Source organism: Curtobacterium sp. MCBD17_013, assembly GCF_003234565.1.
Taxonomy (GTDB): Bacteria; Actinomycetota; Actinomycetes; order Actinomycetales; family Microbacteriaceae; genus Curtobacterium.
Genome location: NZ_QKTU01000011.1, coordinates 1 through 56180, shown reverse-complemented (window position 1 = coordinate 56180; position 56180 = coordinate 1). Strand labels below are relative to the sequence as shown.

The window sequence follows — 56180 nt, the reverse complement described above, 5'->3', positions numbered from 1 at the left end:
CCGTGCCGCGCCGCGCAGGCGGACGCCGAGCGCGACGGCGGTCGGACCCGCGGGCACCCACCGCAGCGCCTCGACCGACACGGGCGGCACGGCCTCGAGCCATACGGTCTGCCAGATCCCGGTGGTGCGCCGGTACCAGATCGCGTGCGGCTCTTCGTGCCAGTCCTGCTTGCCGCGGGGCTGCGTGACGTCGTGGGGGTCGTCCTCGGCGCGGACGACCAGGGTGTGGGTCCGGCCGTCGTCCACGGACGCGGTGACGTCGATCGTGAACGGCGTGTGCCCGCCCTCGTGCGTCCCGACGAGTGCGCCGTCGATCCAGACGCTCGCGCGGTAGTCCACCGCGCCGAAGTGCAGCAGCACCCGCGACGCATCGGCCGAACGCCCGGCACGCTCGAGATCCTCCGCGGAGATGCTCCGCGCGTACCAGACCACCGGGTGGAACCCCGGCTCGTCCACACCCGACGCGACCGACTCCGGCGGGAACGGCACGGTGATCACACCGGCGTCCGGGAGGCCCGCGGTCCAGCCCGCGATCAAGCCTGCGTCGGCGTCGTCGTGGCGGAACGACCAGGTGCCGTCGAGGGAGGCCCATCGCCCGCGGATGAGCTGCGGTCGCGGATGGGTGCCGTCCTGCCGGCTCGCGACCGGGAGGGTCGGCGCGGCGACCGGAGGAGCGGCCGGGGACGAGGAAGCGGGCGTCGTCGGGACAGCGTCATCGATGTGCACGAGTCGAATTTATACCGCTTCAAACGCGCGTGGCGATAGCCTTCCCCCATGGATCGCGTCACCCTGCAGGACGTGGCGGACCGGGCCGGCATCTCGATCGGGACGGTCTCGAACGTGGTGCGCGGGTACCAGCACGTCAGTCCGCGGATGCGCGCGCGGGTGCAGGCGGCCATCGACGAACTCGGCTACCGACCGAACGGACTCGCCCGGAGCTTGGCCACCGGACGATCCCGGATGCTCGGTCTCGCGTTCCCCGACCTCCGCCGCCCCTACTTCGCCGAACTCGCCCACGTGTTCGCGCGCGTGGCCGAGTCGCACGGCTACCGGCTGCTGCTCATCGAGACGGGTGGCACGGCCGAGGGCGAGCGCGCGGTCCTCGCCGACCGCGAGGCCGGCACGATCGACGCCCTCGTCATGCACCCCCAGATGCTCAGCGCCGGCGAACTCGACGCGATGCGGCGCGGCATGCCGGTCGTGTTCCTCGGCGAGGACCCGCAGCCCGCCACCTCGGACCAGGTCGCCATCGACAACGTCGCCGCCGCCGAGGACGCCGTCGCGCACCTGCTCGGTCTCGGCCGACGCCGCATCGCGTTCCTCGGGCACGAGGTCGGCGAGGCCTCCCGAACCTCGACCCTCCGACTCGAGGGGTACCGGCGCGCACTGGCCGGGGCAGGCCTCCCGGACGACCCGACGCTCCTGGTCCCCCGCGACGTCGGCGACGCGCGGGGCGCCGAGGAGGCCCTCGACGCGGCGCTCGACGCCGGCCTGCGGATGGACGCCCTGCTCTGCCGCGACGACCTCGCCGCGATCGGTGCCCTCCGGTCGCTCCGCCGACACGGGATCACCGTCCCCGACGACGTCGCCGTCATCGGGTGGGACGCCATCGAGCTCGGCGCGAGCACGGACCCGAGCCTGACATCGGTCGCCCCCGACACGCACGGGCTCGCGGAACGGGCGCTCGGCCTCGTGCTCCGGGAACTCGACGGCGCGCACCAGGGCGGGGCACACCACACGGTGGGGCACCGCATCCTCGTGCGCGAGAGCGCGCCGGCGACGCCGCGCTGACCCGCGCGATCACCCTCCGACGACCGCACGGGCCCATCGGCACGACGCCGCTGGGACTGTCCGAACACGACGTCGCTGCAATCGTGACCGCCACGTGACCGCGGGCTCAGCCTGCCGCGCCCGTTCGATGAAGTCCCGACCATCGAGACACCGACCAGTCCACTCTCACGGCATCGGGCGGTTGTCTCCGTCTGGGCATCTGTGGTTGGTTCGCAGTTGTGGAATCACAGGACCTCGTCGGGGACGACAACTTCGTGATCGCGGGTCGGCGCGCCGAGCGCCTTGCCCAGCACGGAGCCACCGTCGTCGGCATCTCGCAGCAGGCGGGCGCGGCAGGTCTGTGCAGCCTGTGGCTTCTCGTCACCGTCACGTCCGCGTCCCGTTCGACGACGCTGGTCTGGTTTCTTCTCACCGTCGCGGGAGCCGGCGTCGCTTTCACCAGCTGGATCCGGGCGCGACAGCTCCACACCCTGCTGCCCTACACGATCGAGGCACCGGAGCGCCCGTTCCAGGTTCTCGACAAGGCGCAACGTCGAACCATCGGACGGCAGATTCGCGGGAAAGAAACAGTCACCCCAGTGACTGCGAGGCTCGTTCGCGCCACACACCTGTCGCAACGGCGCTCGACACGCGCTGCACTGCCGCCACTGATCGGCATGGGTCTGGGTGTCGCTGGCTTCGCGGGGTCGTTGATCCGCACGGTCGGTGGATGGGGGTCAGCACTGCTCGTTCTCGAACTCGCTACAGCCGTGGCAGTCACGATTGCGGGTCTCGTGGAGGCAAACAGGCGCAACCGAGTTCTCGCCGCGACAGAGCACCTCGAAACGCTTTGAAGCGGGAGCCGGTCGCTCGCTCTCGGAGTGCTCCCGATTCCGTCCCCCGCCCGCGACCGCCGTCGGTCTCTGGTGAACGATCGGCTAATGGGAAGGCTTCCAGACGAGCCACTTCCGAGCGACCTCCTCGGCCAAGTCGACGTCGAAGCGGCGCGCGATCAACAGCACCTGCGCGAGCACGTCCGCCAGCTCTGATCGGAAGTCGCCCTCGAGCTCGACGTCGGAGCGTCCCTTGTCGCGTGCCTGCCCGGCACGGGCGAGGTACGCCTGCGTCAGCTCCCCGACCTCTTCGTTGAGCTTCAACACGAACCAGTCATCGGACCGATCGATGCCGTGGCGCTCCGCGTAGAAGGCGGAGACCTGCTCGACCTCGTCACTCAACTCGTCGATCTGCACGACAGCAGTGTCCCATCGTCGACGAGGAGCCGAAGTGGATGACTGATGCGCCCCCCATCCATGTCCTATAGCCGATCTTGGCCCGACACCTCGACCGTCCGCCGCCGGCGCAACGCTTGGCGCTACTATCCGGCCATGACCTACCGGCCGCCGCACCTGCCATCGGCGCCGGTAAGTCCGCTGTACCGGACCGAGACTCGCACGAGCCGCGCTTGGACAGCGCTTCCAGTGCAGGTGGTCCTGACCGGGTTCATCACCTACGTCGTCATCGCGGCGTGCTCCGTCATAGGCGGCACGTTCACCGAAGGCCTGCAGATCGTCGGCATCGCCGTGTTCTCGACACCGCTGACGATCGCGGCCTTCGTTCTCGGCCTGCCCCTGCGTCTTATCCCGCGGGCACGGTCCTGGTGGTTCCGTCGCGCAGAGTGGACCTTCGTGGTGTTCGTCCTCGCGGCACTGGTCCTGTGCCTGTCCTATGTCATCGGGAGAGCCGGACCGGTCCACTACGACGCCAACGCACAGTGGCCCGCATCGGACGGCTACAACCCGGATGTCCGAGTGTTCGTGTCAGCACTCGGCGTGCTCGCCTTTGCCTCCATGCACATGCTCCCGCCACGCCGGGCCAGACGCGCCGCGCTCGATGACACGACGCCGGTGACGCATCTCGCTTGACGATCCGCAATCGAGACGACGAGCGCCGTCAGGCGTTGTCATCGCCGCTTTCGGGCCCCGGGACGGCCGGTAGGGCCCCCACAGCCCTCCCGACGCGACAGTTTCGACAGCCGATCGGGTGAAGCGCGCCGTTTTGTGTGCTCACTCGAAGCCCCCCGAGTGTGTCCTGTGGGAGTCGACCCGCAACAGCTCCTCGGCAGACACGGGTTCGAACAAGTCCCAAGCCGAACGAAGGCGCTCCGACGTGATCGGCGCGGCCCCGGAAGCGCCTTCCTCGTTGCGCTTCTGCAAGCGGGTCCACAGTGTGTCGTAGTCGACGTCGAACACGTGAAGGTCGATGAGTGCGCCGCAGGAGCGGGCGTCGGCGAACTTCTGGGCCCGTTCAGCCTTCATCCACAGGCCGTCTTCGAGAATCACATCGACACCTCGTCGCAGCAGGACGAGGGCGTGTTGGTACAGCGCGGCTTGTAGCCGCTCGTGAAACGCGCTCTCGGAATGCGGGACGCCCAGCCGGTCCTGCCACTCATCCGTAGCGAGGCGGACGCCTTTGCCTTCAGCTTCGAGGCGACGCGCGAGCGTCGTCTTGCCCGAACCTGGCAGGCCGCAGAACAAGGTGAGTGTCGCCACGCGATCCCCGGACTTCGGGCCCTTGCGTTGCATGCTCCGAGCGTGCCACCTCCGGGGGTTCGCCGCGTCGCTGCTCGTGCGCGCGCTGCATCGAGGCTGATTGCGAGGTGAACGACGAAGCACCCGGGCAATTCCGCGCGGTACACGGGCAGGGTCTCCCGGGTCACCACGTCGGATGCGGTGACGGCGAAGCCGGCGGCGAGCAGGTTCCTCGCGAGGGCCGCGACGTTGCGGGTGGCGAGAGCGTGCTGGGCACGACCCTCGGAACCGGACCACAGGGTGGCGTCGCCTGCGACGACGAGTTGACGAATGTCGTCACCGTCGATGTATGCGGCGCGCTCGTGGGGGACCGCGAGGGCCCGCCCGCACGTAGTCTTCCCGACTGCCGGGCCGCCCGAGAGGATCAGTGGTCGCATCGTCACGTCCTTCCATCGTGGCCAAAACTACCGAGCTGCAAGAGGCAGAAGCGTTCGAACAGCTACTGTCGGACCCGAAACAACCACCCGTTGCAACGACCCCTTGAAACCGCCATTCACCCGGCCGAGCAGTCATCCGGTCAGCCGGGCGCGCGGCTGAGGTTCATCACGGTGCTCCACCGCGCAACGCAAGCCGTCAGGTAGCGATTCGTCCACGCCGCCTCGCGTGAGCAGACTGCTGCAACTTGCGCTATGCCCATCGGCTGCGTTGAGCTCTGCGCGAAAACGTGCACCGCCCACGTCCGCGACGGGTTCCTTGATGTGCATGCGCAGAATGCTTGTATTGGGCGGTACTGGTTGGTTGGGACGAGCGATCGCCGAAGCTGCGGTGGCCGCGGGAAACGACGTCGTGTGCGCCGCGCGCGGCGAATCGGGCGACGTCCCCGACGGAGCGACGCTGGTGCGCGTCGACAGGTCGCGCGCGGATGCCTACAGCGAACTGACCGGCGAGTGGGACGCGGTCATCGACGTCGCTGACGATCCCGCATTCGTCAGCGAAGCGGTCGCTGCTCTCGGCGCTCGAACTCACCATTGGGCATTCGTGTCATCGGTCTCCGTGTACGCCCGCAACGACGAACGCGGGGCGAACGAGGCCGCCGCAGTCATCGAGCCCGAGGACCTCAACCGGTTTCCCGACGCTAAGGTCGCCGCAGAGCGGGCACTGGAGCCCCTCGCAGACCGACTCCTCATCGTCCGACCCGGTCTGATCGTCGGACCAGGCGACCCGAGTGACCGGTTCGGCTACTGGCCGGCCAGGTTGTCCATGGGACGCGCCGTCCTCACTCCGAACACCACCCACCGCTTCGTCCAGATCATCGATGTCGGCGACCTCGCTACGTGGATCGGCGGGGAGAAGCACGGCGGCGCAACCGGCGTGGTGAACGCGGTCGGTGTGAGCCACACCATGGATGCGTTCTTCGGCGACGCTGCACGAGTGACGGGCTTCAGCGGAAGCCTCGTACCGGCCGACGACGAAGTGCTCCTCGCGCACGACGTCCAGTATTGGTCCGGTCCGCGATCCCTGCCGCTCTGGCTCCCCGCCGAATACACGGGGTTCGCCCATCGTGACCGCTCACGCTTCGGTCAACTGGGCGGGACCGTCCGGCCACTCGCCGAAACACTCCAACGAGCCCTGGCCGACGAGCAACGACGCGGCGTGCACCGACCGCGGTCGGCCGGGCTCACCCAGGAGGAGGAGAACGCGGTCCTCGCGCAGCTGCAGTAAGCGGGACCGGCGTCAGGCGTCACCGGTGAGGGCCGCCGTCCACGCGCTCAGGTGCGCGGCGATGTATTCGCTCGCGGCCCACCAATGGGTGCCGTGACCGTTGTCGAACATCGACGACCAGGGTTCCCGGCCGCTCGCGTTCGCGTCGCGGAGCAGCGCCCACATCGCCGTGGCACGGTGAACCATGGTCGTGGGCAGGGCCGCCCGGATGTCGTCGGTCGCGCCGTACCCGTCGACGAACCAGCGGAGTCGTTCCGCGGCCGACGAGACGGGCTGCCCTGCCTCCAATCCAGCGAAGGCCTGCGCGGAGTACGCGAGGTCCCAGAGCCGGGTGCTCGGGCCAGCTCCATCCCAGTCGATGAACACCCACCGGTCGCCGAGGACGAGGTTCCACGGCGCGAGGTCGTTGTGGCAGACGAGGTCGGCGCTCGTCGGCGGCGGAATCAGAACATCCCAGGCCGCCGTGTCCGGAGTGAAGCCGACGCTCCCGTCGTGGATGGACCGCACCATCCGTCCGACCCGCACCAGAGCGTCCTCATCGAGCGGGCCGACGTGCATTGCGAGCTCGCCCGGCACATGCTCAAGCACCTGCCGCCCGCGGTCGTCGCGCCCCCGCCACGCGGGGACGTCGATGCCCTGGGCGCGGAGATGCGCCATGAACTGCGCGACCGACGGAGTGGAGTCGGACCAGGGCTTCCTGACAGTGTCACCCACACGCACCACCGCTTCGGACGCGTTACCGCCCGCCAGCGGAATCTCGGCGTCTTCCATCCGTGTAATGCTGCCAGCTCGGCACGCCGTCGCGGTGCCAAGCGGCACGAGCATCCGGACGAAAGCGCTTCAGCGCCAATGCGTCCGGGTAGGGGTGGTGGGCGTCAATGCGAAGCGTCGCGCGCATTCTGGGCAAGCGCGTTGAGGACCGCCCGTCCGTTCTCGAGGAGCGCTCCCCGCGTGAAGTTGCTGCCGAGAAGCGCGGTGCTTGCGATGCTGCCCCCGTTGGTGGCTTCCGCGGTGACCTCGCTGCTCCCGTCGGGTCGGGCGGAGAACGTGAACCGGGTCGTCTCCGACCCGAGAGCGAAGTTGCTGCGACGGCCGACGAGAGCGCCGTCCGGCCGCACTTCGATGAGGGTTGCGCCGGCGACCGACCTGACCGCTGCGCGGAGGAGCTCCGGAAGCGCGTCCACCGGCGCCGCAACGACGACCTTCGCCATGCTGTACCTCCTGCCCGGTGCAGCGTAGCGCCGCCGTGAGGAGCGCCGTGCCGAGACGCTCAGGGCGGGGGCGGGGTGAACCAGAGCACGTTCGTGTCCCGGCGGACGAATCCGACCTGCTCGTACAGTCGAAGCGCGGACTCCCGCGACGGCCGCGACGTCAGGTCGACCGGTGCCGCCGCGTCAGGGATCGTCTGGCTGCCACTTCGAGAGCGTCATAGGTGCGATGCAGCCAGTTCGAGTTCTCCCCGTGCCGCAAACACTTGTGCGTCAGTGCGCAGGGTCGGGGCGTTCTCGTTCGACCTCAGAGGTTGTTGATCATCTCGCGAAGCAGCGCGGAAGTGCTGAGATGCCGAGCATCCGCCTTCGCTTTCAAGATGCTCCGCTCTCGGCTGTTCACGCGAACGGTGATGCGGGTGACGTCGTCACCGAGCGTCTTTGGTCGTCCGGGTCGCGCCGGGCTCCCGGCATGCGACGGACCGAACTGCGCGTTGGGGAACCCCGCGTCGGCTTCGTCGGCCCAGCGGTCGAGGTCCGCGTCCGTGAACGTGGTGCCCTTTGTCTTGTACGTCTTCATCGCCTTCTCCTTTCGAGTCCGACCTCTTGCTTCACCTTCGTCGTCGCGTCCATGCTGTGGAAGATCAGCCAGTCCTCAGGATCATCTGGCTTCACGGCCAGGTACTCAAGGAGCCTGCCTGCATGAGTGACTCCGACACCGACCCATTGCATCGGGTCGGTGGCCATCCGCGGCGCGAACCGGAGGGAGTTCTCGAACGCCTCCCGGACCTCGTCATCCGTCACTTCAGGATGCCGACGGGCCACCCGGGGATGCACCTCGACGACCATCGTCCCTCCGCGACAATAGAGTTTTGTCTGACGTAAGTCTACGCGACACATCCACCCCGCTACCAGCCCAGGGGTGCTCAGGCTACGACTGGTGCTGCTTCGTCCCGCAAGCCGGTCGTCCAGCGAACTTCCCGCTGGGCCGCCCGCCGGCCCGGACTCCCCGCGCCGACCGGGGCGCAGGCGGTCTCACGTAGGGACTCCGCGACCTCTCGCAGTGAAGTCAGCGGTACCCGCGAGCCGGCCGGCCTCCAGAACAACGGAGCTCGCTCAGGACACATCGCCCGGCGGAACCTCCCCGACCACCGCCCCGAGCAACTCGGTGAGCGCGGCCCGGACCGCCTGCGGCAGCGCCACGGCGTCGAGCTCCGCGAGCCGGTCCACGACGGGTCGGTCAGCGGCGACGATCTCCCACGCCTCGAGCTTCTCGGGGTTGCCCATCTGCGCGTCGGCGAGCACGGTGCGGGCCGCGGCGCGTCGGTCGGGGCCGACCCGGACCTCCCCCGCGATGCGGACGACGGCACCGACGTCGGACGGGACGGTCGCGGTCACGCTCCAGCGCCCGTCGACCCCGGTGACCGCGACCTCGGCGCCGTCGACGGTCACCGGTCCGTCCGGCAGGGCGGCGAGGACGGTGAGGATCCACGTCCGGACGGGCGGGACCAGGTCGCCCCGGCCCTCCGCGGGTCCGATGCGGAACGTGCGGGTCGGGAGGTCCCAGGCGAGCTCGGTCCGGACGGCCGGACCGGCGGCGGCAGCGCCCGCGTCGTCGTCCTCGGCGTCCTCCGCCAGCACGAACGTCCCGGAGGCCGCCGGCGCGACGAGCACCTCGAGCTCGCTCGGGTTCCGGGTCGCGTCGAGGTCGGGACCCGCGTCGAGCGGCAGGATCCCGCCGGCCCGCAGGAGCACGGGGATCGACGCGCTCGGCCGGTGGAACGCGAGGCTCCGGTCGCCGCGGTAGACCGTCCCGGTGAGCACGTCGGTCCAGGTCCCGGCGGGCAGCCAGGCTCGGACGCTCCCGAGCAGCGAGGCCGGATCGCGCGGCTCGGTGATCGGCGCGACGAGCAGCTCGGAGCCGAACGCGTACTCGTTCGGGACGCGGTAGGCCTCGCTCCGGCGCGGCTCGAGGTGGTACATCGGCCGGACGAGCGGGGTGCCGGCCGCCGCCGCGTGGTTCATCGTGTGCAGGTAGGGCACCATCCGGTGACGGAACCGGAGGGCGTCGTCCATGGCGGCGCGGTGCTCCGGCGGGAACGACCACGGCTCCTTGCGGATGAACGGGTTGTTGGCGGAGTGCAGCCGCATGATCGGCGAGAACACCCCGAACTGCACCCAGCGCGTCGCCAGCTCGTCGTCGCGCACGCCGCGGGTGTGCCCGCCGATGTCGTGGCTCCACCACGCGTAGCCGATGTTGGCGGCGGTCGCCGTGAACTCGGGCTGGAACGCCAGCGACGCCCACGACACGACCGCGTCGCCCGAGAACCCGACGGCGTACCGGTGGCTGCCGGGCCCCGCGTACCGCGAGAAGGTCATCCCCGGGCCGCCGTTCCGGGCGGCGTCGAGGTGGTGGAAGTGGTTGAGCACCCAGAGCGGGTCGACCCCCGGCAGGTCGGAGGTGCGCCCCTGCTGCCAGTCGATCCACCAGAAGTCGACGCCCTGGTCCTCGAGCGGGTCGTGCAGGTCGCGGAAGTACGACTCGAGGAACGCGCGGTCCGTCGGCGCGAAGGGCAGCGGGCGCTCCGTCTCCGGGTCGACCCCGAGCGCCCGCGCCATCGTCGGGTAGGCGTCCTCGAACGCCCGGACGCCGTCGGCGGGGTGCAGGTTGAGGGTCGTCCGCATGCCGCGCTCGTGCAGGGCGGTGAGGAACCCCTCGGGGTCGGGGAACAGCGAGCGCTCCCACGAGTAGCCGGTCCACCCGTTCCCGAACCGCGACGGCACGGAGTCGACGCGGTGCCAGTCCATGTCGATCACGGCGACGGAGAACGGGACGCCCTCGTCGTCGAACCGGTCCATGAGCGCCAGGTAGCTGTCCGCCGTGTACGGGTGGTACCGGCTCCACCAGTTGCCGAGTGCCCATCGCGGGAGGCGCGTCGGCGGTCCCGAGACCGCGTACAGCGCCGAGACGGCGGCCGGGTAGTCGCGGCCGTACGCGAACACGTAGAGGTCCTCGCGATCGGCGCCACGCACGCCGACCCAGCCGTCGTCCTCGAACAGGAACGAGGTGGCGTCGTCGACCACCGCGATGCCGTCGGGCGCGACGACACCGCTCTCGAGGTCCGTCCGGCCGTCGACGTCGTCGAGCGTCCGCGCCGTCCCGCCGAGGTCCCGCGTCGGCTCGCCGTACCGCCACCGGCCGGTGTCCGCGCCGATCATCTCGACGAGCAGCCCGCTCGCCGAGAACGGGCCGCCGTCGTACCGCAGCCGTGCCCGGGCCGTCGTCAGGACGACGCCCCGGCCGGACCGCTCGACGTCGAACGGCACCGCCGGCAGGTCGCGGCGGATCGCGAACGTGGAGGCCCGGTCCTCGAACCCGCCGTCAGTCGACCGTTCGACGCGGAACAGCCCGTCGGTGAGCACCGTGATGCGCCAGCCGTCGCCGTGGACCTGCTGGTCGTCGCGCGCCCGCGGCGCGGCACCGGGCAGCGGCCGGATGACGGGCAGCGCGGTCGGAGTGGCGTCGGGCGTGGGCTGCGTGACGGAGTCGGACATGGTCCTCCAGGTCGGTGGGGTGGTCGGGCGTGACGGTACCCGTGTGCGGTGGGGTGGGCCTCCCGGGCGGAACCCGCCGGTCGGTGCTCGACGGCGCGCGTCGGTCAGTGCTTGACGGCGCCCTGCGTCACGCCGCTGATCACCCAGCGCTGGGCGAACAGGTACACGACGATCGTCGGCGCCATGGCCATGAGGTACGAGGCGAACGCGACGTTGTAGTTCGTGCCGAACTGGCTCTGGAAGATGTTCTGCACGACCGGCAGGGTCTGCAGGCTCGGGTCCGCGGTGATGAGCGACGGCATCATGAAGTCGTTCCACGACGCCAGGAACGCGAAGATGCCGACCGTGGCGTTCATCGGACCGAGCAGCGGCAGCACGATGCGCCAGAAGATCTGCCACGTCGTCGCGCCGTCGATGCGGGCGCTCTCCTCGAGTTCGATCGGCAGCGAGCGGAGGTACGCCGAGTAGAGCAGCACGCTGAACGACAGTTGGAACATCGCGTGCAGGATGCCGACGCCGACGGGGTTGTCGAGGCCGGTCAACGCCGTGAGCTGGATCTGCGGCAGGGCGACCACCGGGAACGGCAGGAACAGCGCGGCGAGCAGGTAGTACAGCGACCAGCGGTAGATCCGCTTGTCCCAGTTGCGGGCGATCGCGAACGCGGCGAGCGAGCTGAGGAACAGCGTCAGGACGACCGTGATCGCGGCGACGCCGAGCGACAGGCCGAACGACACCGGGAAGTGCGTGAGCCGCCATGCCTGCACGAAGCTCGCGGGGTTGAACGGCGCCGGGAACGAGAACGCGTTCCCGTCCACCGACTGCGCACTCGTCTTGAACGCCATCGACAGCGTGACCCACAGCGGGGCGAGCACCGTCAGCGACGCCAGGATGAGCAGGACGGTCAGCGGCCAGTTCGTGCGACCGAGCCGACGACGCCGACGCGTGGTGGTGGGGCGGCCGGCGCTGGAGCCGGCCATCTGGTCGTGGTGGAGGTCGACAGAGGTCACAGTCGGATGGTCCTTCCGCGGGTGACGAGGAGCTGGGCGACGGAGATCACGACGGTGACGATGAAGAACACCGTGGCGTTGGCCATCTGGTACGCGTAGTCGCCGCCCGTGAAGCCGCCGAAGATCGTCATGGCGACGCTGCTGGTCGCGGTGCCGGGGCCACCGTTCGTCAGACCGACGATGACGTCGTAGGCGCCGAGGTAGCCCTTCACGCCGAGCACCGTGTTGATGACGATGAACCCGGCGATGAGCGGCAGCGTGATGGAGCGGAACTGCTTCCAGGAGCTGGCGCCGTCGAGCGCGCTCGCCTCGTACAGGTCGTCCGAGATCGCCGTGAGACCGGCGGTGTACACGAGCAGGGCTCCGGGGATCGTCTGCCAGGCGGACACGATCACGATGGCGAGCCACGCGAGGTCCGGGTTGCCGAGGATGCTCTGCTCGAGCGGGTGGAACCCCACCGCGGTGGCGAGGGCCGGCAGCGAGTTCGAGAACAGGTAGTTGAACACGTACGCGACGACGATCCCGGAGATCACCATCGGGATGACGAACACGCTCCGCAGCGGCGCCGCGAACCGGATCCGCCGCGACAGCGCCACGGCGAGCGCCAGGGCGATCACCTGCGCGACGACGACCGTGACCGCCGCGAACCCGAGCGTGAAGCCGTACGAGGCGATGATGTTCGGATCCGTGAACAGCGTCGTGTAGTTCCGCAGCCCCAGGAAGGACCACCGGCCGTACCCGACGTAGTTCGTGAAGCTGTAGAAGATGCCGATCACGGCGGGCACCACGACGAACGCGGTGAACAGCGCGAGCGCCGGGAACAGGAACAGGGCGTAGATCGGGTCGACGCGCCGCCGCCGAGCGGGCCGGGTCGTCGGTCTCGGCGGCAGTTCATCGGCGGTTCGGTCCGACAGGGGTGCTTGCAGGGTCACGATCGCTCCTCGTCGAGGTCGGACATCGTCATGGGGGTCATACGAGCGCGTCCCGTCCGGCGAGGCGCCGCCAGTCCGCGTCGAGCTGGCGGAGCATGCCGTCGAAGTTCCCGCTCCGCGTGGCGGACTGCAGGTAGTTGCCGAGCGGGATCGAGTTCGGCATGAACGTCCCCGCGCCCTGGTAGAACGCCGCCCGGTCGACGAACGGCTGGAGGCCCGCCACCCGCTCGTCCTGCTGCGCGGGCGCGCCCTTCCGCGTCGAGTACGCCAGGTTGTCCTGGTTGTAGGCGTCGATGACCGACGGACGCATGAGGAACTCGACGAGTTCGCGAGCTTCCTCGCGGTGTGCCGTCGCGGTCGGGATGTAGAGGCCGAGGTCGATGTTCACCCGGGCCTTGCGGTCCGCCGGGTCCTCCGAGACGGGCAGCGGGAACGTCCCGACCGACAGGTGCTTGTCGACGAGCGCGATCTGCCCGAGGGCCCACGGCCCCTGCAGGTACATCCCCACCTGGCCCTTGCCGAACGCCAGGTTGCCGTCGGCGTACGAGCGGACGGCGTGGTCGGGGTTGAAGTACGTCGAGATCGTCTTGGCGCGTTCCATCGGGACCGCCAGGGTCTTCTCGAACGAGACCTCGGAGTCGGGTCCGACGTCCGTGCCGAGTTCCTTCATCCGCCGGAAGAACCGTCCCGTGTCGACGAGGCTGCCGACCGCGTAGTCGAACAGGCCCTGCCACAGGGTCCACGTGTCCTTGTCGGTCGCGTAGATCGGGGTGATCCCGGCTTTCTTGAGCTCCTTGCAGACGTCGACGAACTGCGACCACGTCTCGGGCACCGGCAGGTGGTGGTCGGCGAAGATCTTCTTGTTGTAGATGACGCCGGCCGCCGCGAGGGAGTAGGGCAGCACGCTCGTCCGGCCCGGGTACGTCGCGTACTGGTCCGTCAGGGAGCGGATGTCGGTGCGGACGGTCCGGGCCGAGGGCAGGTCGGACATGTCGCTGAGCACGCCGCGCTTGATGTACCGGGCGAGCTCGAGGTTGTCGTTGAAACAGCCGACGTCCGCCGGGGCACCGCGCACGAACTGCGGGGCGATCACGTTGGTGGAGTCGTGCACCACCGAGATGCCCGGCCGCTCCCGCTCGAACTGGCGGAGCAGCGTGTCGAAGTAGGCGATGACCTCTTGCTTCTGCTCGTAGAACCGGAGGTGCGTGGTGCCGCCGCCGGCACCGGGCGCGGCACAGCCGGCGAGACCGAGCGCAGCGAGTGCGGTGGAGCCGACGAGGAAGGACCGGCGGCTCACTGAGACAGGACGGGACACGCGACATCTCCCTTGATTGCGGCGTGCGCGCCAATTTATAGCGCTCAAAATCCGGTGTCAAGCGGGCCGCTCAGCGGTGGCCGCCGGGGTCCGTCCCGTCCGACCAGGGAGGCCGCCTACCCTCCGGAGCATGACCGACGATCGACGCCGCGAACTCGGCTCCACCGACGCGCCCGTCGAGGACGAACTCCTCGAGTCCTTCGAGGCGACGATCGAGGAGGGCGCGGAACGGCTGCAGCGGACCGTGCGGGCGGTGCTCATCACCGGGTTCTTCGGTGGTCTCGAGGTCGGTCTCGGCGTGATGGCCTACCTCGCGGTCCTGACCGAGACCGGGAGCCACCTGCTCGCGGGACTCGCGTTCGGCATCGGGTTCATCGCCCTGCACCTCGCGCACAGCGAGCTGTTCACCGAGAACTTCCTCATGCCCGTCGCGGCCGTCGTCGCGCGCGAGGGGAGCCTGCTGCAACTCCTCAAGCTGTGGGGTGGCACCCTCGTCGCGAACCTCGTCGGCGGGTGGGTGTTCATGTGGCTCGTCGTCCAGGCGTTCCCCCAGTGGCACCCCACGCTCAGCGAGGCCGCGCACCACTACATCGACGCCCCGTTCGACCTGCAGAGCGTCGTGCTGGCCGTGCTCGGCGGCAGCACCATCACCCTGATGACCCGGATGCAGCAGGGCACGGACTCCGATCCGGCCAAGCTCGTCGCCGCCGTGGCCGGCGGGTTCCTGCTCGCGGGCCTCCAGCTGTTCCACTCGATCCTCGACTCGCTGCTGGTGTTCGGCGCGATCCAGAGCGGTGTCGACATCACGTACGGACAGTGGCTGGGGTGGTTCGGGTACACGCTGCTGTTCAACCTGCTCGGCGGCCTGGTGTTGGTCACGGCACTCCGGCTGCTCCGGACGAAGGAGCTGATGCAGGGTCGGCGACAGACCTCGCACGACCACCCGGATCGCGCTTCCCACCAGCAGGCGGACTGACGCACGCGGTGGTCGGGTGCGGGGTCAGACCCCGAAGCCCTCGCCGCCGGTCACGGGCACGACCGCTCCGTTGAGGAACGTGCTCTGCGCCACCCACCGGATGACGTCCGCGATCTCGTCGGGACGCCCCACCCGCCCGAGCGGGATCCGCTCGAGAAGGGCTCGACGGTGCTCGTCCGTCATCGGGGCGAGCATGTCGGTCTCGGTCGGGCCCGGTGCGACGGCGTTGATCCGGATGCCGCGCGGGCCGTACTCCCACATGACCGACCGCATGAAACCCTCGAGCGCGGCCTTCGACGCCGTGTAGTGGCTGCTGCCCGGGATGCCGACGCGCGCGCTCTCGGACGACACGAGCACGATCGAGCCCGACCGCTGCCGGTTCATCGCCTTCGCCACGTGTTTCGTCGCGAGCATCGCCCCGACCAGGTTCACCTCGAGCACCTCGCGGATCGACGCCGCGGTCATCCGCACCAGGAGCTCCTGCGGTGCGACGGCGGCGTTGACCACCGCGACGTCGAGCCGTCCGTGCTCCACCGCCGTGCGCACCGCGTCCGCCACGGATCCCTCGTCGCGCATGTCGGCCTCGACCCCGACGACACCGGACGGGACGCCCGAACCACGGTGCGTGCCGACGACGCGATGGCCGGCCTCGAGGAACGCCGTGGCCGTCGCGGCGCCGATGCCCCGCGATGCCCCGAACACGATCACGGACAGCGGTTCGACGTCGGTCTGCACGGGTCGATTATCTGCTACGGTCCTGTTCGTGCGGGGCGGATGCCTCGTGAGCATGGCCGCTGGACAGCGGCTCAGGCTGGACGTTCTGGGGCGCGGACGCGCTCGGTCCGGCCCTGCCGTGCCCGCCCCGGGATCCCGAGCGCGGAGGCACAGGATGGCGAACACCGAGGTCGATCCCGTCGGCCGGTGGGTCGTCGTCGATCACTTCGGTGCCGTCACGACCCTGCTCGCGGTCGGTGACCAGGAGCACGCCGGGGTCAGCCCTCGGCGGAACCTGGACCGCCGCGCGCGCGAGGTGCTGCTCCCCGCACTGTCCGAGGTGATCGGGTCGGGCGCGGCCCTGCGACGCATCGTGCATCTGGGGGGCGATGCGTACCAGGTCGACGCCCGGCCCGTGATCACGCCGGACCGGTCGCACGTGACGGGTGCGTACGGCGTGTTCGTCTCGGCCGCCGACCCCGTGCCGGAGCCGCCGCTCATCGGTGCCTGGCAGTGGACGGTGGACACGTCCGGCAACAACGTCGGGTCGACCTCGTCGCAGTGGGACGCCGACCTCTACCGGTTGCACGAGTTCACCCCGGACGAGGTCCAGTCGAGCCGGGGTCCGGTCGGCGACTGGTTGACGCGACTCCTGCCGTACGAGGAGCGTGCTCGCGTGAAGACGACGGTGGACGCCGGGCTCGCGGCCGCGAACGGGGTGCACCAGCTCCTCACCTTCGGTGCCGTCACCCGCCCGGACACGCCGAACCCCGGCCGCAAGCAGTTGGCTCTCGTCGGCACGTCGACCGTCCTGCCCGACCGGCCGGGCGTGTTCTACGCCTACGGGTTCACGCGGGAGGTCCCGAAGCCGAGCACGTACCGCACGACCGGTCTCGACATCGTCGACGCGGCGGAGTTCGCCCGCGCCTACTTCGCGCTCGCGGGTGACGTCGCGTACGCCGCCGTCGACTGCCTCCAGTCGTCGACGTTCATGACGTCGCCGAGCTGGGGGCGGCTCGGGCTCCACGAGCCGTTCGAGGGCGACATCGCCTCGCTCGCGCTCGCGGAGGACCGTCCCGCCTTCGAGGAGTTCGTCGCCGCCGCGCGTCGGAGCGTCGACCACGACGCGGCCACGCACGACGTGCGACTCGTCCGCGACGACGGCTCCCCCGCCCGGTTCCGCGTCCGCGCGGCGCGGGTGGACCGCACCGCGGCGGCGAGCCGGTACCTGCTGCTGTCGTTCGAGGCACGCTCGTGAGCCTCCTCGCCGGCAAGACCGTGCTCGTCTCGGGCGTGTTCACCGAGTCCTCGATCGCGTTCCGCAGCGCCGCGATCGCGCAGGAGCAGGGCGCCACCGTGATCCTCAGCGGGTTCGGGCGGCGCCGTCGCATCACCGAGGCCGTCGCACGACGGCTGCCGACGACCGCGCCCGTCGTGGAGTTCGACGCCGAGGAACCGGCCGACGTGGGCCTCCTGGCCGGCCGGCTCCGCGAGCACACCGACCGACTCGACGGCGTCGTGCACTGCATCTCGGCGAGCCTGCCGTCCGTGGTCGGCGACGGGTTCAGCGATGCCGAGTGGGACGACGTCGCCCACTCGTTCCGGGTCTCCGCGTACTCGCTGCAATCGCTCGTCCGCGGCGCGGACCCGCTGCTCGGCGCGGGCGCGAGCGTCGTCGGGTGCACGCTCGACGCCTCCCGTGCCTGGCCCGTCTACGGCTGGGCCGGCGTCGCCAAGGCGGCGTACGAGTCCGTGAACCGGTACCTCGCGCTGCACCTCGGTCCGCGCGGCATCCGCACCAACCTCGTCGCCGCCGGCCCCGTCGACTCGTTCACCATGCGGGCGATCGAGGGCATCGACCAGGTGAACGGCCTCTGGGAGGACCGGGCCCCGCTCGCCTGGGACCGCACCGACCCGACACCCGTGGCCAGGACGATCGTCGCGCTGCTCTCCGACTGGCTGCCGGCCACGACCGGGTCGATCGTCCACGCCGACGGCGGGTTCCACGCGGTCGAGTACTGACCGGCGCCGGAGGTCGACCTGGCCGGGACGTGGAAATGCCCCGGCGGACTCGGGGGAAGCCCGCCGGGGCGGATCCGCGGAGTTGGGGGGAACGCCGCGGACAGGTCGATGGTACCCCTCGCACGCCGCATCGCGTGGTCCGGAGCGCCGTCTCACCATCCCGTGTCGAGCGTGTGCTGCACGAGGAGGGCGGTCAGGACCTGGACGACCAGGCCGGACCATCGCCAGCGGGGCGAGAGCAACGCCGTCCCGACGAGCACCCACGGTGCGAAGGGCAGCCAGATGCGCTCCACCTCGGCCTTGCTCATCCCCGACACGTCGGCGAGGAACACCATGGCGGCGCCGGCGAGTGCCAGGACCACCGGGACGACGGCCGCCCGAGGGAGCCGCCGGTACGCATGGATCCAGCCGTGACCGCGCAGCACCGCGCGCGCTCGCACGAGCGTCTGTGCGACGGCAGGCCCGATCACCGGTCCGGCGCTGAAGGCGAACGCGGCGAGGTCACCCCAGACCCAGTACCCGAACGGACGCTTGTGTGCCACGCCGTTGTAGTACCGCTCGCGGAGGACCGGGTACGCCTCCCACCAGGCGAACCCCCACAGCGCGAACGCCCCGACGACCGCGACGGCACCGAGCAGCCCCCACACGAGTGGTCGCCACGAACGTGCCGCGACGAGCACCCCCACCGCCAGGACGCCGAGCAAGGGCAGCCCGTAGGAGAGCATGACGCTGTACCCGAACAGCAGTCCCGCTGCGACACCCCACGCGGCGGCGGCCCCGCCGCGCCGGCTCGTCGCCGACCGGGCCAGCAGACAGGCCGCCCAGGCGCCGCACGCAGCGAACACCGCGTCGGCGGAGACGGCCGACCAGACCGCTGCGGGACCGAGGACGAGGAACGGGGCGGCACGGCGGGCGGCGGAATCGGCGCCGAGGGTACGCAGGGTGAGCAGCACCGCGACCGGCGTCGTCGCCGCGACGAGCAAGGTCATCCAGCCCGCCGCCAGGCCGGTCGTGAACCCGAGCCGGACGAGGACCACGTAGAAGAGCAACGCCCCGGGCGGGTGCCCGGCGATGTGGACCGGCCACTTGCCCGGGCCGCCCACGATGCGTGGGACGAACCCGTGGAGGGTCTGGGCGAACGGATGCCCAGCCACGGCCCGCGCCGTGTCCATGTACTCGTACGGGGTGTCGAGGACGTGACCGATGCCGTGGGAGCCGTCGACCAGTGCGAGCGCCGCGAACCACGCCGCCGTGACCGCGTACGCGCCGGGCACGAGCACCGCCCAGCGCGCCCGAGCGGCCACCCGGTGTGCGAACACCACCCCGAGCACCGCCAGCGCCACCGCCGGCAGTGTCCCCGGCCCGACCCGCGGGTCCCAGTGCGCGTGCAGGGGCGGGAACGCGATGACGTGCACGCGCCAGCCGGTCAGTCTCGGGATCAGCACTGCCGCGGCCATCAGGAGGACGGCGACGGCCAGGCCGACCACCGCTGGCGTCCGCGGTCGTCGGACGTGGTGTTCAGGAAGGGACATGGATCTCCGGTTCCGGCCGTCGAGGAAGCGTCTCATGCAACCAGATCACAGGCCCGACTGGGCGGACGGCTGCACGATCGCGCGCCGCGAGCGCACGCGACGTCAGCCGAGCGACTGATGCTTGGCCTGCACGACGCGCCGCGCGGCCGCGTCGACCTGCTGCCGGAAGGACGCGTCGGTCCGGGCCTTCGCGACGACCGCGTCGACCATCGGGTCGACCACGCTCGGATCGGCGGAGGCGAGCACGATGTCCGATCCCGCCTGGATCGCCAGGACCGCGCGTTGCGCCGGGGTCCACTGCTGCACCTGCGCGGCGGTCGAGAGGTCATCGGTGACCACGACGCCGTCGAACCCGAGCTGGCCGCGCAGCAGGCCCTGGACCACCGTCGGCGAGAACGCGGCCGGCATCGACGGGTCGATCCGCGAGTAGTACGCGGTCGACGTCATGACGAACCGGGCGCCGTCATGGACCTCGGCGCGGAACACCTGCACGGACGGGCTGTCGGCGGTCGTCACGCTGTCGGTGACACCACTCGTGTAGTCCGTGTTGCCCGTCACGTTCCCGAGGCCCGGGAAGTGCTTGACGACGCTCTGCACCCCTGCGGCTTGGAGACCCCCGCGGAACGCGTCGGCCGCGCCCGTGATCGTGCCCGGGTCGAAGCCGAGTTCGCGGCGGTACCGCCCGATCGGCGGGTTCGCCGCCGCGGTCGCCGCCGAGGGCAGGAGGTCCACCACCGGCCCGAGGTCGAGGTCCACCCCCGCAGCCGCGAGCTGCCGCCCCCACGTCACCGCGTCGTCGTGCAGCGCGGCCGGCGGCATCGCGCCCTGGGCGAGACCGTCCGGGATGTCCGAGAACCCCGGGCCACGGAGCACCTGCACCTGCCCGCCCTCCTGGTCCGTGGCGACCAACATCGGCAGTCCCGCGGTGGTGTCGTCAGACACCAGACCGGTGACCTGCCGGACGACGGCGGCGGTCGCGGCCGTGCCGGACGTCGAGCGGCCGGAGAGGAACACGTTGCCGACGTGGTGCGTCCGCACCGCCTCGAGCGCCTGGGCGCCCGCCGCGGTCGCCGGGGTGCCCACCATGAACAGCTGCCCGACGCGTTGCTCGAGCGTCAGGCCGGCGAGCGGGTCGGGGGTCGGCGTCGGAGTCCGGGTCCCTGTGGGGCGCGACGGGGAGGCGGAGGCGGGCCGGGAGGATCGCGGCGACGGGCCTCCCGGCGTGGACGGACCGACGCACGCGCTGAGGACCGACGCGACGACGAGCGCGGTCGCGGCGGCGAGGAACGGGCGTGCCCGGCGGCGGACGACGGAGCAGGCGGGCACGGACATGACGTGGGCGATGGTAGGCGGCGCGGCGCGGGAGCGGCTGAGCGCACGGCAGCCGGCCGAACTCCGCCGGCAGATCGACCACGACCTCGAACCCCGCGGCGTCGGCGGCTCGGAGGCGCAGCCCTCACGCCTCCGAGCCCCGATCACCGCTCCGTCGGCTCGTCCGGATCGTCGATGTCCCGCCAGTTCCCGATGACCGGGAACTCGGTGACCCGCAGCCGAGCCGATCCGTACGGCACGAGACGGAGGTCGTCGTCCGGTCCGTGGTCGAGCACCGGGCTGAACGGCGGCGTGTCCGCCTGTGCCCCGGCCATCCGCCACTCGGTCGCGCGCGCACCCGGGGCGTGCAGCACGACGGGCGCACGCCGCCGGTGCTCCAAGGACCAGGGGGCAGCCGGGACTGCACCGCGGGTCACCCGCCATCCCGCAGCGTCGCGGACCTCGGCGAGCGCCCAGTTCCACGACCCGCGCGCGTGCACCTCCCATTCGCCGATGCCGGGCGCCCCGTCGTGCTCCACCCACCGCTCTCCCGGCGAGTACACCATCGTCAGCGGCCCGAGCCGCACCGCGGCGGCCTGACGCTCGCGCCGGACGACCCGGGCCCGCATCGGCAGGACGAGGACGACGTCCCCCGTCGCCGACCAGTCGCGTTCCAGGGTCACGTACCCGTCCACGACCGGGAGGCCCGCATCGGCCCCCGGCGATCCGATCGCCACACGGACACCGCCGACCGTCAACTCGGCGCCCTGCGCCCACGACGGGACGCGCAGCCGCAGGGCGAACGGCGTCGTGCGCGAGGTCGCGACCCGGATCCTCACGGTCTCGTCGAACGGGTACTCGGTGTCCACGACGATCGACACCGCATCGTCGTCCACCTCGGTCGCGATCGCGGACGGCGCGTAGGCGACGACCCGCAGCCCGTCCGCGTCGCGCAGCCACAGGTGCGACACGAACTTCGGCCACCCCTGGTGGAGGTTGGCCGTGCAGCACCCGAAGTGGGGTTCGAGTCCGAAGATCCCGGCGTCGTCGGACGAGAAACTCCACTCCCGCCGGCCGACCGACACCTCGACCTGGTTCGCCTGCTGGTGGTACTGGTGCCCACGCATCTCCGGGTCGCTCGACGCCGGGAGCAGGTTGTACGCGAGCGACTCGAGCCGGTCGCCGTCGATGCCGCGTCCGTACACCTGCGCGTGCACCTCCGTGGTGAACATCATCTCGACGACCTGACAGGTCTCGATGCCGGCCGTGGCCTCGCGTCCGCCGAGCCACTCGTCGCCGGAGAACCATCCGCTCGCCTGCCCGTGCCAGCGGTCGAGCGCGGTGAACGACGCCTCCGTCCGAGCGGTGTGGCCACGGACGTCCCGGTCGCGGAGCGCCGAGACGGCTCCCGTCTTCAGACCCATGGCGACGTTCGGTCCGTGCGTCCGGTGCGAGAACGTCCGGGCCGGGCCGGTGATCAGGTCGCTCGCCAGGTAGTCGTCCCACCGGATGGTCTGCGCTGCCAGCAGGTCGACGAGGTCGAGCAGCCACGGGTCGCCGGTCCGCTCGTACAGCCACCACACGGACAGCGCGTTGTCGGCGCCCCGAGCACGTCCCCACGAGGTCAGCGGCCGGCCCGGGAGCGCGGAGAGCTGGTGCCGGAAGTACCGCTCGAGGAACGGCGGCACCCGCTCGTCGCCCGTGGCGTCCGCGTGCTGCGTGAGCACCTTGAGGGCGACCATCCGCGGCCACCAGTCGTCGTTGCCGATCGGCCCGAAGAACCCGTCGTCGCGCTGCGATGCGAGGATCCACTCGATCCACGGCGTCGCCAGGGCGAGGAGCCGGTCGTCCTGCAGCACGTGCGCGAGCGGGACCAGCCCGTCGAGGTAGTACGGCCCGCGCTCCCAGTTCTCCCCCGCTCCCCCACGCCAGCCGCTGTCCGGCCCGACGTCGGGCCAGATCGCCTCGAGCTGCCCGGTGATGTTGTCGGCCTGCAACCGGAGCTGGTCGAGCAGCCAGCCGCGTGGCGTGATGCTCCCGAGCGGCAGCGGCCGGTGTGACCGCCCCTCGGTGGTCGTGGTGGTGGTGCTGGTGATTGTCATTTGATCGATCCTCCGATGAGGCCTCTGGTGTAGTAGCGCTGCAGGGCGAGGAACAGCACGACCACCGGAACGGTCGCGACGCACGCGACCGCGGTGAGGAGTCCGGGGTCGATCACCGGGACCCCGGGGATCTTGAAGGACGTGCTGATGCTCGACAGCGCGAGCGGGAGTGTGTACTTGCTGTCCGTCGACAGGAACGTCACCGAACTCAGGAGGTCGTTCCAGCCGGCCATGAACCCGAACAGCGCGACCGTGACGAGCCCTGGCCACGCCAGCGGGAGCATCACCGAGCGGAGGATCCGCCCGGTGCCGGCGCCGTCGATCGCTGCCGCGTCCTCGAGTTCCGACGGGATGCCGTCGAAGGTGTTGCGCATGACGAACACCGAGAACGGGAGCTGGAGTGTCACGAGGACGAGCACCACCCCGGCCAGCGAATCGAGCAGCCCGAGCTTGCCGAGCACGATCGACAGCGGCGTCAGCAGTCCCTGGAACGGCACGACGAGTGGCGCGAGCAGGAGGATGAACACGACCGACGAGCCGCGGAACCGGATCTTCGACAGGGCGTAGGCGGCGAGCGTCGACACGAGCGCCACGAGGACCGCGACCGCGATGGCGACCACGAACGAGTTGACGATGTTCTGCCGCAGGTCCACCGACGGGTCGAACACCTTCCCGTAGTTCCGGAGCGTGAGCGTCGCGAGCGACTCCGGCCCGATCCCGCGGGCGTCGGCGTCGGCCGGCAGGAACGACCGGAACAGGATGTAGACGACCGGCGCGATGAACAGGAGCGCGAGCACCGTGCCGATGGCGACGTAGGCGACACCACTCGCGTCGGGCCCACGCCGCCGCCGCGCGGGCGCATGCGGCAGTCCGGTCCGGTTCGCGGCGTCCGGTCTGGAGGCTCGGCTCGCGTCACGCCGAGGCGCCGCTGGCGTTCGCTTCGTCACGTCCGTCGTGCTCATCGCTCGTCCTCCGCACTGGTCGAGCGCAGCGCCCGCAGCTGGACGATCGCGATGACGAGGATGATCACCGTGAGGATCATCGACAGGGCGGCGCCGTAGCCGAGGTCGTACCGGACGAACGACTGCTGGTACGTGTACATCACGGTCGTCGTGGTCGCGCCGCTCGGGCCGCCCTTGGTCAGCACGTAGAACTGGTCGAAGACGAGGATCGAGCCGGACACCGCGAGCAGCAGGCAGAGCGCGAACTGTCGCCGGACGAGCGGGAACACGACGGACCCCTCGCGACGCCACCATCCGGCGCCGTCGATCTTCGCCGCCTCGATCACCTCGCCCGGCACGGCCTGCATGCCCGCCATGAGCAGGATCATCGCGACGCCCATCGACTTCCACACCGTCAGGACGACGACCGCCCAGAACGCCGTGTCCGGTGCCGTGAACCACGCGGTGTCCCCGTTGGTCACTCCGACCGACCGGAGGAGCACGTTGATCGCCCCGGTGCCCGGCACGAGCAGCACGTTCGCCATGTAGGCGGCGGCGGTGAACCCGATGACGACCGGCATGAAGAACGCCGTCCGGACGAAGGAGACGAACCGCCCCTCACCCCGGACCATCGTCGCGGCGGCGTAGCTCACGGCCATCCCGACCGGCACCGACACGACGGTGAACAGGAGCGAGAACACGAGCGAGTGCCAGAACGCCGCATCCTGGAACGCCTGTACGTAGTTCCCGACGCCGGCGGGGCTGACCCGGCCGAGGAGGGGCCAGTTCGAGAACGACATCACGACGAGCAGCACCATCGGCACGACGAAGAACACGACCGCGAGGACGAGCGCGGGGGCGACGAGCACCCATGCCAGTGTCTGGCGCCGACGGCCGGCGGAGCGCGGCCGGGCACCCATGCGCCCGTCCGCGACCCCGGCGAGCGCCGAGGAGGTGACGGCCGTCACTTCCCGACCTGGCTGTAGGCCTGCCCGATGAGCGCGTTCGCTTGCTTCTCGGCGCTCGCGAGGGCCGTCGAGGCGTCAGCGCCCTGGAAGATCACCTTCTGGGACTGCTGTGCCCACGGACCGTTGGGGTCGTTGATCACCGCGTTGTAGGCGATGCTCTTCGGGAGCTTGCCGATCGCGAGCGTGTCGACGATGTCCTTCGACCACTCGTCGGTCGCGAGGCTCTTCGCCACGGTGAGGTCCGGTGCGATCCAGCCCTGCGAGAGATCGATCCGCGCGGCCTTCTTCGAGCTGACGAGCCACTTCATGAGGGACCACGCACCGTCGCTGTTCTTCGCACCGGCCGTCATGCCGATCTCGTCACCGCCGAGGAAGGAACCAGAACCGCCGTCCACGCCGGGGATCCCGACGGCGCTGCCGAAGTCGGCCTTCTTCGCGGTGAGGGTGTTCGCGCCGGTGAACACGATGCCGACCTTGCCGTTCAGGGCGTTCTCCTGCCCGACGTTGCCCGGGTCCTGGTTCGGTTCGTCGGTCTTCTGCATGAGCCCGGACTTCCACATGTCCTGGTACCAATCGACCATGCCGACCAGGTTCTTGCTGGTGAACTCGGCCTTCTGGCTCTTCCCTGCCGCGGTGAGGACGCTACCGCCCTTCGCCCACGCGCCCGGGAACCCCGTCCACGCCTGCCCGACGCCGCCGAGGGTCGAGAATCCGGTGACGCCACCGCCGAGCCCCTGGATCTTCTCTGCAGCGGCCTTGACCTCGGCGAGGGAGGTCGGCGGCTTGGTCGGGTCGAGCCCCGCCTTCTCGAACAGGGACTTGTTCCAGAACATCTGCGATCCGGTCAGTGCCACCGGCAGGGCGTACTGCTTGCCGTCGAGCCTGCCGATCGCGACGCCAGCCGGAGCGAGGTCGCCCTTGTCCGGCAGCTTCCCCGCCTTGTCCGTGATGTCGGCGAGCAGACCCTGCGTCGCGAGCAGCGGCGTGTTGACGATGTCGTAGCTGACGAGGTCGGGCACGGATCCCGCTCGCGCCGAGTTCGCGAGCTTCGTGAGGTACTGATCGGCCTGGATCGTGGAGATCTTCACCGTGACGTCCGGGTGCGCCTTCTCGTACGCCTTGACCTGGTCCGTCAGGTCGACACCGCCGTCACGCTGCCAGAGCGTGACGGTGCCCTTCGCCGCATCGCCGCCTCCACCGGCCGAGCCACTCGCAGAACATCCGGCCAGCCCGATCACCGCGATCGTCAGGGCGGCCGCGGCGACCGAAGTCCGCCGCGTCATCGATGTCTTCATCGTCATCTCCCGCATCTCTCCTTGCCGCACCGTTGCCGCAAGATTTGCTGTGTTTGCTGACGCTATGGCTCGCGGTGTGGCGATGTCAATGCGCCGATCCGACCAGTATTGCGGCAATGTTTGCCGTGTGCCGTACGCTGGCAGCGGGAGGAGGACGCAGTGGTCAACCGACGTGAAGTGACCCTCGCCGACGTCGCCGCGCGAACGGGGGTGTCGGTCGGCACGGTCTCCAAGGTCCTCAACGGCCGGGGGCAGATCGCGGAGGAGACGCGGCAACGCGTCAGCGCGGCCGCCACGGAGCTGGGACTGACGGTGCGCGCCCCGGGGCGGACGGTGCCGGGCGCCGACCGTGCGGTCGCCCGACCGATGCGCGGGTTCGCTGGTGCGCCAGGGTCGGCGGGCGTGGCCCCAGGCCGGTCCTTCCTGGTGGGTGTGCTGTCGACGGACGCCTACGGCCGCTTCACCATCCCCATCCTCACCGGCGCCGAGGACACCTTCGGCCCGGGCGAGGTCTCGATGTTGCTCGCCGAGAGCCGCGGCGACCCGATCCGCGAGACGCACTACGTGCAGACGTTCCTCAACCAGCGCGTCGACGGCATCGTCGTGACGGGGCGCTCGAGCGATCCACGCCCGTCGATCACCGAGCTGCTCGGCGTCCCCGCCGTGTACGCGCTCTCGCCGTCGCTCGACCCCGACGACGTCTCGATCGTGCCGGACGACGAAGCAGGCGCGGCCCGAGCGATCGACCACCTGCTCGGATCGGGCCGCCGCTCGATCGCGGTCATCTCGGGTGCCCGACGACACACCGCGAGTTCGCACCGCGTCGAGAGCGCGAAGCGGGCGATCGCCGCCGCCGGCGCCACACTCGCCAGCGGCGACGCGATGTACGGCGAGTGGAGCGAACGGTGGGGGTACGAGGCCGCGACCCGGTTGCTCGGGACGCAGTTCGACGGGGTGTTCTGCACCAGTGACCAGATCGCGCGAGGCGTCGTGGACTGCCTCCGTGAGGCGGGCATCGTGGTGCCGACCCAGGTCGGCGTCGTCGGCGTCGACAACTGGAGCGTCATCACCGACGCCGCGCGGCCGAGCATCACGTCGGTGGACCTCAACCTCCGGGAGGTCGGGCGCCAGGCGGCGGACCTGCTCATGCGGATGATCCAGGGTGAGCAGGTCACGGGCGGCGTGCGCACGGCGGACTGTTTCCTCGTGGCACGGCAGTCGACGTGAGCGACGAGGCCGACCCGCGGCTGCGGCGCACGTTGGCGGCAGCCGGGCTGCCGCCGACGGGGCGGTACCTGCTCAAGGCCGGCTGGGTGAGCCGTGCCTGGGTCGGTGACGAGTACGTCGTCCGGCTGAGCGACGGACGGATCCGTGACGCCTACGACCACGAAGCCAGGGTCGTCGACCTGCTCAGTGGCAGTGCCGTTCCGCACGCTCGGCACATCGCGCACGGCGACGGCCCGGACGGACCCTGGTCCGTCTCCGAACGCCTTCCGGGTCGGACCCTGCACGACGCGTGGCCCTCGGCCGATCCGAGCCTGCGGCGAGCGATGATCGAGAGCCTCGGAGCCGCGTTGCGCGCACTCCACGGCGTTCCCGTACCGGATAACCTGATGCCGCCGTGGCTCGCCGACGCGCTGAACGGAGGGTCGTGGCCCGCGTACCACCCACCCGTCGTGCACGCGATGCTCCAGCTGGTCGAGGACGCCCGTCGTTCACCCACGCATGACCCGCGCCTGCTCGCGGACGTCGCCGACTGGATCGGGGAGCGACTTCCGCTGTTCACGGCCGAGCACCACGTCCTCGTCCACGGCGACCTCCACGGGTCCAACGTGATGGTCGACGGAGACCGGGTCACCGGGATCATCGACTTCGCGGAGGCACTGGCGCAGCCAGCGACCGCCGAGCTCGACACGATCCTGCGCTGGTGCGCTCGACCGTCCGAGTTCCCCCCGACGCCCGACGCTCGAGGGCTCGACGGGCCATCGCTCGCCGAGGTCCCCGGTTGGCTACACGGCGCCTACCCGGAGCTGTTCGAGCGCGAGCACCTCCGCGAACGGTTGGACGTCCACGACCTGTTCGTGGCGCTCGCGATCGCCGCACATCATCCCGACCCCGAGGTGCGCGATGTGGCGTGGGGTCGCGTCGCCCACCTGCTCTCCGGTCACAACCATCTCGACGGACTCGTCTGGTAGGTCGGGAGCCTCCTGATCAGGCGCACCACGCGGTGACCGGTCAGCCTGCACAGCCCCGGCGCGGCGTGGAGGACCGCGCCGGGGCACCGGCACTCAGCTGCCGTGCGCCTCCTCGGCGACCGGCTGCCATGCGCGCCACGTCTCGAGTCGGCTCGCGTAGTCCTTCTCGGCGATCCCGAGCGGCGCCGACCCGAAGAAGACGCGCAGGGGCGGCTCCTCGGCGTCGACGATCCGGAGGATCGGCCCACGGGTGGCGGCCGGGTCGCCCGCGCTGGCCGCGGCACGGCTCGCGTTGCGGGCCTCCCGGACGTCGGCGTAGGCGTCGATCTCGGCGCTCGTCGAGGACGACGGGCCGGACCAGTCCGTGGAGAACCCGCCGGGCTCGACCAGGGTGACCGTGATGCCGAAGCCGGCGACCTCCTGGGACAGCGACTGGCTGAACCCCTCGAGCGCCCACTTCGACGCGTGGTAGATGCCGGTGATCGGGAACGCGCTGATCCCGCCGATGCTCGACACCTGGATGATGCGGCCCGACCGCTGCTCGCGCATGATCGGGAGCGCCGCCTGGGTGACCCAGAGGGCCCCGAACAGGTTCGTCTCGAGCTGGGCGCGCGCCTCCTGCTCGCTGATCTCCTCGATCATCCCGAACTGTCCGTAGCCGGCGTTGTTGACGACCACGTCGAGGCGCCCGAAGCGCTCGGCCGCCTGCTGCACCGCTGCGAAGTCGGCGTCACGGTCGGTGACGTCGAGACGGATCGGGAGGAACGTGTCCGGGTACTGCTCGGTGAGTGCGCGGACGTCGTCCAGGTTGCGGGCGGTCCCGGCGACGCTGTCGCCGCGTTCCAGGGCGGCCTCCGCCCATTCGCGTCCGAAGCCCCGGGACGCGCCGGTGATGAACCAGACCTTGCTCATACGTGTTCTCCTTCGTGGTCAGGGCCTCCATCGTTCTCCGGCTCCGGGGACGGCACTCAGGCGGGCTGCTGCGTCTGCCGCTCGCCACTCCGGCGCTGGTCCTCGGAGCCGACCGGTGTCCGTCCCGACCAGGGCGTTGATACAGTGCTCACACTCTTCACCCAGGCGGCCGATGGCGCCCGCCCCGAGGACCCTGCTGTCCGCGGGCGGACGGCGATGCCGCCGCTGCAACGGAAGCTGGTCAACGATGCCCTCCTCACCGACACACACGCTCCGGACGAGACGGTCACGCCGTCGCCTGTTCGGTGCCGCCATCGCCGTCGGCGCCGCCACACTCGGCGTCCTCGCGACCACCCAGACCGCGATCGCCGCACCGACCCCGCCGTCCTCGGCGTTCGGGCCGAACGTCGTCGTGTTCTCCCCCGACATGCCGCAGGCCGACATCCAGGCGAAGGTCGACGCCGTGTACGCCCAGCAGTCCGCCAACGAGATGGGCTCGCAGCGGTACGCGCTGCTGTTCGAGCCCGGAACGTACGGATCGAGCACGAACCCGCTCGACATCCGCGTGGGCTACTACACCGAGGTCGACGGTCTCGGGCAGGACCCGTCCGGGGTGACCATCAACGGAGGCGTGACCGCGACCGGTACCGACGGCAGCGGCGCGCTCGACACGTTCTGGCGATCGGTCTCCAACCTGACGATCCACGTCGTCCCGACCGCGGACGCGTGCCACACGGGCAGCGAGATGTGGGCGGTGTCCCAGGCGGCGCCGATGCGCCGTGTCCACGTCGAGGACTACACGACGTTCATGCCGTACTGCGAGAACCCGAACTACGCGAGCGGTGGATTCGTCGCCGACTCCGAACTGCAGGGCGGGGCGCTCAACGGATCGCAGCAGCAGTTCTACGTCCGCAACTCGGACCTCGGCGCCGGCTGGTCGAACGGCGTGTGGAACCAGGTGTTCTCCGGCGACGTCAACGCGCCGGCGCAGTCGTTCCCCCAGCAGCCCTACACGACGCTGGCGACGACACCGGCATCGCGCGAGAAGCCGTACCTCTACGTCGACGCGAACGGCGCCTACCGGGTGTTCGTGCCCAGCGCGCGAACGAACTCGGCGGGGACGACGTGGGCCACCGGGCACACGCCCGGGCAGTCGCTGCCGCTGAGCAGCTTCTTCGTCGCCCACCCGTCGGACTCCATCGCGAAGATCAACTCCGCACTCGCCCAGGGCAAGGACCTGCTCGTCACGCCTGGCGTCTACGACGTCGCACAGAGCATCGCCGTCAAGCGAGCAGACACGGTCGTCCTCGGGCTCGGCATGGCCACGCTGACCGCCCAGAACGGCGCCGTCCCGATGACCGTCGCCGACGTGCAGGGCGTCGACATCGCCGGCCTGACGTTCGATGCCGGTGCCGTGAACTCCCCGGCGCTGCTCCGCGTCGGCACGGGCCACGACAAGGGCGGCAAGCACGTGGCGAGCGCCACGGACCCCACTGCCCTGCAGGACGTGTTCTTCCGCGTCGGCGGCCCCCACGTCGGCAAGGCCACGACGAGCCTCGAGGTGAACAGCGACGACACGATCCTCGATGACATCTGGGCCTGGCGCGCCGACCACGGCGTGGCGGGCTCCGTCGGCTGGACCGTGAACACGGCCGACACCGGCGTCGTCGTGAACGGGGATGACGTCACCGCGACCGGCCTGTTCGTCGAGCACTACCAGAAGGACAACGTCATCTGGAACGGTGAGCGCGGTCGGACGGTGTTCTTCCAGAACGAGCTCCCGTACGACGCCCCGAACCAGGCCGCGTGGCAACACGACGGGGTGAACGGGTACGCCGCGTACAAGGTCGCGGACGACGTCCGGACGCACGAAGCGTGGGGCCTCGGCAGCTACATCTACACCAACGTCGACCCGACCCTCCACGCGACGCAGTCGTTCGAGGTGCCGAACACGCCCGGGGTCGTCATGCACGACCTCACGACCGTCGCGCTGAACAGCAACGCCGGGACGATCGACCATGTGATCGACGGCCAGGGGCCCGCCGCCACGAGCGCGAACACGGGGCAGCCGCAGACCGTCACCACCTACACCAACGGGACCGCTCAGTAAGGTCCAGGGCACCATCGAACGCCGATGGCCGGGAGCACACGCTCCCGGCCATCGGTGGCTCGGCGGTCGTGGTGGCGGGTTCGACGAGCGCGCGACCGGCTCGAGGGCGCTCTCCGCGCCTCCCCCGCGGGACCGTCAGGACGACGTCACGCTGGTTGCGTCGGATGGGCTGCCAGCACATCGCCGAGGAGGCGGACGAGAGCGTCGCGATCGGCGGGGGACAGTGCTGCGAGGAGCTCGTCCTGCACGGCGTCGGCCTGCGTTCGGAGATCGGCGAGTCGTTCCCCGCCGTTCGCCGTGATCGTGACGATGTTCCGCCGTCGATCCGCCGGGTCAGGGGTCCGGAGCACGGACTCGTCGGCGTCGAGCCGGACGACGATGCCGTTGACGTTGTTGCGGTCCAGACCCAGCACCCTGCCGATGTCCGCCTGGCTCAGCGGGCCGTACTCCTGCAGCGCGGACAGCACCGCGAAGTCCGAACGCGCCTCGAGCGGCATGCGCGCAGCGGTCAGGCGGGTGCCGATCGTCGCCACCCGTGCGGCCTGCCAGCTGACGAGGGTGCGGAGCGCGTGAGGAGGTCGAGGATCAACCGACATGCACCGAGACTATCAGTTGGTATGGCCAACGGATCGGTGCTAGCGTTGGTGCTACCAACATTGGTCGGACCAAGGAGTTTTCATGCCATTCACCCCATCCCCCGCTTCACTCGCCGGTCGGCGCGTCCTGGTCCCCGGCGGAACCGGCGGCGTCGGCGAAGGTGTCGTCAGCGCGTTCCTCGATGCCGGCGCCGATGTCGTCGTTCCCACTCGCTCGGACGAGCGGGGCACGGAGCTGCGCGCTGCACTCGGCCATCTCGGGGTCTCGCCGTTGCTGCACCTCCCGACGCACGACTACACCTCCTTCATCGGAGCGGACGAGCTCGGCCGTCAGATGACCGAGCGGCTCGGCGGGATCGACGACGTCGTCGTGCCGGTCGGCGGATGGTGGCAGGGCGGCCCCCTGACCGGCATCCGCGAGGACGACTGGGGGGCCGCGTTCACCGGCCTCGCCACCGCGCACATGGCACTGGCACGGGCGATCGTGCCGCGGCTGAGCGGACTCGGCGCGTACACCGTGGTCGTCGGCCAGTCCGCCACGTTCCCCGTCCCGGGCAGCGGGCTGGTGAGCATGGAGCAGGCCGCGCTGCTCATGATGCAACGCGTCCTGGCCGCCGAGACGCCGGACCGCAGGATCCACGCCCTGGTCCTCGGCCCCGTCCGCACCCGATTCGTCGATGGCGAGCCGGAGCAGGTGTCCGCCGGCGAGGTCGGCGACGTGGCCATCGCGCTCTCCCGGGCCGCCGATGTCCCCAGCCGTGCCGTGCCCCTGGGCTCCAGCGGCGAGGCTCGCGCGCTCGTGACCGAACTGACGCAGACGGCCTGAGCGCGTTGCTCCACGTCCCTCTCCGGGCCACGAGCCGGGAGAGGGACGTGCTCGTCGAACGGGCTCGAGCGAAGCACCTGCTGCTCCCCGCCCCTGCCGATCCGTCGTGGCGATGTCGCCGCACAGGAGGGGCTTCAGCGGCTGCGAGGACGGGAACGAGGTCCGGACCTGGCCACGGCCACTGCGTCAGAGGCGACGATGAGCACGATCCCGCCCCACTGCCACGGAGCGAGTTGCTGCCCCAACACGATCAGCCCCACGGCAGCAGCGGCGACCGGGTTGAGGCTCATGACGATCCCGAACAACGACTGAGGGATCCGCCGGAGCACCACCACGTCGGTGGCGTAGGGGACCACAGACGAGAGGACGCCGACCGCCGTGCAGAGCACGCTGGTGGAGACGTCGAACCGCCCGGTCAGGAGCAGCGACAGCAGGATCGGCAGGGAGGCCAGCGCAGACGCGCAACTCGCCACGGCGGGTCCCTGCAGGCCCGGAAGCCGGCTCCCCACGACCCGGTTCAGCACGATGTACGCGGCCCAGCACAAGGCCGCGGTGCAGGCGAGCGCGACGCCGATCCAGTCGGTCGACGGACCGGGAGACACCAACAGGACCACACCCGCGCCCGCACCCACCGCGCAACCGGCCACCCGCCACGACCGTGCACCGACCAGGGCCACGCTGACCGGTCCGAGGAACTCGAGCGTGATGGCGAGGCCGAGTCCGATCCGCCCGATGGCGGTGTACAGGCTGAGGTTCATCACGGCGAACACCCCACCGAGCGACAGCGCAGGCCACCACTGCCCCCACGACAACCGGGCGAGGTTCGGTCGCGAGAGGGCGGTGAGCGAGATCGCGGCGATGAGCTGCCGCACGGCCACGACGCCCGGCGGGCCGACACGAGCGAAGGCGAGATCCCCCAGTGCCGCTCCGACCTGGTTGCTCACGGCACTGCCGAGCAGGGCGAGGACCGCCCCTCCGGGCACCTTGACCGAACCGCCCGATGTCACCACTTCTCCCGTCATGGTGAACACAGTGCTTCGCGGCTGCGCGATCGGGAAATGCAGACCACGACGATCTATACGCTGGACGCATGGACGTGACTCTGGTTCAGCTGCGCGCACTCGTGGCGCTGGTGTCGACCGGGACCTTCACCGACGCGGCCATCGATCTCCACGTCTCGCAGGCCTCTGTCTCACGAGCGGTGCAAGCCCTCGAGGCAGCGCTCGGCTTCTCGCTCGTGCGCCGGACGACGCGCTCGCTCGAGCTGACGCCGCAGGGACGACGAGTGGTCGATCACGCCCGCCGCATCCTCGACGAGGTCGAATCGCTGCGCGACCTCACTCCGCGCGCGAGCACCGAGGTCCGCATCGGGTATGCATGGTCGGCCCTCGGCCGACACACGACGAGGTTCCAGCGCGAATGGGCGGCAGAGCACCTCGAGCCGGCACTCTCGTTCGTGCAGAGCAACACCCCGACCGCGGGGCTTGCCGAGGGCGGCGTCGACGTCGCGATCCTGCGTCGTCCTGTCGATGATCCTCGCTTCGACTCGGCTCCGATCGGCACAGAGCGACGCTTCGCGGCCCTCGCCTCCGACGATCCCCTGTCGCGACGCCGGAGCGTCACCCTGGCCGACTTCGCTGGCCGCACCGTCGGCATCGATCTGCGCACCGGGACCACAACAGCCGACCTCTGGGCAGGCATCTCGGCCCCGGCGGCGTTCCGTGACACCCGGCACGTGGACGACTGGCTGACGCTGGTGGCCGCCGGTCAGGTGACCGGGATGACCTCGGAGGCCACTGCCGCACTGCACGCTCGAACCGGGGTCACGTTCCGGCTCGTTCGCGACGCTCCCCCGATCGAAGTGCTGATGGCGTGGCGAAGAGCGTCGGCACCTCCCGCCCTCGCTGCGCTGATCGAGAAGGCTCGGGGGCTCCTCGCCGATCCGATCTCCGGTACGAACGACCGTCGAGTGGGTGGTCCGTTCCCGTTGTCAGCCGCTGGATCTCGACCGTCAGTTGGTCCCTGAGTCGAGGTCTCCGGAGCGGGGCCGGGCCGCAGCATTGATGGCCACGGCGACGCCGCAGAGCGCGGAGGCGCGCCTCGCGTCGTTCGTCACAGGCCAGAGCTCCCGGTGAGTACTCGATGGGCGTGGTCGAGCCGGGCACGCGATCGCACCGCTGGGAGGCGCCCGCCGATCTCGAGCGTCGCCAGCCCGTGGACCGTGGCCCACGCGACCTCGGCCGCCGTGTCGTCCGGAGCGGGGAAGGCCGCCTTGATCGCGGCGAACCCACGTCGGAGCGCATCGGGAACGGATCCCGAGCCGAACTCGAGCCCGGACGGCATCGAGAACATCGCCTCGTAGAGACGGGGTCGGCCGACGGCGAAGTCGAGGTACGCCTGCATCCGCGGCAACGGCTCGGCAGGAGCGGCTTCGAGTGCTGCCGCGAGTTCGCCGAAGCCGTCGAGGGCCACGGCGTCGATGAGCGCCTGCCTGCCTCCGGCGAACGCGGAGTAGATGACGGGCTGGGTGACGCCGAGTTCGGCAGCGAGACGGCGCATCGTCACCGCCTCCCACCCTTCGGCTTCCGCGACGCGGCGGGCGGCGCTGACGATCTCGTCGCGCCGGTGGTCGAGGTCCGGTGCTGGTCGTGGGGACATGCTCCGAGAGTAGCAGAGCAAAGTTAGATAACACCGGTAGACATCGTCGGAGAGAAGCGCTACGGTCGTTGCAGATCAGCGTTACATAACAACGAAAGGAATCACTCGTGTTCATCGCAGCCTTCTCCGTCGCCATCGCCGGATGCCTCTTCATCCTCTTCATCGGCGGCCGGTTCCTCATCGCGCCGGCGATCGCCACAGCGGGGTTCGGCGTCGCCGAGGACCGTCGGCGCGCGTTCACGAGCATCAAGGGGGTCCGCGACATCACCTCGGGCATCGTGCCCCTGGTCGTCCTCGCCGTCGCCGGACCGCACGTCTTCGGTTGGGCGCTCCTCGCTGCGGCGATCACCCCGATCGGTGACGCGATCATCGTCGTCACCAACGGCGGCACCCTCCGCCAGGCCCTCAGCGTCCACGGCACCACGGCGCTGCTGCTCGTCATCGCCGGCCTCGTCCTGGCACTCGCGTGACCTCGGCGCCGCATCGTCCGAGGCGGCCCGGCGGCCGGTCGACCCACCCCGCCGCCTGATCTCTCCCACCACCAACACGCACACCACCGCCACGAAAGGTCCGAACCCCATGAGCACCACGAACGAGCACGACACCACCACCGAGATCGTCCTGGCTTTCTACGAGCCCTTCCGCACTGGTGACACCTCCGTGTACGACGAGGTCCTGGCGGCGGACTGGATCGACCTCCCCCTCGCCTCGGGGCAGGAGCAGGGCCCGGCCGGCATGGCCGCACAGATCGCGCTGTTCCGTCACGCGATGCCGGACTACAGCGTCGAGCACCAGGACGTCATCGTCCAGGGCGACAGGGTCGCTGTCCGCAACACCGTCTCGGGGACGCATCAGGGCGCGTTCATGGGTCACGGGCCCACCGGCAAGCGCATCGAGATGCGCACCATGGACATGCACCAGGTCCGCGACGGGAGGATCGTCGCCACCTGGCACCTCGAGGACTTCGCCGGTCTCATGGCCCAGCTGAACGCCCCTGTCGACGCGCCCACGCCCGCCGCCTGGGGATAGGCCGACTCGGTCGAGGAGCGTCACTGCTCGACCGGGTCGGAACCCGCGCGCGTCGTCGGACAGCACCGAAGCGTTTGACAAACGTCAACAAAACGCTATAGTTGACATCTGTCAAATTTCAGGATGCAGAGTGGCATCCATCCCGTCCAGGAGTCCCCGATGTCACGTTCCGACGCCACTGTCCGTCAAGATCACCCCGCCGAACCCACGGCCATGTCCCACCGCCAGGTCCTCGAGGCACTGTCCGGGCTGTTGCTCGGCATGTTCGTCGCGATCCTCGCGTCGACGGTGGTGAGCACGTCCCTCCCGAAGATCATCGGTGACCTCGGCGGGGGCGAGAGCGCCTACACCTGGGTCGTGACCTCGACGCTCCTGGCCACCACCGTCTCGACCCCGGTGTGGGGCAAGCTCGCGGACCTGTTCAACCGGAAGCTGCTCATCCAGCTCGCACTCGTGATCTTCGTCCTCGGATCCGCGCTCGCCGGCTTCTCGCAGAACCCCGGGACACTCATCACGTTCCGTGTCCTCCAGGGCCTCGGCGCTGGTGGCCTCACTGCGCTGAGCCAGATCATCCTGGCCGACATCATCAGCCCGCGGGAGCGCGGCCGCTACGGCGGCTACTTCGGCGCCGTCATGGCAGTCGGCACCGTCGGCGGTCCGCTGTTCGGGGGCCTCCTCACCGACAGCCTCGGATGGCGCTGGAACTTCTTCGTCGGCGTGCCCTTCGCCGTCGCCGCGATCATCCTGCTGCAGATCACCCTGAAGCTCCGCACGTTGCCGAAGCGCACGGTCTCCATCGACTACTTGGGCATCACGACCATCGCCGGTGGCGTCTCGCTGCTGCTCATCTGGGTCACCCTCGCCGGCAAGAACTTCGACTGGGTGTCGCCGACCTCGTTCGTGATGGTCATCGGTGCCGCGATCCTGCTCGCGGCCACCGTGTTCATCGAGCTCCGCGCGAAGGAGCCCATCATCCCGATGACCCTCTTCAAGAACCGCACGTTCTCGATGGCCGTCATCAGTTCGATCGCCGTGGGCATCGCGATGTTCGGCGCGACCGTCTACCTGGCGCAGTACATGCAGCTCGCTCGTGGCGCGAGCCCGACGCAGTCCGGCCTGTTGACGATCCCGATGATCGCCGGTCTGCTCATCGCGTCCACCGTCGGTGGCAGCTTGGTCACCAAGACGGGCAAGTGGAAGCCGATCATGCTCATCGGGTCGATCGCCCTCGTCGTCGGACTCGGCCTCATGGGAACGATCGAGTACGACACGCCATACGTCGTCGTCGCTGTCTACATGTTCGTCATGGGGGCCGGTGTCGGCCTGGTGATGCAGAACCTCGTCCTCGTCGTCCAGAACACCACCGAGCCCGCGAACATCGGTGCAGCATCCTCCGGGGTCGCGTTCTTCCGCTCCCTCGGCGGCGCGATCGGCGTCTCCGTCCTCGGCACCGTGCTCGGGACCCGCGTCGCGGACGCCATCAGCGACAAGCAGGATGCTCTGACCAAGGCGATCACCGCGCTCGGGGAGAAGGGCGTCGCGGTCGCGAAGGAGCTGTCGTCGGGCAGCATCCCCGCCGTGAGATCGCTGCCGCACAGCGTGCGCCAGATCATCGAGTCGGCGTACGGCCAGGGTGTGGCCGACGTGTTCCTCATCGCAGCGCCGATCGCGATCGTCCTCGTGCTCGCGATCGTGTTCATGCCGAACGTGCCGCTCACCACGAAGACCGTCGCCGAGCGCTCCACCGACAGTGGACCCGCCGCCGCTGCCGCTGAGGACTTCGCGGGTATCGGAACGGTGACCGGCTCGAACCCGACGATCGTCGAAGGAGATTCGCAGATCGCGAGCGGACGTCGTGCACGACACTGATGTCATGATCGACACGACCCCGGCCGCTCACCAGTGTCCGGCCCGGCCCGGCGACCCGGTGTCGGAGGAGGTCGACAGCGCGATCGTCAGCATCGAGCGGCAGGTCCTCACCCTCTTCGCCTCCTCTCGTCGCGTCCTGCGCGAGCAGGCCGCAGAGATGGAGCTGCAGCCCGCCGGGTACCGGGTGCTCCTCGAGATCGCGCTCACCGGGAGCATCGGCGCCGGCGAGCTCGCGGAAGCACTCGGTCTCGACAGGGGCGCCCTCAGCCGACAGCTCGGCGCGCTCGAAGCGCTCGGACTCGTCACGCGAGAACGTGGCTCGGGTGATCGTCGCGCCGTCGTCATCCACCCCACTCCCGACGCCGTCCGGCGGGTTCAACGCATCCGCACGAGCGCGCGCACGGCATTCCGTGAACGGCTCGCGGCTTGGCCACGCGGCGACCTCGAGGAGCTCGCCAGGCTCCTCGCCAACCTCTCGTGACCATGGACGGCCGGGGGAGCGGTGCGGGCGAGGTGACCAGCCCGACGGCGAGGGAACCCGACGGCTCCGGCCCCGCTCCGCTCGGTCTGCGCGAACGCAAGCGGGAGGAGACCCGTCGGCGCATCATCCGAGCAGCCCGAGCCGGATGCCTCGCGGTCGGGATGGAACACCTCACGATCGACACGATCGCGCGCGACGCCGACATCTCGCCCCGGTCGTTCTTCAACTACTTCTCGAACAAAGAAGCAGCGATCGCCGGAGTCGTACCGGGCACCGTGCAGACGCTGACCGCCGACGAGCTGGACCGGCTGCCCACCGATCTCGTGGACGCGGTCGTGACGATCGTCATCGCGGTCCTCGGCCGGCAGGTCGACAGCGAACACGGGGACCTGCGCCGCGAGGTGTTCGCCCGCTACCCACAGCTCCTCGACGAGTTACGTCCGATCTGGAAGGCCTCGGTGCAGAGCGCCACCATGTCGGTCGCCGAGCTCCTCCGGCAGCGGGGCGTCGCAGCGGACCGGTCCGGCATCGTCGCGCCCACACTCGTCGCGATGTGCGTCGCGGTCGTTCGTTCGATGCTCTCGACCGGTGCACTGGACAGTGTCGACGTACCCCGGGAGATCGGTGCGGTCGTGGATGCGCTCCGATCGACGGTCGACGTCATCAACGGCAACACCTGACGACGGTCAGCCTCCGGTCGACGAGCCCGCCGTGATCCCGACACGCGAACGACCGTCGGCGCCCCGGACCGGCGCGATCGGAGGCGCACCAGAGGCTCCTTGACGCGTGCGCGAGCGAACGGTTAGCGTCTGGAACGATCTCCGCGTCGACGATGACCGGAGCGAGGGAGCCACCGTGAAGCGAAGCGCACGCAACCGAGCAGGGGCGATCGTGGCGGGTACCGCCACCGCCGCCGTCCTCGCCGTTCTGGGAGGAGCCCCGGCGGCATTGGCCGCTCCGGCCCCGGACCACTTCCCGCCGGGGGTCGCCAGCAAGCAGAACCCCGTGGACACGCAGCGCGCCGTCGAGACCTACCAGGCGTTGCAAGCGAACCTCTACGACCCGGCGCACAAGCTGTACGTGAGCAGCGACGCCCGCGAGCCGTACGGCTACCTCTGGGACTACGTTAACGGCTTCGCCGCGACCGATGCGGTGGCATCTCTGCCCGGCGTGGGAGCCCGCTACGCCCGGGACCTGCAGGCCCGAGACCAGGGGATCCAGGCCTACCACGACACCCACGAGACCAGCCCCACCGGTGCCGCCCAGCCGCCGGCCTACGCGTCCGGCGTGCTGCCCCCGCTCGGCCCCGACCAGCCCACCTACTACGACGACAACGCCTGGGTCGGCCTGGACTTCCTGCAGCAGTACGCCATCGACCACCAGAAGCGGAACCTGGCGCAGGCCGAGGGCGTCTTCAAGTTCGCGGTCAGCGGGTGGGACACCGACTCGACCGGCGCGTGCCCGGGTGGGGTCATGTGGGAGGACACCGCGGACTCCCCGCGCAACACGATCTCCAACGCCCCGAACGCCGAGGTGGGCCTCGAGATCTACCAGGCCACCCGTGACCCCTACTACCTGACGTGGGCGACCCGCATGTACAACTGGGCCCGCGGCTGCATGATGAACGCGAACGGGATGTACTACGACCACATCAGCCCGGACGGGAGCATCGACCAGACCCTGTGGAGCTACAACCAGGGCACGATGATCGGGGCGGGCACGCTGCTCTACGAGAGCACCGGGAACCGCACCTACCTGCACCAGGCCGAGCAGACCGCCGCCGCCTCGGTCAGCTACTACGGCACGAACGGGAACCTGTACCACCAGCCCGACGTGTTCAACGCGATCTTCTTCCGGAACCTGTTCGGGCTGGCCGCGATCAACCACGACCCGAGCTACGCGCGGATGGCGGCCGCCTACGCCGACACCGCATGGGTGGAGGACCGCCAGTCGAACGGACTGTTCAACGACCCCGACGCCTCGGGCGGCGAGTCGCCCGTGAACCAGACGGCGCCGATGGTGGAGATCTACGCCCTGCTCGCGAAGAGCGCACCCGTCTACGCCGCGACCGGTTCGACCAACCCGTCCTCCGTGGCCGTGCAACCCGGCACGTCGGGCACGACCACGCTCAGCATCCAGTCGGTCGAGGGCCGCCCCCAGATCGTGCACTGGACAGCGAAGGCCCCGGCCGGACTGACCGTCCGCCCGGCATCCGGCACCCTCGTCGTCCGCGCGGGCGGCACCGCGAGCACGCCCGTCTCGATCACCGGAGGCACCACCGACGGCAACCAGCAGGTCACGTTCGCCTTCTCCAGCACGGCCGGTGCGGTCCCGTCGGTGACCACCTCCGTGCTCGTGGCCCGACCCGGCGACCTGGCTCCGTACTACGACAACACCGGCATCTCCGACGACAGCGCGCAGTCGACCGCCGACCTCGACGGGTACGGGTTCAGCTACTCGGCGCAGGCACTGGCAGCCAGCGGACTCACGCCTGGTGCGACCGTCACGAGTGACGGCATCCAGTACGACTGGGCGGGCACCCCCGGGCAGCCGGACAACATCGTCGCCGCCGGCCAGGTCCTCGCGGTCCCGTCCATCGCGGGAGCCACCGAGCTCGGCATCATCGGCTCGGCGACGAACGGTCCCTCGACCGGTCCGTTGACCCTCACCTACACCGACGGCACCACGCAGCAGGCCACACTCGGGTTCAGCGACTGGACCGCCAGCAGCCCGTCATTCGGCAACGGCACCGCCGCCTCCACGCAGTACCGCAACAGCACCGGCGGTTCGTCGCAGGGGCTCGGGACGCACCTCTACACAACGAAGATCGCACTGGAGGCCGGCAAGACGCTCGCGTCGGTGACGCTCCCGAGCCGCGCCGACCAGGGGCTGCTGCACGTGTTCGCGCTCGGGACGGACAAGGGGGCGCTGACGACGGCGGGCTGACCCGGGCGACCTCCTTCAACGAGAACGTCATCGGCAAACTGCTCCGGGACGCGGGACTCGCGTTCCACCCGCTCTTCATCGCCGAGCCGCACATCTTCGTCGCTCGGGGGAACCCGCTGGCGTCGCGAGCGCGCGCGACCCTCGACGACCTCGCCGACCTCCCCCGGCTCACGTTCGACCAGGGCGCGAACAACTCCTTCTACCTGGCCGAGGAGATCCTCTCCACCCTGTCGGGCAAGCGGGAGATCCGGGTGTCCGACCGGGCCACGATCTTCAACCTCATGACCGGGCTCGACGGGTACACGATCTCGACGGGCATCATCAGCGACGACCTCGACCCCGCGATCGTCGCCGTGCCACTCGACGTCGACGAGCGCATCGAGATCGGGTGGATCACCGACGCCTCGATCCCCCTCACCGAGCAGGCACAGCGCTACCTGGCGGAGGTGCGGGCGGTGGTGAGCGGATTCGGGGTGGCCGTGCTGGGGTAGGCGACGAGCGCCTCCCGGCCCTGCCCTGACTCAGCTCGTGGTCAGCGCAGCGAGGAGGTCGAAGGCCTCGTCGATGTGGACGGTCAGCGGGCGCTCCGGCCCGGTCAGCCACAGCGACGCAGCGCGATGGAACGTCGCCCACCCGACGACGCTCGCGAGACCTGCTTCCTCGTCGGACGCTCCGCGCTCCCGGAGCGCCTCGGCGAGGACCGACGCCACCGCGGCGCCCTTGGCGAGGTCGCGCTCGGCGAGCGCGGGTGTCGCGGCGATGACCCGGAGACGCCGCGCGCCGATGGCTTCGTTCGCCTCGAGGACGTGCGCCGAAGCCCGGAACGCCGCGTGGAGCGCTTGCATCGGGGTCGCCGTGTCGGAGGCGTTCCGCACAGCCTCGGCGAGCGAAGGCGCCAGCGCGTCCTCACCGTCGAAGAGCACCTCGCGCTTGTCCGGGAAGTGCCGGAAGAAGGTCCGGTGGTTGACGCCAGCGCGGTCGGCGATCTGCGCCGTGGTCGTCGAGTCGTAACCGATCTCCGTGTAGAGCTCGAGCGCCGCCTGCTGAAGCCGCTGCCGCGCTGCTGCTCCACTCCTCGGCATCCCCCAAGGCTACCCGCTTGCATCGGTTGCGCCAGTAAGTGGCACAACGTAGTGTCACTTCCTGGCACTACACGGTGCCTCGAGAGGAGCTGTCCATGCACGTCTTCATCACGGGAGGCACCGGGCAGACCGGACCCGCGATCGTCGCTGAGCTGGTTCGTGTCGGCCACCAGGTCACGGGCCTCGCACGTTCGGACGTGGCCGCGACCCGGCTGACCGGGCTCGGGGCGACACCGGTCCGCGGCACACTCGAGGACCTCGACGTCCTGCGCCAGGCAGCTTCGGCGGCCGACGGCGTCATCCACATGGCGTACGGCGGGGACTACGCCGAACCGGAGGCCATGATCCGCCGCGACGTCGACGCGATCACCGTGATGGGGGAAGCGCTCGTCGGTACCGGGAAGCCGCTCGTCGTCACGTCGGGCACGCTGGTCCTGCCCTTCGGGCAGCCCGCGACCGAGGCAACCGCTCCCGATCGCGCCGGGGCTGCAGCAGCCCGGCTCGCTGGTGAGGACGCCTGCCTCGCATTCGTCGACCGGGGCGTACGCGCGATCGTCATGCGGCTCGCCCCGACCGTCCACGGCCCAGGAGATCACGGCTTCGTGCCGATGCTGATCACCACGGCGCGCACGACCGGTGTGTCCGCGTACGTGGGCGACGGCTCGAACCGGTGGCCCGCCGTGCACCGCGCCGACGCGGCGGTGCTCTACCGGCTCGCCGTCGAGTCCGCACCGCCCGGGTCCGTCCTCCACGCCGTCGCGGAGACCGTCGCCTTCAGCGCCATCGCCGGAACGATCGGTGAGGGTCTCGGACTGCCGACCACCTCCATCAGCGCGGAGCGGGCCGGGACGCACTACGTCAGCCCCTTCATGGCCCTGCTCTACGGCGCCGACGCACCCGCGACGAGCACGCGCACCCGGGAGCTCCTCGGGTGGACGCCCACACGGGAGGGGTTGCTCGACGACATCCGGGACGGCGACTACCTGGACTGATCATCGTTCGTCCATCCACCGTTCGACCGGGGCTTGCGGAGGACCCGCCCATCGCGCGTCGGGCAACTCCCTCGGTGACCTGCCGGCTCCGCCTCCAGGATTCGAACCCGGACCCCACAGCTCCAAAGGCTGATGTGCTGCCGTTACACCAAGGCGGACCACGCCCGGAGGCGCCCCGACATCATCCCATGCAGCATCCGCCGCCCCGTGCGCCCGCCGACCAGCGCCACCATCAGCCGGTCGGGAGGCCCGCCACCAGCCCGCGCCGCCCCTCCCGTCCAGCGACCGACCGGACCACCCGCCGGCCGGGAGGCCCACCACCAGCCCGCGCCGTCCCTCCCGTCCGCCGCCACCGCTGCCATGATGGACGGATGCCGCAGGAGGACGAGGTCGACCGCATCGTCGCGGCGTGGCATCGCGAGCGACCGGACCTCGACTTCGCGCCGCTGCACGTGCTGTCGCGGGTGGGGCGGCTCGCCCGGCACCTCGACCGCGCGCGGCGGACGGCGTTCGCGGCCGGGGACATGGAGTCGTGGGAGTTCGACGTCCTGTCGGCGCTGCGCCGCGCGGGCGAGCCGTACGAGCTCAGCCCGAAGGCGCTGCTGCAGCAGACCCTGGTGTCGAGCGGCACGATGACGAACCGCGTGGACCGCCTGGCGGACCGGGGGCTCGTCGAGCGGCGAACGGACCCGAGCGACGGCCGAGGCGTCCTCGTCACGCTGACGCCCGAGGGTCGGACGGCGGTCGACGCCGCGATCGCGGGACTGGTCGAGGCCGAGGCGGCGATCCTCGCGGACCTCTCCCCCGCCGACCGGACGCAGCTGGCGGGGCTGCTCCGCTCGCTGAGCATCAGCCTGGGCGACTGAATCATGCGCACGGTCCAGACGTTCCTGACCGAGACGGTCCCGCGGGTCGTCGAGCCGGTCCTCGACGCGATGCTCACGCCCGAGGAGCGCGAGTCGGTCCAGATCAGGATCGTCACCGCACTGCCGCGCAGGAGCCCGTTCCGCCAGCGTTCCGACGGCACCTGGATCCGCATCGGCGCGGAGTTCGTCCCCGACGCGCTGGCCGAGCCCGAGGAGCGCGTTCCGCTCCGGCTCGACGCACCGCTCGGCGAGAACGAGCACCTGCTCGAAGTCACGATGGCCGACGAGAGCGTCGGGATCTTCCTACAGGAGGACGAGCCCGACGACCGCTTCGCCTGGCGCTTCGCCAACGACGTGCAGGACTTCGTCGCCGAGAGCCGGTTCGCGTGGGGACAGCTCCGCCCGCTGCCGGACTGGGTGCACGACCCCTGGGCCTGACCCCGACTGCGCGCCCCGACGACAACTGCGCGGTCGTCAGCGCGGCGCACTTGTCGTCGGCACGCGCAGTCATGCCGCGCCGCGCCGCGCCCCGGCCCGCCCGGCCCCTACGCCCCGAGCAGCTCCGCCACCTCGAGCCACCGCGTCTCGAGCTCCTCGAGCTCGGTGTCCACCGCTGCGAGCTTCGCTTGGAGCTCCCCGAGCCCGGCGTAGTCCGCCTGGTCATGAGCGGCGAACGCGTCGAGCACCTGCTGCCGGTCCTGCCCTGCCCGGGCGATGCGTCGGTCGAGCGAGGACATCTCCTTCTCGGCGGCCCGCCGGTCCGCACCGCTGACGGCCGGGAGGCCCGCCGCCGGACCCGCCCCGTCCCTCCCGGCCGACGCCGAACCGGCACCCGCCGCACCGGCACCCGCCGCACCGACACCAGCCGAACCGGCAACAGCGCCACCGGCACCCGCGGACCCGGCACCGCCGCGCGCGCCCGCGCCGGCCGCCGCGGCCACCCGTGCCGTCGCCGCGGACGCATCCCGCGGCGCAGCCGACCCGGCCGCACGGAGCCGCATGTACTCCTCGACCCCACCGGGCAGGTGCCGGAACCGGTGCCCGAGCACGGCGTACTGCTGGTCGGTGACCCGTTCGAGCAGGTACCGGTCGTGCGAGACGACGAGCAGGGTGCCGGGCCACGAGTCGAGCAGGTCCTCCATGGCGGCGAGCATGTCGGTGTCGAGGTCGTTCGTCGGCTCGTCGAGGATGAGCACGTTCGGCTCGTCGAGCAGGATGAGCATGAGCTGGAGGCGCCGCTTCTGCCCGCCGGACAGGTCCTTGACCGGCGTGGACAGCTGGGCCGACGAGAACCCGAGGCGCTCGAGCAGCTGCGACGGCGTCATCTCCTTGCCGTCGGCGACGTACGCGGTCTTCTTGCGGCCGACGACCTCGCGCACGCGGTCCTCGGCGTACTGCTGCAGGTCGGCGAGCTGCTGGTCGAGCATCGCGATCTGCACGGTCTTGCCGGTCTTGACCTTGCCGCTCGTGGGCTGGATCTTCTGGGACACCAGCCCGAGCAGCGTCGACTTGCCCGCACCGTTCGGGCCGAGGATCCCGGTCCGCTCCCCCGGTGCGATGCGCCACTCGACGTGCTCGAGCACCGGTTCGTCGCTGTCGGGCCACTGCACGCCGGCGTCGAGCACGTCGACGACGTCCTTGCCGAGCCGCGCGGTCGCCATCTGCGACAGGGCGACCGTGTCGCGCACGGGCGGGACGTCGGCGATGAGCTCGTTCGCTGCGTCGATGCGGAACTTCGGCTTGCTCGTGCGGGCCGGCGCGCCGCGGCGCAGCCACGCGAGCTCCTTCCGCATGAGGTTCTGTCGGCGGGACTCGGTCGCGGCGGCCATCCGGTCCCGCTCCACCCGCTGCAGCACGTACGCGGCGTACCCGCCCTCGAACGGCTCGACGATGCCGTCGTGGACCTCCCACGTCGTCGTCGAGACCTCGTCGAGGAACCACCGGTCGTGCGTGACGACCACGAGGCCGCCCTGGTTCGCCGCCCACCGCTTGCGGCAGTGCTCGGCCAGCCATGCGATGCCCTCGACGTCGAGGTGGTTCGTCGGCTCGTCCAGGAACAGCACGTCCCAGTCCCCGACCAGGAGGCGCGCCAACGCCACCCGACGCCGCTGGCCGCCCGACAGGTCGTCGACCAGGCCGTCCCAGTCGACGTCCGCCACGAGTCCGCTGATCACGTCGCGGATGCGCGCGTCCCCGGCCCACTCGTGCTCGGCGAGGTCACCGACCACGACGTGGCCGACGGTCTCGCCCGCGGGCAGGTCGTCGCGCTGGTCGAGGAACCCGACGGTCACGCCGCGACGCTGGGTCACCCGGCCGCCGTCGGGCTCGATCCGCTGTGCGAGCAGGCTCATGAGCGTCGACTTGCCGTCGCCGTTGCGTCCGACGACGCCGATCCGGTCGCCCTCGTCGATGCCGAGCGAGACGCTGTCGAAGACGACGCGCGTCGGGTACTCGAGGTGCAGGTTCTCAGCGCCAAGCAGATGTGCCACCCCTTGAGGGTAGGCGGACGGGGCCGTGCGCGCGGTCGCGGCCCCGCTCCTCCCGTTCGTGCACGCTCCCGAGCGCGCGTCCCGAGCGCGCGCCCCGACGTGCGCGCCCCCGAGTGCGCGTCCCGACGACAAGTGGGCGCGTGGGCGCGCGCGCACTTGTCGTCGGCGTGCGCCGTTCCCGTGCGGTGGTCCGCCCGGGAGGCGCGGGTCGCCCGCCGACGCGGGTCAGGCCCGGTAGGCGCCTGCGGCGATGTCCTCGAGCAGCGTCGGTCCCGTCGGTGTCCAGCCGAGGACCTCGTGCGTCCGGCTGCTCTCGGCGGACAGGTCCATGCCGAAGAACATCCCGATGAAGCCGAAGTGCTCCTGGGCCGCGGCCGGGTCGACGGAGGCGACGGGCAGACCCTCGAACGAACCGATCGCCTCGGCGATGGCACGGGTGGGCACACCCTCCTCGGCGACGACGTGCACGATCAGGCCCGGCGAGGCCTGCTCGAGCGCGAGGCGGACCGCGCGGGCGGCGTCCTGCACGTGCACGGCCGCCCAGCGCTGCTCGCCGTCTCCGACGTACGCCGCGGTCCCGGCACGACGATCGGCGTCCGCGATCAGCGCGATGAAGCCGTGGTCGCGGTCACCGTGCACCGTCGGCGCGAACCGCAGGCTCACGGGGACGACGCCGCGGTCCGCGAACTCGAGCGCGAGGTTCTCGGTACCGCCGCGGGGCGCATCGGGGCCGTTCGAGGGGTTCGGGTCCGCCTCGGTCACGGCGCGGCCGGGGGTCAGTCCGGCGACACCGGCGGCGACGAGGAACGGCTTGCCCGTGCCGACCAGGGCGTCCCCGATCGTCTGCACCGCCGCGCGCTCAGCCCGGTTCGTCTCGGCCTGGTTCGCCCAGTCGTGCTTGTTCGCGAGGTGGACCACGGCGTCCGCGGCCTCGCTCCCGGCGCGGATGACATCGAGCGTGTCGAGGTCACCGCGGAGGACCTCCGCCCCCTTGGCCTCGATGGACGCGGCGGAGGCGTCCGAGCGCGCCAGCCCGATGACCTGGTGTCCGTGGGCGAGCAGTTCGTCGACGACCGCCGACCCGATCCAGCCCGATGCTCCCGTGATGAAGACGCGCATGTGTGCGACCTCCTCCTGGTCGCGTCGTCCGCGACCGTTGATGTCAGTGTGTGACGTCACGGTAGCACTGGATGTCAGCCGCTGTCATCAGTATGATCGAGGGATGGCGCGATGGGCACCGGGGACGCCGGATCGACTCCGGGCGGCGGCGCTCGACCTCTTCGTCCGCCAGGGCCTCGAGGACACGACGGTCGCGCAGATCGCCGCAGCCGTGGGCGTCACGGAGCGCACCTTCTTCCGGCACTTCGCCGACAAGCGCGAGGTCCTGTTCTCCGGTCAGGAGCACTTCCGGAGCGCGTTCACCGAGGGCGTCGCCCAGGCTCCCCCCGGGGCCAGCGCGATCGATGCCGTGCGCACGGGCGTGGTGGCCGGCTGTGCGTGGTTCGACGACGAGCGCCGCGCGTACTCGCAGCAGCGACAGACCGTGATCCTGGCGAACCCGGGCCTCCAGGAGCGCGAGCTCCTCAAGATGACGGCGCTCGCGGCGGCCCTCCGTGACGTCCTGGACGCACGAGGCGTCGAGGAACCAGCAGCCTCGCTCGCCGCGGAGACCGGCACGAGTGTGTTCCGCCTGGCGTTCCAGCAGTGGATCGCCGAGGGCGAGACCCGCTCGATGCCCGAGATCGCTCGGACGCTGTTCGCGGAGCTCGACGCCCTGTACGGAGCGCCCGCGGCTCGGGCCCGCCCTCGGGGCTGAGGCACCAACGACGCATCCGATGCGGCGATGGACGCGGAACGGGGGCGACGGAGGCGGGCTGGGCCGGGGGCCGGGGGTGCGTCCGGCGGCGGGGCTACAGCGACGCCACCCACTCGTCCGTGCCGTCGGCGAACCGCTGGTGCTTCCAGATGGGCACCTCGTCCTTGACCATGTCGACGAGCGCGGAGCACGCCGCGAACGCCTCGGCCCGGTGCGGCGAGGCCACAACCGCGGCGAGCGCGACGTCCCCGACGACGAGGTCCCCGACCCGGTGCAGGACCCCGATCCGGACCCCGGGATGCTCGGCCGCGATCACCCCCGCGACGCGGGCGATGACCTCGGCCGCGGTGGGGTGTGCCTCGTACCCGAGTGCGTCCACGCCCTTGCCGCCGTCGTGGTCGCGCACGACCCCGGCGAACGTCACGACGGCGCCGTCCGCATCGGTGGCGACCACGGCCTCCAGCTCGGCGATGGTGATGGATCGGGTCACGACATCGGCGACCACGACGGCCGGGAGGCCCGGGGCCGCGTGCGCCCCGCCGCGCTCGTCGCTCACGACGCACCTCCGGCACCGCGGGGCGCGTGTCCCTCGCCGGCGACCTGGTCGAGCAGGTGGTCGAGCACGCCGTCGATGACGTCGAGGCCGTCGCGGACACCCCCGCGCGACCCGGGCAGCGTGACGACGAAGGTCCCGCCCGCGGCGAGGCCGGCCACACCGCGGGTGAGCAGGGCGCGGGTCGATGCCTGGGCCCCGCGCCGACGGAGCTCCTCGATGATCCCGGGGATCTCGAGGTCGATGAACGGCGCGACGGCCTCGGGCGTGCGGTCGGTCGGGGTGACACCGGTGCCACCCGTGAGCACGACGATCCTGGCGCCGCCGGCGAGTTCGGCCGCGACGATGTCGGCGATCGGGCCGCCGTCGGCCACGATGACAGCGCTCTCGACACTGAACCCGCGCTGCCGCATCCAGTCGCAGATCACGGGGCCGGTGGTGTCGAGGGACTCGTCCGCGGCGGCCTGGGTGGACACGACGACGACGGCACCGCGGCCGCGACCGGCGGACGATGCCCCGGCCCCGGACCCGGGTCCGGCCGCAGCCCCGGTCCCGAACTCGGCCCCGGCGGCGTTCGCCGGCGTCGGTGCACCGGTCGCCGGCACGTCCCCGCTCACGACGCGCTCCAGTCGCCCGAGCGGCCGCCGTGCTTCTCGAGCACCCGGACGTCCGTGACGACGGCGCTGCGGTCGACGGCCTTGACCATGTCGTAGACGGTCAGGGCCCCGACGCTCGCGCCGGTGAGGGCCTCCATCTCGACGCCGGTGCGGGCGGTGGTCCGGACGGCGACGGTGACGACGACCCGGTCGTCCTGCCCCGTGACCTCGACCTCGACGCCGCTGATCGGCAGCGGGTGGCAGAGCGGGATGAGGTCGCTCGTGCGCTTGACGGCCATGATCGCCGCGATGCGGGCGGTGCCGACGACCTCGCCCTTCGGGAGCGTGCCGTCGAGGATGCGGGCGACGACGTCCGGTCGGGTGACGAGCGTCGCCGTGGCCGTGGCGGACCGTGTCGTGACGTCCTTCCCGGAGACATCGACCATGTGCGCCGAGCCGTCGGGGCGGACGTGGGAGAGCGCGTCGGTCATCGGATCCTCCAGGTGATCAGGACGTCGCCCGGCGACACGGTGTCCGTGCCGACGGGGACGTGCACGAGGTGCGTCGCCTCGGCGAGGTGCGCGAGCAGGTGGGAGCTCGGTCCGCCGACGAAGCGGATCGTGCCGTCCTCCACCCTGCCCCGTCGGATCTGGTGTTTCCCGGACGGTGACGCGGCGGCCTCCCCGGCGGGGAACGACTCGGCCGGACGGTCGGGCAGGCCGGCGTGGCGGGCGAACACGGGGCGCAGGAACACCTCGAACGACACGAGGGCCGACACGGGGTTGCCGGGGAACGCGACGACGGGGACCGCCCGGTCGCCGAAGGGCACGGAGCCGAACGCCTGCGGCCCGCCGGGCTGCATGGCGACCCCGGTCACGGTGAGACCGGCGGGCTCCAGGGCCTCGCGCACGACCTCGAACGCACCCATGCTGATCCCGCCCGTGGTGACGACGAGGTCGGCCCAGTCGCCGACGGCCGCGGTCACCGCGACCCGGAACCGGTCGACGTCGTCGGCCACCCGGACCGCGCGGGTCTCCGCGCCCACCTCGGCGAGCGCGGCGCGGAGCGCCGCACCGTTCGCGTCGCCGATGGTCGCGCCCGCCACGCCCCCGCGGTCGGCACCGGCACCGCCGGCACCATCGGGCGGTGCGACCTCCGAGCCCGTCGACACGACGAGGACGCGTGGTCGCCGGACGAGCGTCACCCGCTCGACCCATGCGGCGGCGAGCAGACCGAGCAGGGCGGGCGTGCACGCCGCCCCGGCGGTCGCGAGCACCCCGCCGACCGGGAGGTCCGACCCCCGTCGCCGCACGAACGTCCCGACCGCGGGTGGCTCGGCGACGGTCACGGTCGGCAGGTCGAGCGCGGCGGGGAACCGGCCGGGCGGGACCGCCTCGACCGGCACGACGACGTCGGCACCCGCGGGGACGGCCGCCCCGGTCATGATCGGCGCGGCCGTGCCGGGCGCGAGCGGCGGCGGGGCGGCGCCGGCGGCGATCGGGGCCACCACGCGGAGGGGGACGCCGGCGTCGGCGGCGCGGAGCGCGAACCCGTCCATCTGACTGTTGTCGAACGGCGGCAGGTCGATCGGGGCGGTGATGCCGACGGCGAGGACGCGGGCGGCGTGCCCGGCGAGGGGCTCCGCGGCGAGGTCGTCGACGAGCCGGTCCTCCCGGCCGCCCGGTGCCACGGCGAGTGCCGCGAGCACGGGGGCGACGAGGTCCGCGATCGCGAGCCGGTGGTCCTCGATGGTGCGCATCGTGCTCCTCGTCGTCCGGATCGTCCGGGCTGCTGGAGACATGCCTAACGTCAGCCGAACGTCTGCCGATAGCGTAACCGGGACCACGCTCTGCCCCCGGAAGGACGCCACCACGTGGACAGCTCCACCCCGCTCGACGATCCCCACGCCGACTCTGCAAGCACACCGACCGACGCCGTGCCCATCGGCGTGATCGGCGGGTCCGGCCTGTACTCGCTGTTCGCCGAGGGCACGGCGACCGAGATCGAGGTCGACACCCCCTACGGGCGCCCCTCGAGTCCGATCACCGTCGGCACCATGGCGGGGCGCCGGGTCGCGTTCCTCACCCGGCACGGGCGGGAGCACTCGGTGCCGCCGCACCGGATCGAGTACCGGGCGAACGTCTGGGCGCTGCGGTCCCTCGGCGTGCGCGCGATCGTGTCGAGCTCGGCCGTGGGCGGTCTGCACCCCGAGTACCCGCCGGGGACCTTCGTGGTGACGGACCAGGTCATCGACCGGACGTGGGGGCGGCAGGACACGTTCTTCGACGTGGGCGGCGTCCAGCACCTGTCGTTCGCCGACCCGTTCGACCCCGTGCTGCGGCGCATCGCGGTGCGGGCGCTGACCGATCTCGGCGTGCCGCTGCAGCCGACCGGCACCTGTGTCGTCATCCAGGGCCCGCGGTTCTCGACCCGCGCCGAGTCCGTCTGGATGCGCGAGGCGGGCGGTCACACCATCAACATGACGATGTCACCCGAGGTGCAGCTCGCCGCCGAGCTCGGCATCGGGACCGTGAACCTGTCGTTCGTGACGGACGCCGACGCCGGGCTCGCGCCGGCCGAGGACGTACCGGCCGCCGGCGCAGGGACCGACGGGGCGCCCGCGGACGCAGCGCATGCCGACGACACCGGCGCCGTGACGCACCACCTCGTCATGGAGCGCCTCGCCGCGGCGAACGCGGTCATCGTCCGCGCGATCGAGGCGATCGTCGGCGCGGTGCCCGACGACCACACCCCGCGCGAACTCGTCCCGGTCCAGGCGTCCGCGTCGGTCATGGCGCGGGCGGTCCGGGCATGACGGACGGCACCCCGGCCTCCCGGCCGCACGGCGAGCACCTGCTCGTGACCGGCGGCGCGGGCTTCATCGGCTCGGAGATCGTGCGGCGTGCCGTCGCCGCGGGCTCCGCGGTGCGCGTGCTCGACTCGTTCCGCCCGGACGTCCACGGCGATCCGACGGGCCTGGTCGAGGAGCTCGACGCGCTCGGGGTCGAGGTCGTCCGCGGGGACGTGCGCGACGCCGACGTGGTGGACGCCGCACTCGTGGGCATCGACGTCGTGTGCCACCAGGCCGCCAAGGTGGGGCTCGGCGTGGACTTCCAGGACGCCCCGGACTACGTGTCGAGCAACGACGTCGGGACGGCGTCCGTCCTCGCCGCGATGGACCGCGCGGGCGTCGACCGGTTCGTCGTCGCGAGCTCGATGGTCGTCTACGGCGAGGGCGCCTACCGGACCTCCTCGGGGGACCCGGCGCGCCCGCCCGCACGCCGCCGCGAGGACCTCGACGCTGGCAGCTTCGAGCCCGTCGGGCCGGACGGGCACCCGCTCGTGCCGGAGCTCATCGACGAGTCGGCCGCCCTCGACCCCCGGAACGTGTACGCGCAGACGAAGGCGGCGCAGGAGCACCTGGCGTCGTCGTGGGCCCGTGCGACCGGCGGCCGGGCGATCGCCCTGCGGTACCACAACGTCTACGGCCCGGGCATGCCCGCGAACACGCCCTACGCCGGGGTCGCATCGCTCTTCCGGTCCGCGATCGCCCGGGGCGAGGCACCCCGTGTGTTCGAGGACGGCGGCCAGCGCCGCGACTTCGTGCACGTCGCCGACGTCGCGGACGCGAACATCGCCGCCATCGCCGCCACGCGCACCGCGTCGCCGGACAGCTTCGCGGCCTACAACGTGGGCTCCGGCCACGTCCACACGATCGGCGACATGGCCGGCGCGATCGCCGGTCCGGACGGGCCCCAGCCGGTCGTCACCGGGGAGTACCGGCTCGGCGACGTCCGGCACGTCACGGCGTCGTCGGCCCGCATCGCGCGGGAGCTCGGCTGGTCGGCGCAGGTCGAGTTCGTCGCCGGGATGCGCGAGTTCGCCTCGGCGCCACTCCGGGCCGCGGTTCCGAGGGACACCACCCCGGGCACGACGGACGCCGCCACGGTGTCGACGGAGGCCTCCGCGGTTCCGACGGACGCCACCGCGGGCACGAGCGAGGACGATCAGGGCGGCTCGGAGGAGCCTCCCATCGATCTCCCGGCCCGCACCGAATGACCGGCATGACCGTCGACGTCGTCCTCCCCTGCCTCGACGAGGCCGAGGCGCTGCCCAGCGTCCTCACCCGCCTGCCCGATGGATACCGCGCGATCGTGGTGGACAACGGCTCGACCGACGGGTCCGCCGAGGTCGCCCGCGCGCACGGGGCGCTCGTCGTCACGGAGCCCCGACGCGGGTTCGGGTCGGCCTGCGCCGCCGGGGTCGCCGCCGCCACCGCCGACGTCATCGCGTTCTGCGACGCCGACGCCTCGATGGACCCGATGGACCTCGTCCCGCTCGTCGCACGGGTCTCCGAGGGCCGCACGGACCTGGCTCTCGGCCGGCGACGTCCGATCGGGTCCGGCGCCTGGGCCCCGCACGCCCGGTTCGCGAACGTCGTCCTCGCCCGGCTCATGCGCGGTGCCACCGGGTACCGCCTGCACGACCTCGGCCCGATGCGGGCGATGTACCGCGAGGGTCTCGTCGCCCTCGACCTCCAGGACCGCCGGAGCGGCTACCCGCTCGAGATGGTCCTCGCCGCGCACCGCGCCGGATGGCGCGTCGACGAGTCGGACATCGGGTACGCGCAGCGCATCGGCGACAGCAAGGTCACGGGCACCCTGCGCGGCACCGTCAACGCCATCCGCGACATGTCACGGCTCCTCCGCCGGTACCGGCGGGAGGACCGGCTCGACCCCGCCCGACCGGCCCGCGTCGACGGCGGAACCGCTGCGCGGACCGCTGCCGCGCCTCCCGACCGGTCAACGGGCGTCCAGTCGGCGGGAGCGGACACGACGGAGGTGCGCGCGTGACGACCGTGGTGCTCATCTGCAAGGAGTGCGTGCCCGGCCGTGTGAAGACGCGGCTCTCGCCTGCGCTCTCGCCGGTCGAGGCGGCCCGGGTCGCCGCGGCGAGCCTCGACGACACGATCGCCGCCGTGCTCGCCATGCCCGCCGAGCGACGGGTGCTCCTGTTCGACGGCGAGCACGTCCCCGCCGCCGCGGCGTCCTTCGACGTCCTGCACCAGGTGCGGGGCGACCTCGACGAGCGACTCGCGGCCATGTTCGACACCGTGGAGGGTCCCACCCTGCTCGTCGGCATGGACACGCCACAGCTCACTCCGACGCACGTCGCCCCCGTGTTCGTCCGCGGCACCGACGGCCAGGAGGGCGCTGACCACGACGCGTGGTTCGGACCGGCCGCGGACGGCGGGTTCTGGGGCCTGTGGCTCCGCGAGCCGCGCGGCGACCTGGTCCGCGGCGTCCCGATGTCCCGCGACGACACCGGCGCGATGCAGCTCGACCGGCTCCGCGCCGCCGGGCTGCACGTCGGTCTGCTCGACGAGCTCCTCGACGTCGACACGATCGCCGACGCCGAGGCGGTCGCCGCACTCGCGCCGGGGTCCCGGTTCGCGGCGGCGCTCGCCACGGTGCGCGAGGACGACCCGGACGCCGGACGCGACCTCGAGGAGGCACGGCGATGACCACCGACACGATGCTCACCACCGGCGGCAGCCACGGAGGCGACGACCGCGACGCCGCGTTCGGCGCCGGCGGCGACGAGCCGTACGCGCAGGCCCTCGCGACCGACGGCCACATCCGGCTCCGCGACCCCGACCGCCCGGGACACGACGTGACGTTCGACGTCGGCCGCTGGAACGCTCCCGCCGACGAGGTGGACCTGTCCCTGCTCGAGGTCGTCGACGGTCCGCTCATCGACATCGGTTGCGGCCCCGGGCGGATGCTCGTCGCGGCGGGCCGGTTCGGGATCCCCGCACTCGGGGTCGACGTCTCCCCGGCTGCGGTCTCGATCGCCCAGCACGCCGGCGGCCGCGCGATCCAGGGTTCCGTGTTCGACCCCGTGCCCGACGAGGGCCACTGGGACACCGCGCTCGTGATCGACGGCAACATCGGGATCGGCGGGGACCCCGCGGCGTTGCTCGAGCGGTGCCGGGCGATCGTGCGCCCCGGCGGTCGGATCATCGTCGAGACGAACGCCGACCCGGACGCCGACCGCACCTACGACGCCCGCGTGGTGGACGCCGACGGCCGGACGAGCGCGGAGTTCCCCTGGGCCGAGGTCGGGCAGCGTGCGCTCCGCCGCGACGCCCGCGTCGCCGGGCTCAGGGAGTCGCAGCGCTGGACGGTCGCCGGTCGGTCGTTCTGCGAACTCCGCCGCCCCTGATCGACTGCACCGCCCCCCTTCCGTCCCCCTCCGTCCCCTTC

At 71.2% G+C, this 56180-nt stretch carries 57 protein-coding genes, 1 tRNA gene and 1 pseudogene (1 of these 59 running past the window's edge); 28 read left to right on the top strand and 31 right to left on the bottom strand.

Annotation, left to right across the window (positions count from 1 at the left end; all coding sequences use genetic code 11):
- On the bottom strand, positions 1-726 hold the 5' end (the start) of the coding sequence (locus tag DEI81_RS12075) for a glycoside hydrolase family 2 protein (RefSeq protein ID WP_258368688.1). 1164 nt of this gene lie to the left of the window's left edge; 726 of the gene's 1890 nt are visible here — the first part of the coding sequence; the start codon lies at positions 724-726; its stop codon lies off the left edge, out of view.
- 48 nt (positions 727-774) lie between these two features.
- On the opposite strand from DEI81_RS12075, the gene DEI81_RS12070 reads away from it, so the two are divergent.
- Positions 775-1791, top strand: a complete 1017-nt coding sequence (locus tag DEI81_RS12070) for a LacI family DNA-binding transcriptional regulator (RefSeq protein WP_111010966.1) — start codon at positions 775-777, stop codon at positions 1789-1791.
- A gap of 218 nt (positions 1792-2009) precedes the next feature.
- Positions 2010-2624: a hypothetical protein gene (locus DEI81_RS12065; protein ID WP_111010965.1), complete on the top strand. Its 615-nt coding sequence runs from the start codon at positions 2010-2012 to the stop codon at positions 2622-2624.
- Between the two features lie 84 nt (positions 2625-2708).
- Here the strand turns inward: DEI81_RS12065 and DEI81_RS12060 are convergent, their stop codons facing one another.
- Complete coding sequence (locus tag DEI81_RS12060; protein ID WP_111010964.1) at positions 2709-3020, bottom strand: MazG nucleotide pyrophosphohydrolase domain-containing protein; 312 nt, start codon at positions 3018-3020, stop codon at positions 2709-2711.
- A 135-nt stretch (positions 3021-3155) separates the two neighbouring features.
- Between DEI81_RS12060 and DEI81_RS12055 the strand changes: the two genes are divergently transcribed.
- Positions 3156-3692, top strand: coding sequence for a hypothetical protein (locus DEI81_RS12055; protein ID WP_146244088.1), 537 nt, complete (start codon positions 3156-3158; stop codon positions 3690-3692).
- Between the two features lie 141 nt (positions 3693-3833).
- On the opposite strand, the gene DEI81_RS12050 is transcribed toward DEI81_RS12055, so the two are convergent.
- Positions 3834-4352 carry an ATP-binding protein gene (locus DEI81_RS12050; RefSeq protein ID WP_111010962.1) on the bottom strand — a complete coding sequence of 173 codons (519 nt, stop codon included), beginning with the start codon at positions 4350-4352 and terminating at the stop codon, positions 3834-3836.
- Between the two features lie 515 nt (positions 4353-4867).
- Positions 4868-5062, bottom strand: coding sequence for a hypothetical protein (locus DEI81_RS16030; RefSeq protein WP_146244087.1), 195 nt, complete (start codon positions 5060-5062; stop codon positions 4868-4870).
- On the opposite strand from DEI81_RS16030, the gene DEI81_RS12045 reads away from it, so the two are divergent.
- Positions 5061-6020 carry an NAD-dependent epimerase/dehydratase family protein gene (locus DEI81_RS12045; protein ID WP_111011001.1) on the top strand — a complete coding sequence of 320 codons (960 nt, stop codon included), beginning with the start codon at positions 5061-5063 and terminating at the stop codon, positions 6018-6020. The two genes, DEI81_RS16030 and DEI81_RS12045, sit on opposite strands and share 2 nt — an antisense overlap.
- 12 nt (positions 6021-6032) lie before the next feature.
- Here DEI81_RS12045 and DEI81_RS12040 read toward each other — a convergent pair whose 3' ends face one another.
- The 8 genes from DEI81_RS12040 to DEI81_RS12000 all read right to left on the bottom strand — a co-directional run bounded on the left by DEI81_RS12040 (position 6033) and on the right by DEI81_RS12000 (position 14019).
- A complete protein-coding gene (locus DEI81_RS12040) occupies positions 6033-6791 on the bottom strand; it encodes a phosphotransferase (RefSeq protein ID WP_111010961.1) in 759 nt (252 codons plus the stop codon).
- A gap of 104 nt (positions 6792-6895) precedes the next feature.
- The gene (locus tag DEI81_RS12035) at positions 6896-7231 is read right to left on the bottom strand and encodes a hypothetical protein (protein ID WP_111010960.1); all 336 of its coding nucleotides are present in this window, start codon (positions 7229-7231) and stop codon (positions 6896-6898) included.
- A 304-nt stretch (positions 7232-7535) separates the two neighbouring features.
- A complete protein-coding gene (locus DEI81_RS12025; protein WP_111010959.1) occupies positions 7536-7808 on the bottom strand; it encodes a ribbon-helix-helix domain-containing protein in 273 nt (90 codons plus the stop codon).
- Positions 7805-8077, bottom strand: a complete 273-nt coding sequence (locus DEI81_RS12020; protein WP_111010958.1) for a hypothetical protein — start codon at positions 8075-8077, stop codon at positions 7805-7807. The genes DEI81_RS12025 and DEI81_RS12020 overlap by 4 nt, the downstream gene beginning before the upstream one ends.
- A 267-nt stretch (positions 8078-8344) precedes the next feature.
- The gene (locus DEI81_RS12015) at positions 8345-10783 is read right to left on the bottom strand and encodes a glycoside hydrolase family 31 protein (protein ID WP_111010957.1); all 2439 of its coding nucleotides are present in this window, start codon (positions 10781-10783) and stop codon (positions 8345-8347) included.
- A gap of 104 nt (positions 10784-10887) precedes the next feature.
- Positions 10888-11760 carry a carbohydrate ABC transporter permease gene (locus tag DEI81_RS12010; RefSeq protein WP_111011000.1) on the bottom strand — a complete coding sequence of 291 codons (873 nt, stop codon included), beginning with the start codon at positions 11758-11760 and terminating at the stop codon, positions 10888-10890.
- Between the two features lie 26 nt (positions 11761-11786).
- The gene (locus DEI81_RS12005) at positions 11787-12722 is read right to left on the bottom strand and encodes a carbohydrate ABC transporter permease (RefSeq protein WP_375334773.1); all 936 of its coding nucleotides are present in this window, start codon (positions 12720-12722) and stop codon (positions 11787-11789) included.
- Between the two features lie 37 nt (positions 12723-12759).
- Entirely contained in the window at positions 12760-14019 is a 1260-nt protein-coding gene (locus tag DEI81_RS12000) for an ABC transporter substrate-binding protein (protein ID WP_111010956.1), read from the bottom strand.
- A 148-nt stretch (positions 14020-14167) separates the two neighbouring features.
- Between DEI81_RS12000 and DEI81_RS11995 the strand changes: the two genes are divergently transcribed.
- Positions 14168-15013: a formate/nitrite transporter family protein gene (locus tag DEI81_RS11995; protein ID WP_111010955.1), complete on the top strand. Its 846-nt coding sequence runs from the start codon at positions 14168-14170 to the stop codon at positions 15011-15013.
- A 24-nt stretch (positions 15014-15037) separates the two neighbouring features.
- Here DEI81_RS11995 and DEI81_RS11990 read toward each other — a convergent pair whose 3' ends face one another.
- Positions 15038-15748, bottom strand: coding sequence for an SDR family NAD(P)-dependent oxidoreductase (locus DEI81_RS11990; RefSeq protein ID WP_181434960.1), 711 nt, complete (start codon positions 15746-15748; stop codon positions 15038-15040).
- A gap of 154 nt (positions 15749-15902) precedes the next feature.
- Here DEI81_RS11990 and DEI81_RS11985 point away from each other — a divergent pair, with 154 nt between their 5' ends.
- Together DEI81_RS11985 and fabI are read left to right on the top strand one after the other, a co-directional pair.
- Positions 15903-16985: a hypothetical protein gene (locus DEI81_RS11985; RefSeq protein WP_111010953.1), complete on the top strand. Its 1083-nt coding sequence runs from the start codon at positions 15903-15905 to the stop codon at positions 16983-16985.
- Positions 16982-17749, top strand: a complete 768-nt coding sequence (fabI, locus tag DEI81_RS11980) for an enoyl-ACP reductase FabI (RefSeq protein ID WP_111010952.1) — start codon at positions 16982-16984, stop codon at positions 17747-17749. Before DEI81_RS11985 ends, fabI begins: the two co-directional genes overlap by 4 nt.
- 152 nt (positions 17750-17901) lie before the next feature.
- Here fabI and DEI81_RS11975 read toward each other — a convergent pair whose 3' ends face one another.
- The 6 genes from DEI81_RS11975 to DEI81_RS11950 all read right to left on the bottom strand — a co-directional run bounded on the left by DEI81_RS11975 (position 17902) and on the right by DEI81_RS11950 (position 25904).
- A complete protein-coding gene (locus DEI81_RS11975; RefSeq protein ID WP_111010951.1) occupies positions 17902-19281 on the bottom strand; it encodes a hypothetical protein in 1380 nt (459 codons plus the stop codon).
- A gap of 102 nt (positions 19282-19383) precedes the next feature.
- Complete coding sequence (locus tag DEI81_RS11970) at positions 19384-20613, bottom strand: glycoside hydrolase family 3 N-terminal domain-containing protein (RefSeq protein WP_111010950.1); 1230 nt, start codon at positions 20611-20613, stop codon at positions 19384-19386.
- 143 nt (positions 20614-20756) lie between these two features.
- Positions 20757-22694 carry a beta-L-arabinofuranosidase domain-containing protein gene (locus DEI81_RS11965; RefSeq protein WP_111010949.1) on the bottom strand — a complete coding sequence of 646 codons (1938 nt, stop codon included), beginning with the start codon at positions 22692-22694 and terminating at the stop codon, positions 20757-20759.
- Complete coding sequence (locus tag DEI81_RS11960; protein ID WP_111010948.1) at positions 22691-23656, bottom strand: carbohydrate ABC transporter permease; 966 nt, start codon at positions 23654-23656, stop codon at positions 22691-22693. Before DEI81_RS11960 ends, DEI81_RS11965 begins: the two co-directional genes overlap by 4 nt.
- On the bottom strand, positions 23653-24603 hold the full coding sequence (locus tag DEI81_RS11955; RefSeq protein WP_111010947.1) for a carbohydrate ABC transporter permease: 951 nt from the start codon (positions 24601-24603) through the stop codon (positions 23653-23655). The genes DEI81_RS11960 and DEI81_RS11955 overlap by 4 nt, the downstream gene beginning before the upstream one ends.
- Positions 24600-25904 (bottom strand): ABC transporter substrate-binding protein, encoded by a 1305-nt coding sequence (locus DEI81_RS11950; protein WP_181435406.1) that lies wholly within the window; start codon positions 25902-25904, stop codon positions 24600-24602. The genes DEI81_RS11955 and DEI81_RS11950 overlap by 4 nt, the downstream gene beginning before the upstream one ends.
- 153 nt (positions 25905-26057) lie before the next feature.
- Here DEI81_RS11950 and DEI81_RS11945 point away from each other — a divergent pair, with 153 nt between their 5' ends.
- Both DEI81_RS11945 and DEI81_RS11940 read left to right on the top strand, forming a co-directional pair.
- The gene (locus tag DEI81_RS11945; protein ID WP_111010945.1) at positions 26058-27125 is read left to right on the top strand and encodes a LacI family DNA-binding transcriptional regulator; all 1068 of its coding nucleotides are present in this window, start codon (positions 26058-26060) and stop codon (positions 27123-27125) included.
- Positions 27122-28093 carry a phosphotransferase family protein gene (locus DEI81_RS11940; protein ID WP_258368683.1) on the top strand — a complete coding sequence of 324 codons (972 nt, stop codon included), beginning with the start codon at positions 27122-27124 and terminating at the stop codon, positions 28091-28093. The genes DEI81_RS11945 and DEI81_RS11940 overlap by 4 nt, the downstream gene beginning before the upstream one ends.
- 93 nt (positions 28094-28186) lie before the next feature.
- Here the strand turns inward: DEI81_RS11940 and DEI81_RS11935 are convergent, their stop codons facing one another.
- Positions 28187-29005, bottom strand: coding sequence for an SDR family oxidoreductase (locus tag DEI81_RS11935; RefSeq protein WP_111010943.1), 819 nt, complete (start codon positions 29003-29005; stop codon positions 28187-28189).
- A gap of 247 nt (positions 29006-29252) precedes the next feature.
- Here DEI81_RS11935 and DEI81_RS11930 point away from each other — a divergent pair, with 247 nt between their 5' ends.
- Positions 29253-31115, top strand: coding sequence for an adenylyl cyclase (locus DEI81_RS11930; RefSeq protein ID WP_111010942.1), 1863 nt, complete (start codon positions 29253-29255; stop codon positions 31113-31115).
- Between the two features lie 146 nt (positions 31116-31261).
- Here the strand turns inward: DEI81_RS11930 and DEI81_RS11925 are convergent, their stop codons facing one another.
- Positions 31262-31711, bottom strand: coding sequence for a MarR family winged helix-turn-helix transcriptional regulator (locus DEI81_RS11925; RefSeq protein WP_111010941.1), 450 nt, complete (start codon positions 31709-31711; stop codon positions 31262-31264).
- An 82-nt stretch (positions 31712-31793) separates the two neighbouring features.
- Here DEI81_RS11925 and DEI81_RS11920 point away from each other — a divergent pair, with 82 nt between their 5' ends.
- Positions 31794-32537: an SDR family NAD(P)-dependent oxidoreductase gene (locus DEI81_RS11920; protein WP_111010940.1), complete on the top strand. Its 744-nt coding sequence runs from the start codon at positions 31794-31796 to the stop codon at positions 32535-32537.
- A 134-nt stretch (positions 32538-32671) separates the two neighbouring features.
- Here DEI81_RS11920 and DEI81_RS11915 read toward each other — a convergent pair whose 3' ends face one another.
- Entirely contained in the window at positions 32672-33559 is an 888-nt protein-coding gene (locus tag DEI81_RS11915) for a DMT family transporter (RefSeq protein WP_111010998.1), read from the bottom strand.
- 68 nt (positions 33560-33627) lie between these two features.
- Here DEI81_RS11915 and DEI81_RS11910 point away from each other — a divergent pair, with 68 nt between their 5' ends.
- Entirely contained in the window at positions 33628-34563 is a 936-nt protein-coding gene (locus tag DEI81_RS11910; RefSeq protein ID WP_111010939.1) for a LysR family transcriptional regulator, read from the top strand.
- Positions 34564-34649: 86 nt separating this feature from the next.
- Here DEI81_RS11910 and DEI81_RS11905 read toward each other — a convergent pair whose 3' ends face one another.
- A complete protein-coding gene (locus DEI81_RS11905) occupies positions 34650-35195 on the bottom strand; it encodes a TetR/AcrR family transcriptional regulator (protein WP_111010938.1) in 546 nt (181 codons plus the stop codon).
- Between the two features lie 107 nt (positions 35196-35302).
- On the opposite strand from DEI81_RS11905, the gene DEI81_RS11900 reads away from it, so the two are divergent.
- From DEI81_RS11900 to DEI81_RS11870, 7 genes and pseudogenes are all read left to right on the top strand, one after another.
- Positions 35303-35665: a DUF4267 domain-containing protein gene (locus DEI81_RS11900; RefSeq protein WP_111010937.1), complete on the top strand. Its 363-nt coding sequence runs from the start codon at positions 35303-35305 to the stop codon at positions 35663-35665.
- 109 nt (positions 35666-35774) lie between these two features.
- Positions 35775-36224: an ester cyclase gene (locus DEI81_RS11895; protein ID WP_111010936.1), complete on the top strand. Its 450-nt coding sequence runs from the start codon at positions 35775-35777 to the stop codon at positions 36222-36224.
- A 213-nt stretch (positions 36225-36437) separates the two neighbouring features.
- Positions 36438-38093, top strand: a complete 1656-nt coding sequence (locus DEI81_RS11890) for an MDR family MFS transporter (protein ID WP_111010935.1) — start codon at positions 36438-36440, stop codon at positions 38091-38093.
- A gap of 4 nt (positions 38094-38097) precedes the next feature.
- Positions 38098-38574: a MarR family winged helix-turn-helix transcriptional regulator gene (locus tag DEI81_RS11885; RefSeq protein WP_111010934.1), complete on the top strand. Its 477-nt coding sequence runs from the start codon at positions 38098-38100 to the stop codon at positions 38572-38574.
- Positions 38575-38576: 2 nt separating this feature from the next.
- Positions 38577-39254, top strand: a complete 678-nt coding sequence (locus DEI81_RS11880) for a TetR/AcrR family transcriptional regulator (RefSeq protein ID WP_111010933.1) — start codon at positions 38577-38579, stop codon at positions 39252-39254.
- A gap of 175 nt (positions 39255-39429) precedes the next feature.
- Positions 39430-41520, top strand: coding sequence for a glycoside hydrolase family 76 protein (locus DEI81_RS11875; RefSeq protein WP_111010932.1), 2091 nt, complete (start codon positions 39430-39432; stop codon positions 41518-41520).
- Between the two features lie 14 nt (positions 41521-41534).
- Positions 41535-42011, top strand: a pseudogene (locus DEI81_RS11870) (LysR substrate-binding domain-containing protein); the annotation flags it as partial.
- 30 nt (positions 42012-42041) lie between these two features.
- On the opposite strand, the gene DEI81_RS11865 reads toward DEI81_RS11870, so the two are convergent.
- Complete coding sequence (locus DEI81_RS11865) at positions 42042-42602, bottom strand: TetR/AcrR family transcriptional regulator (protein WP_111010931.1); 561 nt, start codon at positions 42600-42602, stop codon at positions 42042-42044.
- A gap of 95 nt (positions 42603-42697) precedes the next feature.
- Between DEI81_RS11865 and DEI81_RS11860 the strand changes: the two genes are divergently transcribed.
- Entirely contained in the window at positions 42698-43594 is an 897-nt protein-coding gene (locus DEI81_RS11860; protein ID WP_111010930.1) for an SDR family oxidoreductase, read from the top strand.
- An 86-nt stretch (positions 43595-43680) separates the two neighbouring features.
- Here the strand turns inward: DEI81_RS11860 and DEI81_RS11855 are convergent.
- A tRNA-Gln gene (locus DEI81_RS11855) sits at positions 43681-43752 on the bottom strand.
- 213 nt (positions 43753-43965) lie between these two features.
- On the opposite strand from DEI81_RS11855, the gene DEI81_RS11850 reads away from it, so the two are divergent.
- Both DEI81_RS11850 and DEI81_RS11845 read left to right on the top strand, forming a co-directional pair.
- Positions 43966-44460: a MarR family winged helix-turn-helix transcriptional regulator gene (locus DEI81_RS11850; RefSeq protein ID WP_111010929.1), complete on the top strand. Its 495-nt coding sequence runs from the start codon at positions 43966-43968 to the stop codon at positions 44458-44460.
- Positions 44461-44463: 3 nt separating this feature from the next.
- On the top strand, positions 44464-44898 hold the full coding sequence (locus DEI81_RS11845; RefSeq protein WP_111010928.1) for a hypothetical protein: 435 nt from the start codon (positions 44464-44466) through the stop codon (positions 44896-44898).
- A gap of 107 nt (positions 44899-45005) precedes the next feature.
- On the opposite strand, the gene DEI81_RS11840 is transcribed toward DEI81_RS11845, so the two are convergent.
- Together DEI81_RS11840 and DEI81_RS11835 are read right to left on the bottom strand one after the other, a co-directional pair.
- Positions 45006-46949 carry an ABC-F family ATP-binding cassette domain-containing protein gene (locus DEI81_RS11840; RefSeq protein WP_111010927.1) on the bottom strand — a complete coding sequence of 648 codons (1944 nt, stop codon included), beginning with the start codon at positions 46947-46949 and terminating at the stop codon, positions 45006-45008.
- A 225-nt stretch (positions 46950-47174) separates the two neighbouring features.
- Positions 47175-48128, bottom strand: a complete 954-nt coding sequence (locus DEI81_RS11835) for an SDR family oxidoreductase (RefSeq protein WP_258368682.1) — start codon at positions 48126-48128, stop codon at positions 47175-47177.
- 43 nt (positions 48129-48171) lie between these two features.
- Here DEI81_RS11835 and DEI81_RS11830 point away from each other — a divergent pair, with 43 nt between their 5' ends.
- Positions 48172-48765 (top strand): TetR/AcrR family transcriptional regulator, encoded by a 594-nt coding sequence (locus DEI81_RS11830; RefSeq protein ID WP_111010925.1) that lies wholly within the window; start codon positions 48172-48174, stop codon positions 48763-48765.
- A gap of 94 nt (positions 48766-48859) precedes the next feature.
- On the opposite strand, the gene DEI81_RS11825 is transcribed toward DEI81_RS11830, so the two are convergent.
- Genes DEI81_RS11825 through glp form a run of 4 tightly spaced genes read right to left on the bottom strand, consistent with a single transcriptional unit; the run spans position 48860 to position 51673 of the window.
- Positions 48860-49321, bottom strand: a complete 462-nt coding sequence (locus DEI81_RS11825; protein ID WP_111010924.1) for a molybdenum cofactor biosynthesis protein MoaE — start codon at positions 49319-49321, stop codon at positions 48860-48862.
- Positions 49318-49935 (bottom strand): molybdenum cofactor biosynthesis protein B, encoded by a 618-nt coding sequence (locus DEI81_RS11820; protein WP_111013986.1) that lies wholly within the window; start codon positions 49933-49935, stop codon positions 49318-49320. Before DEI81_RS11820 ends, DEI81_RS11825 begins: the two co-directional genes overlap by 4 nt.
- On the bottom strand, positions 49932-50405 hold the full coding sequence (gene moaC, locus DEI81_RS11815) for a cyclic pyranopterin monophosphate synthase MoaC (RefSeq protein WP_111010923.1): 474 nt from the start codon (positions 50403-50405) through the stop codon (positions 49932-49934). The genes DEI81_RS11820 and moaC overlap by 4 nt, the downstream gene beginning before the upstream one ends.
- Complete coding sequence (glp, locus tag DEI81_RS11810) at positions 50402-51673, bottom strand: gephyrin-like molybdotransferase Glp (RefSeq protein ID WP_111010922.1); 1272 nt, start codon at positions 51671-51673, stop codon at positions 50402-50404. Before glp ends, moaC begins: the two co-directional genes overlap by 4 nt.
- Positions 51674-51787: 114 nt before the next feature.
- On the opposite strand from glp, the gene DEI81_RS11805 reads away from it, so the two are divergent.
- From DEI81_RS11805 to DEI81_RS11785, 5 genes are read left to right on the top strand one after another with little or no spacing between them, the layout of a single operon-like run.
- Positions 51788-52729: an MTAP family purine nucleoside phosphorylase gene (locus DEI81_RS11805; RefSeq protein ID WP_111010921.1), complete on the top strand. Its 942-nt coding sequence runs from the start codon at positions 51788-51790 to the stop codon at positions 52727-52729.
- Positions 52726-53973, top strand: a complete 1248-nt coding sequence (locus DEI81_RS11800) for an NAD(P)-dependent oxidoreductase (protein WP_111010920.1) — start codon at positions 52726-52728, stop codon at positions 53971-53973. Before DEI81_RS11805 ends, DEI81_RS11800 begins: the two co-directional genes overlap by 4 nt.
- 5 nt (positions 53974-53978) lie before the next feature.
- Positions 53979-54767 (top strand): glycosyltransferase family 2 protein, encoded by a 789-nt coding sequence (locus tag DEI81_RS11795; protein WP_309146672.1) that lies wholly within the window; start codon positions 53979-53981, stop codon positions 54765-54767.
- Entirely contained in the window at positions 54764-55438 is a 675-nt protein-coding gene (locus DEI81_RS11790; RefSeq protein ID WP_111010918.1) for a DUF2064 domain-containing protein, read from the top strand. Before DEI81_RS11795 ends, DEI81_RS11790 begins: the two co-directional genes overlap by 4 nt.
- Positions 55435-56139 (top strand): bifunctional 2-polyprenyl-6-hydroxyphenol methylase/3-demethylubiquinol 3-O-methyltransferase UbiG, encoded by a 705-nt coding sequence (locus DEI81_RS11785; protein WP_258368681.1) that lies wholly within the window; start codon positions 55435-55437, stop codon positions 56137-56139. Before DEI81_RS11790 ends, DEI81_RS11785 begins: the two co-directional genes overlap by 4 nt.
- Positions 56140-56180 lie beyond the last annotated feature (41 nt).

Coding starts and splice junctions, on each gene's coding strand:
- DEI81_RS12015 (WP_111010957.1), bottom strand. CDS start 10,783: ATGTCCGACTCCGTCACGCAGCCCACGCCCGACGCCACTCCGACCGCG.
- DEI81_RS11795 (WP_309146672.1), top strand. CDS start 53,979: ATGACCGTCGACGTCGTCCTCCCCTGCCTCGACGAGGCCGAGGCGCTG.
- DEI81_RS11960 (WP_111010948.1), bottom strand. CDS start 23,656: ATGAGCACGACGGACGTGACGAAGCGAACGCCAGCGGCGCCTCGGCGT.
- DEI81_RS11830 (WP_111010925.1), top strand. CDS start 48,172: ATGGCGCGATGGGCACCGGGGACGCCGGATCGACTCCGGGCGGCGGCG.
- DEI81_RS12070 (WP_111010966.1), top strand. CDS start 775: ATGGATCGCGTCACCCTGCAGGACGTGGCGGACCGGGCCGGCATCTCG.
- DEI81_RS11845 (WP_111010928.1), top strand. CDS start 44,464: ATGCGCACGGTCCAGACGTTCCTGACCGAGACGGTCCCGCGGGTCGTC.
- DEI81_RS11890 (WP_111010935.1), top strand. CDS start 36,438: ATGTCCCACCGCCAGGTCCTCGAGGCACTGTCCGGGCTGTTGCTCGGC.
- DEI81_RS11970 (WP_111010950.1), bottom strand. CDS start 20,613: ATGTCCGTGCCCGCCTGCTCCGTCGTCCGCCGCCGGGCACGCCCGTTC.
- DEI81_RS11860 (WP_111010930.1), top strand. CDS start 42,698: ATGCACGTCTTCATCACGGGAGGCACCGGGCAGACCGGACCCGCGATC.
- DEI81_RS11930 (WP_111010942.1), top strand. CDS start 29,253: ATGCCCTCCTCACCGACACACACGCTCCGGACGAGACGGTCACGCCGT.
- DEI81_RS11935 (WP_111010943.1), bottom strand. CDS start 29,005: ATGAGCAAGGTCTGGTTCATCACCGGCGCGTCCCGGGGCTTCGGACGC.
- DEI81_RS11865 (WP_111010931.1), bottom strand. CDS start 42,602: ATGCCGAGGAGTGGAGCAGCAGCGCGGCAGCGGCTTCAGCAGGCGGCG.
- DEI81_RS16030 (WP_146244087.1), bottom strand. CDS start 5,062: ATGCACATCAAGGAACCCGTCGCGGACGTGGGCGGTGCACGTTTTCGC.
- DEI81_RS11920 (WP_111010940.1), top strand. CDS start 31,794: ATGCCATTCACCCCATCCCCCGCTTCACTCGCCGGTCGGCGCGTCCTG.
- DEI81_RS11915 (WP_111010998.1), bottom strand. CDS start 33,559: ATGACGGGAGAAGTGGTGACATCGGGCGGTTCGGTCAAGGTGCCCGGA.
- DEI81_RS12045 (WP_111011001.1), top strand. CDS start 5,061: ATGCGCAGAATGCTTGTATTGGGCGGTACTGGTTGGTTGGGACGAGCG.
- DEI81_RS11905 (WP_111010938.1), bottom strand. CDS start 35,195: ATGTCCCCACGACCAGCACCGGACCTCGACCACCGGCGCGACGAGATC.
- DEI81_RS11975 (WP_111010951.1), bottom strand. CDS start 19,281: ATGTCCCTTCCTGAACACCACGTCCGACGACCGCGGACGCCAGCGGTG.
- glp (WP_111010922.1), bottom strand. CDS start 51,673: ATGCGCACCATCGAGGACCACCGGCTCGCGATCGCGGACCTCGTCGCC.
- DEI81_RS11895 (WP_111010936.1), top strand. CDS start 35,775: ATGAGCACCACGAACGAGCACGACACCACCACCGAGATCGTCCTGGCT.
- moaC (WP_111010923.1), bottom strand. CDS start 50,405: ATGACCGACGCGCTCTCCCACGTCCGCCCCGACGGCTCGGCGCACATG.
- DEI81_RS12035 (WP_111010960.1), bottom strand. CDS start 7,231: ATGGCGAAGGTCGTCGTTGCGGCGCCGGTGGACGCGCTTCCGGAGCTC.
- DEI81_RS11850 (WP_111010929.1), top strand. CDS start 43,966: ATGCCGCAGGAGGACGAGGTCGACCGCATCGTCGCGGCGTGGCATCGC.
- DEI81_RS12020 (WP_111010958.1), bottom strand. CDS start 8,077: ATGGTCGTCGAGGTGCATCCCCGGGTGGCCCGTCGGCATCCTGAAGTG.
- DEI81_RS11800 (WP_111010920.1), top strand. CDS start 52,726: ATGACGGACGGCACCCCGGCCTCCCGGCCGCACGGCGAGCACCTGCTC.
- DEI81_RS12025 (WP_111010959.1), bottom strand. CDS start 7,808: ATGAAGACGTACAAGACAAAGGGCACCACGTTCACGGACGCGGACCTC.
- DEI81_RS11995 (WP_111010955.1), top strand. CDS start 14,168: ATGACCGACGATCGACGCCGCGAACTCGGCTCCACCGACGCGCCCGTC.
- DEI81_RS11885 (WP_111010934.1), top strand. CDS start 38,098: ATGATCGACACGACCCCGGCCGCTCACCAGTGTCCGGCCCGGCCCGGC.
- DEI81_RS11880 (WP_111010933.1), top strand. CDS start 38,577: ATGGACGGCCGGGGGAGCGGTGCGGGCGAGGTGACCAGCCCGACGGCG.
- DEI81_RS11785 (WP_258368681.1), top strand. CDS start 55,435: ATGACCACCGACACGATGCTCACCACCGGCGGCAGCCACGGAGGCGAC.
- DEI81_RS11965 (WP_111010949.1), bottom strand. CDS start 22,694: ATGACAATCACCAGCACCACCACCACGACCACCGAGGGGCGGTCACAC.
- DEI81_RS12010 (WP_111011000.1), bottom strand. CDS start 11,760: ATGGCCGGCTCCAGCGCCGGCCGCCCCACCACCACGCGTCGGCGTCGT.
- DEI81_RS12055 (WP_146244088.1), top strand. CDS start 3,156: ATGACCTACCGGCCGCCGCACCTGCCATCGGCGCCGGTAAGTCCGCTG.
- DEI81_RS11985 (WP_111010953.1), top strand. CDS start 15,903: ATGGCGAACACCGAGGTCGATCCCGTCGGCCGGTGGGTCGTCGTCGAT.
- DEI81_RS12040 (WP_111010961.1), bottom strand. CDS start 6,791: ATGGAAGACGCCGAGATTCCGCTGGCGGGCGGTAACGCGTCCGAAGCG.
- DEI81_RS11950 (WP_181435406.1), bottom strand. CDS start 25,904: ATGACGATGAAGACATCGATGACGCGGCGGACTTCGGTCGCCGCGGCC.
- DEI81_RS12050 (WP_111010962.1), bottom strand. CDS start 4,352: ATGCAACGCAAGGGCCCGAAGTCCGGGGATCGCGTGGCGACACTCACC.
- DEI81_RS11925 (WP_111010941.1), bottom strand. CDS start 31,711: ATGTCGGTTGATCCTCGACCTCCTCACGCGCTCCGCACCCTCGTCAGC.
- DEI81_RS11910 (WP_111010939.1), top strand. CDS start 33,628: ATGGACGTGACTCTGGTTCAGCTGCGCGCACTCGTGGCGCTGGTGTCG.